This is a genomic window from Aquitalea magnusonii, assembly GCF_003202035.1.
Lineage (GTDB): Bacteria > Pseudomonadota > Gammaproteobacteria > Burkholderiales > Chromobacteriaceae > Aquitalea > Aquitalea magnusonii.
This window is the reverse complement of the sequence record NZ_QJKC01000011.1, coordinates 114,259-161,351: the sequence shown is the minus strand read 5'-3', so window position 1 is coordinate 161,351 and position 47,093 is coordinate 114,259. Positions and strand designations below refer to the sequence as shown.

Annotated in this window: 46 protein-coding genes and 1 tRNA gene (1 of these 47 running past the window's edge); 36 read left to right on the top strand and 11 right to left on the bottom strand. The window is 62.1% G+C overall.

Annotated features, from left to right (window positions below; translation table 11 throughout):
• The 3 genes from DFR38_RS21880 to DFR38_RS13310 form a co-directional block, all read right to left on the bottom strand.
• On the bottom strand, positions 1–120 hold a 120-nt coding region (locus DFR38_RS21880), incomplete at its 3' end, for a helix-turn-helix domain-containing protein (RefSeq protein ID WP_146215901.1).
• A gap of 171 nt (positions 121–291) precedes the next feature.
• Positions 292–382, bottom strand: a tRNA-Ser gene (locus tag DFR38_RS13315).
• Positions 383–445: 63 nt separating this feature from the next.
• Entirely contained in the window at positions 446–1,576 is a 1,131-nt protein-coding gene (locus DFR38_RS13310; protein ID WP_244909908.1) for a GNAT family N-acetyltransferase, read from the bottom strand.
• A gap of 72 nt (positions 1,577–1,648) precedes the next feature.
• Here DFR38_RS13310 and DFR38_RS13305 point away from each other — a divergent pair, with 72 nt between their 5' ends.
• From DFR38_RS13305 to lolA, 3 genes are all read left to right on the top strand, one after another.
• A complete protein-coding gene (locus tag DFR38_RS13305) occupies positions 1,649–3,244 on the top strand; it encodes an NAD+ synthase (protein WP_110313524.1) in 1,596 nt (531 codons plus the stop codon).
• A gap of 94 nt (positions 3,245–3,338) precedes the next feature.
• Positions 3,339–4,352, top strand: coding sequence for a hypothetical protein (locus DFR38_RS13300; protein WP_059285830.1), 1,014 nt, complete (start codon positions 3,339–3,341; stop codon positions 4,350–4,352).
• A 180-nt stretch (positions 4,353–4,532) separates the two neighbouring features.
• Positions 4,533–5,141, top strand: coding sequence for an outer membrane lipoprotein periplasmic chaperone LolA (lolA, locus tag DFR38_RS13295; protein WP_059285831.1), 609 nt, complete (start codon positions 4,533–4,535; stop codon positions 5,139–5,141).
• 33 nt (positions 5,142–5,174) lie between these two features.
• Here the strand turns inward: lolA and DFR38_RS13290 are convergent, their stop codons facing one another.
• The gene (locus DFR38_RS13290; protein WP_110313516.1) at positions 5,175–6,092 is read right to left on the bottom strand and encodes an alpha/beta hydrolase; all 918 of its coding nucleotides are present in this window, start codon (positions 6,090–6,092) and stop codon (positions 5,175–5,177) included.
• Between the two features lie 82 nt (positions 6,093–6,174).
• On the opposite strand from DFR38_RS13290, the gene DFR38_RS13285 reads away from it, so the two are divergent.
• The 6 genes from DFR38_RS13285 (at position 6,175) to DFR38_RS13260 (ending at position 12,381) form a co-directional block, all read left to right on the top strand.
• Positions 6,175–7,485, top strand: coding sequence for a replication-associated recombination protein A (locus DFR38_RS13285; RefSeq protein ID WP_059287282.1), 1,311 nt, complete (start codon positions 6,175–6,177; stop codon positions 7,483–7,485).
• Between the two features lie 314 nt (positions 7,486–7,799).
• Entirely contained in the window at positions 7,800–9,086 is a 1,287-nt protein-coding gene (serS, locus tag DFR38_RS13280; protein ID WP_110313515.1) for a serine--tRNA ligase, read from the top strand.
• Between the two features lie 366 nt (positions 9,087–9,452).
• The gene (locus DFR38_RS13275) at positions 9,453–10,061 is read left to right on the top strand and encodes a CDP-alcohol phosphatidyltransferase family protein (RefSeq protein WP_059287281.1); all 609 of its coding nucleotides are present in this window, start codon (positions 9,453–9,455) and stop codon (positions 10,059–10,061) included.
• Positions 10,054–11,001, top strand: a complete 948-nt coding sequence (locus DFR38_RS13270; RefSeq protein ID WP_059287280.1) for a phosphatidate cytidylyltransferase — start codon at positions 10,054–10,056, stop codon at positions 10,999–11,001. Before DFR38_RS13275 ends, DFR38_RS13270 begins: the two co-directional genes overlap by 8 nt.
• 37 nt (positions 11,002–11,038) lie before the next feature.
• Positions 11,039–11,650: a lysophospholipid acyltransferase family protein gene (locus DFR38_RS13265; protein WP_239688812.1), complete on the top strand. Its 612-nt coding sequence runs from the start codon at positions 11,039–11,041 to the stop codon at positions 11,648–11,650.
• 149 nt (positions 11,651–11,799) lie between these two features.
• On the top strand, positions 11,800–12,381 hold the full coding sequence (locus DFR38_RS13260) for a LysE family translocator (protein ID WP_110313514.1): 582 nt from the start codon (positions 11,800–11,802) through the stop codon (positions 12,379–12,381).
• A 1-nt stretch (position 12,382) separates the two neighbouring features.
• Here the strand turns inward: DFR38_RS13260 and DFR38_RS13255 are convergent, their stop codons facing one another.
• Complete coding sequence (locus DFR38_RS13255; RefSeq protein WP_110313523.1) at positions 12,383–13,234, bottom strand: helix-turn-helix transcriptional regulator; 852 nt, start codon at positions 13,232–13,234, stop codon at positions 12,383–12,385.
• A gap of 56 nt (positions 13,235–13,290) precedes the next feature.
• Positions 13,291–15,792, bottom strand: coding sequence for an EAL domain-containing protein (locus DFR38_RS13250; RefSeq protein ID WP_244909907.1), 2,502 nt, complete (start codon positions 15,790–15,792; stop codon positions 13,291–13,293).
• Positions 15,793–16,132: 340 nt separating this feature from the next.
• On the opposite strand from DFR38_RS13250, the gene DFR38_RS13245 reads away from it, so the two are divergent.
• The 5 genes from DFR38_RS13245 to DFR38_RS13225 all read left to right on the top strand — a co-directional run bounded on the left by DFR38_RS13245 (position 16,133) and on the right by DFR38_RS13225 (position 21,095).
• Positions 16,133–17,257 (top strand): hydrogenase small subunit, encoded by a 1,125-nt coding sequence (locus tag DFR38_RS13245; RefSeq protein ID WP_059287302.1) that lies wholly within the window; start codon positions 16,133–16,135, stop codon positions 17,255–17,257.
• A complete protein-coding gene (locus DFR38_RS13240) occupies positions 17,257–19,047 on the top strand; it encodes a nickel-dependent hydrogenase large subunit (RefSeq protein ID WP_059287301.1) in 1,791 nt (596 codons plus the stop codon). The genes DFR38_RS13245 and DFR38_RS13240 overlap by 1 nt, the downstream gene beginning before the upstream one ends.
• A 194-nt stretch (positions 19,048–19,241) precedes the next feature.
• Positions 19,242–19,949 (top strand): Ni/Fe-hydrogenase, b-type cytochrome subunit, encoded by a 708-nt coding sequence (cybH, locus tag DFR38_RS13235; protein WP_110313513.1) that lies wholly within the window; start codon positions 19,242–19,244, stop codon positions 19,947–19,949.
• 148 nt (positions 19,950–20,097) lie between these two features.
• Positions 20,098–20,385 carry a HigA family addiction module antitoxin gene (locus DFR38_RS13230; RefSeq protein WP_059287264.1) on the top strand — a complete coding sequence of 96 codons (288 nt, stop codon included), beginning with the start codon at positions 20,098–20,100 and terminating at the stop codon, positions 20,383–20,385.
• A 425-nt stretch (positions 20,386–20,810) separates the two neighbouring features.
• Complete coding sequence (locus DFR38_RS13225) at positions 20,811–21,095, top strand: hypothetical protein (RefSeq protein WP_146215979.1); 285 nt, start codon at positions 20,811–20,813, stop codon at positions 21,093–21,095.
• Positions 21,096–21,679: 584 nt separating this feature from the next.
• Here the strand turns inward: DFR38_RS13225 and DFR38_RS13220 are convergent.
• From DFR38_RS13220 to DFR38_RS13205, 4 genes are all read right to left on the bottom strand, one after another.
• Entirely contained in the window at positions 21,680–21,898 is a 219-nt protein-coding gene (locus DFR38_RS13220) for a DUF2188 domain-containing protein (protein WP_082693697.1), read from the bottom strand.
• Between the two features lie 939 nt (positions 21,899–22,837).
• Positions 22,838–24,019: a branched-chain amino acid ABC transporter substrate-binding protein gene (locus tag DFR38_RS13215; RefSeq protein WP_059287262.1), complete on the bottom strand. Its 1,182-nt coding sequence runs from the start codon at positions 24,017–24,019 to the stop codon at positions 22,838–22,840.
• A gap of 47 nt (positions 24,020–24,066) precedes the next feature.
• The gene (locus tag DFR38_RS13210) at positions 24,067–25,143 is read right to left on the bottom strand and encodes an ornithine cyclodeaminase (RefSeq protein WP_204377563.1); all 1,077 of its coding nucleotides are present in this window, start codon (positions 25,141–25,143) and stop codon (positions 24,067–24,069) included.
• Positions 25,144–26,175, bottom strand: coding sequence for a histone deacetylase family protein (locus DFR38_RS13205; protein ID WP_059287261.1), 1,032 nt, complete (start codon positions 26,173–26,175; stop codon positions 25,144–25,146).
• 42 nt (positions 26,176–26,217) lie between these two features.
• On the opposite strand from DFR38_RS13205, the gene DFR38_RS13200 reads away from it, so the two are divergent.
• From DFR38_RS13200 to DFR38_RS13110, 19 genes are all read left to right on the top strand, one after another.
• Positions 26,218–26,778: an Lrp/AsnC family transcriptional regulator gene (locus tag DFR38_RS13200; RefSeq protein WP_244909906.1), complete on the top strand. Its 561-nt coding sequence runs from the start codon at positions 26,218–26,220 to the stop codon at positions 26,776–26,778.
• 332 nt (positions 26,779–27,110) lie between these two features.
• Entirely contained in the window at positions 27,111–27,323 is a 213-nt protein-coding gene (locus DFR38_RS13195) for a hypothetical protein (RefSeq protein WP_059287483.1), read from the top strand.
• Between the two features lie 154 nt (positions 27,324–27,477).
• Complete coding sequence (gene hybD / locus DFR38_RS13190; protein WP_059287484.1) at positions 27,478–28,086, top strand: HyaD/HybD family hydrogenase maturation endopeptidase; 609 nt, start codon at positions 27,478–27,480, stop codon at positions 28,084–28,086.
• Positions 28,086–28,409 carry a HypC/HybG/HupF family hydrogenase formation chaperone gene (locus DFR38_RS13185; protein ID WP_059287485.1) on the top strand — a complete coding sequence of 108 codons (324 nt, stop codon included), beginning with the start codon at positions 28,086–28,088 and terminating at the stop codon, positions 28,407–28,409. The genes hybD and DFR38_RS13185 overlap by 1 nt, the downstream gene beginning before the upstream one ends.
• A complete protein-coding gene (locus DFR38_RS13180; RefSeq protein WP_059287486.1) occupies positions 28,409–28,849 on the top strand; it encodes a thioredoxin domain-containing protein in 441 nt (146 codons plus the stop codon). The genes DFR38_RS13185 and DFR38_RS13180 overlap by 1 nt, the downstream gene beginning before the upstream one ends.
• Positions 28,846–29,709: a hydrogenase expression/formation protein gene (locus tag DFR38_RS13175; protein WP_059287487.1), complete on the top strand. Its 864-nt coding sequence runs from the start codon at positions 28,846–28,848 to the stop codon at positions 29,707–29,709. Before DFR38_RS13180 ends, DFR38_RS13175 begins: the two co-directional genes overlap by 4 nt.
• A complete protein-coding gene (locus DFR38_RS13170) occupies positions 29,709–29,933 on the top strand; it encodes a rubredoxin (protein WP_059287488.1) in 225 nt (74 codons plus the stop codon). Before DFR38_RS13175 ends, DFR38_RS13170 begins: the two co-directional genes overlap by 1 nt.
• Positions 29,930–30,409 (top strand): [NiFe]-hydrogenase assembly chaperone HybE, encoded by a 480-nt coding sequence (hybE, locus tag DFR38_RS13165; RefSeq protein ID WP_110313512.1) that lies wholly within the window; start codon positions 29,930–29,932, stop codon positions 30,407–30,409. The genes DFR38_RS13170 and hybE overlap by 4 nt, the downstream gene beginning before the upstream one ends.
• On the top strand, positions 30,406–31,416 hold the full coding sequence (locus DFR38_RS13160; protein WP_110313511.1) for a hypothetical protein: 1,011 nt from the start codon (positions 30,406–30,408) through the stop codon (positions 31,414–31,416). The genes hybE and DFR38_RS13160 overlap by 4 nt, the downstream gene beginning before the upstream one ends.
• Complete coding sequence (hypA, locus tag DFR38_RS13155; protein WP_211310761.1) at positions 31,409–31,750, top strand: hydrogenase maturation nickel metallochaperone HypA; 342 nt, start codon at positions 31,409–31,411, stop codon at positions 31,748–31,750. Before DFR38_RS13160 ends, hypA begins: the two co-directional genes overlap by 8 nt.
• A gap of 72 nt (positions 31,751–31,822) precedes the next feature.
• Positions 31,823–32,827 (top strand): hydrogenase nickel incorporation protein HypB, encoded by a 1,005-nt coding sequence (gene hypB / locus DFR38_RS13150; protein WP_059286082.1) that lies wholly within the window; start codon positions 31,823–31,825, stop codon positions 32,825–32,827.
• Positions 32,828–32,830: 3 nt separating this feature from the next.
• Positions 32,831–35,125 (top strand): carbamoyltransferase HypF, encoded by a 2,295-nt coding sequence (hypF, locus tag DFR38_RS13145; RefSeq protein WP_211310760.1) that lies wholly within the window; start codon positions 32,831–32,833, stop codon positions 35,123–35,125.
• Positions 35,126–35,135: 10 nt separating this feature from the next.
• Complete coding sequence (locus DFR38_RS13140) at positions 35,136–35,363, top strand: HypC/HybG/HupF family hydrogenase formation chaperone (protein ID WP_059287309.1); 228 nt, start codon at positions 35,136–35,138, stop codon at positions 35,361–35,363.
• Positions 35,360–36,478: a hydrogenase formation protein HypD gene (gene hypD, locus DFR38_RS13135; RefSeq protein WP_059287308.1), complete on the top strand. Its 1,119-nt coding sequence runs from the start codon at positions 35,360–35,362 to the stop codon at positions 36,476–36,478. The genes DFR38_RS13140 and hypD overlap by 4 nt, the downstream gene beginning before the upstream one ends.
• The gene (gene hypE, locus DFR38_RS13130) at positions 36,475–37,515 is read left to right on the top strand and encodes a hydrogenase expression/formation protein HypE (protein ID WP_059287307.1); all 1,041 of its coding nucleotides are present in this window, start codon (positions 36,475–36,477) and stop codon (positions 37,513–37,515) included. The genes hypD and hypE overlap by 4 nt, the downstream gene beginning before the upstream one ends.
• A 96-nt stretch (positions 37,516–37,611) precedes the next feature.
• On the top strand, positions 37,612–39,051 hold the full coding sequence (locus DFR38_RS13125) for a sigma-54-dependent transcriptional regulator (protein WP_110313510.1): 1,440 nt from the start codon (positions 37,612–37,614) through the stop codon (positions 39,049–39,051).
• A complete protein-coding gene (locus DFR38_RS13120; RefSeq protein WP_059287306.1) occupies positions 39,035–40,036 on the top strand; it encodes an NADH-quinone oxidoreductase subunit B family protein in 1,002 nt (333 codons plus the stop codon). Before DFR38_RS13125 ends, DFR38_RS13120 begins: the two co-directional genes overlap by 17 nt.
• Positions 40,033–41,472 carry a nickel-dependent hydrogenase large subunit gene (locus tag DFR38_RS13115; RefSeq protein ID WP_110313509.1) on the top strand — a complete coding sequence of 480 codons (1,440 nt, stop codon included), beginning with the start codon at positions 40,033–40,035 and terminating at the stop codon, positions 41,470–41,472. The genes DFR38_RS13120 and DFR38_RS13115 overlap by 4 nt, the downstream gene beginning before the upstream one ends.
• A complete protein-coding gene (locus DFR38_RS13110) occupies positions 41,448–42,809 on the top strand; it encodes a sensor histidine kinase (RefSeq protein WP_110313508.1) in 1,362 nt (453 codons plus the stop codon). Before DFR38_RS13115 ends, DFR38_RS13110 begins: the two co-directional genes overlap by 25 nt.
• Positions 42,810–42,877: 68 nt before the next feature.
• On the opposite strand, the gene rimO is transcribed toward DFR38_RS13110, so the two are convergent.
• Positions 42,878–44,200, bottom strand: a complete 1,323-nt coding sequence (gene rimO, locus DFR38_RS13105) for a 30S ribosomal protein S12 methylthiotransferase RimO (protein ID WP_059287546.1) — start codon at positions 44,198–44,200, stop codon at positions 42,878–42,880.
• Between the two features lie 323 nt (positions 44,201–44,523).
• Here rimO and DFR38_RS13100 point away from each other — a divergent pair, with 323 nt between their 5' ends.
• From DFR38_RS13100 to tcuB, 3 genes are all read left to right on the top strand, one after another.
• Positions 44,524–45,450, top strand: coding sequence for a LysR family transcriptional regulator (locus tag DFR38_RS13100; RefSeq protein ID WP_110313507.1), 927 nt, complete (start codon positions 44,524–44,526; stop codon positions 45,448–45,450).
• A 79-nt stretch (positions 45,451–45,529) separates the two neighbouring features.
• Positions 45,530–46,930: an FAD-dependent tricarballylate dehydrogenase TcuA gene (tcuA, locus tag DFR38_RS13095; RefSeq protein ID WP_059286022.1), complete on the top strand. Its 1,401-nt coding sequence runs from the start codon at positions 45,530–45,532 to the stop codon at positions 46,928–46,930.
• A 1-nt stretch (position 46,931) separates the two neighbouring features.
• Positions 46,932–47,093 carry the start of a tricarballylate utilization 4Fe-4S protein TcuB gene (gene tcuB / locus DFR38_RS13090; protein ID WP_059286021.1) on the top strand. The gene runs 972 nt beyond the window's last position, so 162 of the gene's 1,134 nt are visible here — the first part of the coding sequence; it begins with the start codon at positions 46,932–46,934; the stop codon falls past the right edge of the window.

Sequence of the window (47,093 nt, the reverse complement as noted above, 5' to 3'; positions counted from 1 at the left end):
AATCGTGCTGGGAGCCCGGTGCAATGCCTTTGCAATGGCCCTGGCACTCTCTCCCTGCTGTTTCATTGCCATGATGAACCCGCGTTCTTCGGCACTGAGGTGCTCATAAGTTCTTTGCATGCAACAACTTAACCTTTAATTGGTTGGTGTTGCACTTAGCTCTTGAAACCGCCAAGCCAAGAAAAAAACTGAACTCTTATCGCCAATGTGTAGGAGTGTTGTGTAGAACTCAGGGGCAAAAAAGCCTTGTATAACCTGAATTTACTGTAAAAACAACACTTTAGGGGTGTTTGGCGGAGAGGGGGGGATTCGAACCCCCGTTAGGGTATTACCCTAAACACGCTTTCCAGGCGTGCGACTTAAACCACTCATCCACCTCTCCAGATGGCTGCCAAGGCTGTGTTTACTGCGTTTCGGCCTCAGAGGCTGCGCAGTATATAAGCCCTTATTGCTGGGCGCAAGGGGTTTTGTAGGCCGCATGCAAAAAAAGCTGTTGCTGGTAATCGCCGATGGCTTCGCGTTCGCGTTCCAGCCAGTCGGCAATGGCGCGGCGAAATTGCGGGTGGGCAATCCAGTGGGCCGAGCTGGTCTGCACCGGGGTAAAGCCGCGCGCCAGTTTGTGTTCGCCCTGTGCGCCCCCTTCGAAACACTGCAATCCATGCTGGATGGCGTATTCGATACCGCTGTAATAGCACAGCTCGAAATGCAGGCAATCCACGCTGTCCAGCGCGCCCCAGTAGCGGCCATACAGGGTGTTGCCGTCTTGTAGGCACCAGCTGGCGGCAATGGCCTGCCCAGCGCGCCGGGCGACAAACATCAGGCAATGCGGGCTGAGGCTGCGTCCTACCCGCTGGAAGAAATCCAGGTTGAGATAAGGTGGCGAGCGGTGTTCCAGATAGGTCTGCCGGTAACAGCGTTCGAAGAATGCCCAGTCGGCCGCGCTGATTTCCTCGCCAGCCAATACCTGCACGCTGATGCCGGCATCGCGTACCTTGCGCCTTTCCTGGCGGATTTTCTTGCGCTTGCTCTGCGATAACTGCGCCAGGAAAGCATCGAAATCGGCATAGCCCTGATTGAGCCAGTGAAACTGCACGCCATGGCGCAGCAGCCAGCCAGCCTCTTGCAACAGCGCCAGTTCCTCGGCAGCGGGAAACAGCACATGGGCGGAGGACAGGCGATAGTCAGCCACCACTTGCTGCAGCCCCTGGATGAGCAGCCGCTGCCCGGCAGCATCGCCCAGCAGGCGCGGCCCGCTTACCGGGGTAAAGGGTGAGGCCAGCAGCAGCTTGGGGTAGTAATCCAGGCCGGCGCGTTGCCAGGCTTCGGCCCAGGCCCAGTCGAACACGTATTCGCCACGCGAATGGCTTTTCAGCCAGGCGGGGGCCAAGGCTTGCAGGCGGCCATCCTGCTGCAGTTGCAGCGGAAGTGGCTGCCAGCCGCTGGCCACTGTGGCACAGCCGCTATCCTGCAGGGCGCTCAGCCATTGCCGCTGCATGAAGAGGCCGGCATCCGCCGCCAGTTGGTCCCAGTCAGCAGCATGCAAAGCGCCATAGCTATCGGCCAGATGCAGATTCACGTGGTTTCCTTTCGGGCAAGCCGTCATTCTTGGGGTAAAATCGCAACATCCAAACCCATGGTTATGTTCAACATGCGTATTGCGCTCGCTCAGTTCAACCCGATTGTTGGCGATATCGTCGGCAATACCCGAAAAATTCTCGATCTGGCCCAGGCCGCCATGGCGCAGGGCGCCGATATTCTGGTGACACCGGAGCTGGCCCTCACCGGCTACAGCCCGGAAGACCTGTTGCTGCGCGACAGCTTTTATCGCGCCTGCTCCGCCGCCATGGACCAGCTGATGGAGCTGGATGGCATTACGCTGGTGATCGGCCATCCGGTCAAGCTGGGCCATGAGCGCTTCAACGCCGCCACAGTACTGCGCGATGGTAACCGGCTGGGCCAGTATCACAAGATGTTGCTGCCCAATGATGAAGTATTCGATGAGTGCCGCTACTTTACCCCCGGCGCCATGCCGCTGGTGTTCCAGCAGGGCGAGCACAAGGTTGGCGTGCTGATCTGCGAGGATGTGTGGTCGGTAGACCCGGCGGCAGAAGCCGCCGATGCCGGTGCCGATGTGGTGCTGGTGCTGAATGCCTCGCCCTTCCACCGCAACAAGATTGAAACCCGCCATGAGGTGGTGCGCTACCGCACCGAGGAAACCGGCCTGCCGTTTGCCTATGTCAATCTGGTGGGTGGCCAGGACGAGCTGGTATTCGATGGTGCGTCCTTCGCCACCAACAAGGCGGGCGAGGTGGTGGCCCAGGCCCGCGCCTATGGCGACGAGCTGTTGCTGATCGATTTCAGCGCCGGCGACTTGCAAGCCGCCCCGGCCAAGGCCGCACTGCCGGGCGAGCTGGAAAGCGTCTACCAGGCACTGGTGGTGGGCGTGCGCGACTACATCAGCAAGAACGGCTTCCCTGGCGTGCTGCTGGGTCTGTCCGGCGGCATCGACTCGGCACTGACACTAGCGGTAGCGGTGGATGCACTGGGTGCGGACAAGGTGCACGCGGTGATGATGCCCTCGCGCTATACCGCCGACATCTCGGTGATCGACTCGCGCGACATGATAGGTCGGCTGGGTGTGCAGTATGACGAAATCGAAATCTGGCCGATGTACGAGAGCTTCATGAATGCGCTGGCGGCCAATTTCACCGGTCTGGCGGAAGACACCACCGAAGAAAACCTGCAGGCGCGCATTCGCGGCACCTTGCTGATGGCGCTGTCCAACAAAACCGGCAAGCTGGTGCTGACCACCGGCAACAAGTCGGAAATGACCACCGGCTACTGCACACTGTACGGTGACATGGCTGGCGGCTTTGCCGTACTGAAAGACGTGGCCAAGACCCTGGTGTTCGCCCTGTGCCGCTGGCGCAATACCCAGGGCGAAGTCATCCCCGAGCGCATCATCACCCGCCCGCCCTCTGCCGAGCTGCGCCCGGATCAGAAAGACCAGGACAGCCTGCCGCCCTACGAGGTGCTGGACGCCATCATGGCACGCTATGTGGAGGAAAACCTGTCGGCAGAAGAAATCATCGCCGACGGTTTTGCCGAGGCTGATGTGCGCAAGGTCGTGCGTTTGCTGAAGATCAACGAATACAAGCGCCGCCAGGCACCGGTTGGCCCGCGCGTCACCCAGCGTGGCTTTGGCAAGGACTGGCGCTACCCCATCACCAACAAGTTCAGCTAAGCGATTAGGCAAGCAGGCTTGCCGGGCCTGCTTGCCTGCCATCCTCAGGCATGCCAAGCTGCGCGCTATTCTATTGTCATCACCGGAAAGCCCCATGAAACTCCGCCCTGCCCTGGCCACCCTGCCCCTACTCACCGCCCTTGCCCTGCTCGGCGGCTGCGCCAGCCCGCTGGCCGGCAAACCGGCGGATCAGGCCACCCGTCTGGTACTGCGCGAAAACCTGCAACACGCCAGCTACAACTTCAGTGGCGAGATGGGCTTCAACACCCTGCACGGCAGTCGCGAGGATGATGCCAAGCCGCAGCTGCGCTACACCATTGATGAAGTCGCCCGTTCCACCAAGGTGACGGTGAGCGGTGCGGTCGATCAGGCCAGCAAGCGCATGGAGCTGATCCCGTCCTTTCGCTTTGAGCGGCGCAATCTGCAGGCCAGCGTCACCCTGCCGCTGGAGCTGAACCTGCAGGACTTCTCGCTGCTGGTCGACCCCTCCGCCCTTGACCTGTTCGTGCCGGAGCTGCACAGCGAGCAGCCACGTTTTGTCCGCTTCCAGCTGCCGCCGGACATCGCCGGCAAGATACCGCTGGATGCCATATTGCAGGCCCTGCCGGGACTGGTGGACGAAGGCTATGGCAAGGTCGCGCCGCAGGCATTTGCGCTGGAAGCGCTGGACGGCACCGCCAGAGAACTGGGCGCCAGCTATCAGCTGCGCATTGCCATGAGCCCGCAGCAGGAAAACCAGGTGCTGATGCATGTGCTGGAAGGACTGGCCAAGGTGGTGAGCCAGCAAGCCGAGCGCGACGGTCGCCCGCAAGATGGCAAGCAAGCCGAACAGCTGCTGCAACTGGTACGCGAGCTCACCCAGAGCAAGGTCGCCAAACAGCCGCTGAGCAAATCGGTATCGCACCTGTATGCCAATCGGCGCGGCCAGTTGCTGGGCGTCAACCAGACCGTGGAGCTGGATACGCCGCAATTGCGTGGCCAGGCTTACATCCAGCTGCGTTACAGCAATCATGGCAAGCCGGTGTTTGCCTACCAGCCCACTGCCGCCAGCATCATCGACTATGACAAGCTGCCCAAGCCACAATGGCTGAAAGGGCTGGAGCAATAAGCGCCGTCACCCCCGGACCGGCCGCTGCGCGCCTTGCGCCAGCGGCGCTGTATCACTGGCCTGGCCAGCGCTTGCGCCACATTCCTTAACAGCAAAGGCAGAACCCGCCGCCTCACTTGCTGTCACACTGTGCTGCATCGCACACAAGCAAGCCCTGGCGGCCTGTATCAAGGATTCCCAATGAAAAAAATCGCCCTGGCCTTACTGGCCACCCTGCTAAGCCTACCCGTCCACGCCAGCGCCATCGCTCAGCTCAAGGCTTTTGTCAGCGACACCAAGACCCTGTCGGCCAGCTTCAACCAGCTGGTCAGCTCCAAAAACAAGCACGAAGAAGCCAGCGGCACGCTGGAAATCTCGCGCCCCGGCAAATTCCGCTGGAGCTATAACAAGCCCTACGAACAGCTGATCGTCGGCGATGGCAAAACACTGTGGATTTACGACAAGGACCTGGCCCAGGTCACCCGCAAGAATCTGGACGGCGCACTGGGCAGCAGCCCGGCGGCACTGCTGGCCGGCAACAATGCCATCGAGCGTGACTATGTATTGAAAGAAGCCGGCAAACAGGGCGAGGTGGAATGGCTGAGCGCCAGCCCGAAAAAGGCCGACAACACCTTCAACGCCATCCGCATGGGCTTCAGCAACAAGATGCTGGTGGAAATGGAGCTGACCGACAGCTTTGGCAACAACACCCGCATCCGCTTCAGCGCCCAGCAGAAGAACCCGGCACTGGCGGCCAGTCATTTCAGCTTCAGCGCACCCAAGGGCGTGGATGTGGTCAGCGGAGACTGAGTCCGCGCCGACCACGGCGGCGGCTGCCCGGTCTTATGGCGCCACCGCCCAGCCCGCCTGCTGCAAGAACCGTTCTACCTGTCGGGTATAGTCGCCCGGCAAGCCCAGCTGCTGGTTGATCTGGCCATGGCTCAGCTCCTGCGGCAATACCTGTACCGTCACCCCGGCCTGCCGCCCCTTGTCCGCCAGCCCCTGTGCCTGGGTGCAGGACGTTGCGCGGCGTGAGGAACACACCGCCAGCAAGGGTGGCGCGGCGGCCGTCAGCAGCCGTGTGGGCGACAAAGCCGCCCAGCGGGCGGCATCCCCGCTAAAAGCCTTGTCGTACAAGGGCAGATGCGGTGCGCGCATGATGGCAGCCACCTCCAGCGCCGCACTATCCAGCAATACCGTGGCCAGCCAGGGCTGTACGCCATGGCGCTGGCGCAAGGCCTGATCGGTACTCAGCAAGCCCACCAGATGTGCACCGGCGGAATGGCCCATCAACACCAGCTGCCGCTTGTTTGCCCCCCACTCTGCGGCATGGTCCTGTACCCAGGCCAGCGCACTGGCCACGTCATCGGCCTGCTGTTCCACCGCAGCCTGCGGCAGCAGGCGGTAATCCAGCGACACCAGCACCACTCCGGCAGGCGACCAGTGTGCCAGCTTGTTATCCACCACACTGCCTGCCTGCTTGCTGCCCAGCCGCCAGGCCCCACCATGCACCATCACCAGCAGCGGCCGCCCCTGCCCGGCGCTGGCCGGCAGGTAGACATCCAGCCGCTGGCGCACATCAGGGCCATACGCCAGGTCAGCCAGCTTGCGCACGCCGGGCGGCAAGGCAGCCTGGCTGAGTGTCTCGTCGGCACCCAGCCCATCGTGACTGGCCGCGCCTTGCTGCAGCCAGTCGCGCAATGGCCCTCCCGCCGCCGGTAGCGCCAAGGCCAGCAATAACCAAGCCATCCGCAGTTTCATCCCCACTCCTTTTGCCAGACACTGCGGAAGCCGCAGCACAGCTGATATACTAGCAGGCCGTTTTCCAGCCGTATTAGCCGCCATGAATGATCTGTTTGCCCAGGAAGCGAAAAAGCCGCTGGCTGAAGCACTGCGTCCGGCCACACTCGACGAGGTCATCGGCCAGCAGCACCTGATCGGCCCCGGCAAGCCGCTGCGGCTGGCGGTGGAATCCGGCACCCTGCACTCGATGATTCTCTGGGGCCCGCCCGGTGTGGGCAAAACCACGCTGGCGCGCATCCTGGCAGGCAGTTTCGATGCCGAGTTCATTCCGCTCTCTGCCGTATTCTCCGGGGTCAAGGACATCCGTGACGCAGTGGAACAGGCCCATGCCGCCCTGCAGCGCTCCGGTCGCCATACCATTCTGTTTGTCGATGAAGTGCACCGCTTCAACAAAAGCCAGCAGGATGCGTTTTTGCCCTTTGTCGAATCCGGCCTGCTCACCTTTATTGGCGCCACCACCGAAAACCCGTCTTTCGAGGTGAACTCCGCCCTGCTGTCGCGGGCGCAGGTGTATGTGCTGAACAGTCTGGACGAAGCCGAGCTGCAACAGCTGTTCCGCCGCGCCTGCGACAAGGGCGCACTGGACGGGCTGGAGTTTGATGAACAGGCCATCGCCACCCTCACCGGCTATGCCGATGGCGATGCCCGGCGCTTTCTCAATCTGCTGGAGCAAACCCGCACCGCCGCGCTGGCGCGTAAAACCGGCCAGATCACGCAAGACTTTCTGGCCGAGGTACTCAGCGTCAACGCCCGCCGCTTCGACAAGGGCGGTGATGCCTTTTACGACCAGATTTCCGCCCTGCACAAATCGGTGCGCGGCTCCAACCCGGATGCCGCGCTGTACTGGCTCACCCGCATGCTGGATGGCGGTGCCGACCCGCGCTATCTGGCACGCCGCCTGGTACGCATGGCCTGGGAAGACATCGGTCTGGCCGACCCGCGCGCCATGCAGATCTGCAATGATGCTGCCACCACCTACGAACGACTGGGCAGCCCGGAAGGCGAACTGGCACTGGCACAAGCCGCCATTTACCTGGCGGTAGCGGCAAAGAGCAATGCCGGCTACATGGCCTACAACCAGGCCCGCGCCTTCATCAAGCAGGACAAGAGCCGCCCGGTGCCGGTACACCTGCGCAATGCGCCCACCAAGCTGATGAAAGAGCTGGGCTATGGCCACGCATACCGCTATGCCCATGACGAGCCCAATGCCTACGCCGCCGGCGAAAGCTATCTGCCGGACGACATGCCCGAACCGGGCTGGTATCAGCCGGTGCCGCGCGGCTTGGAAATCAAGATAGGCGAGAAGCTGGCGCAACTGAAAAAGTGGGATGAAGAAGCCGGCAAAAAATAAACCCGGCACCGCAGCCAAGGGCTGAGCCATGCCAGACCCACGTCGGCCACAGCACAGCAGGACGTCGCCTGCCAACATCTACAAGCCCGCCAGCATTGCTTATAATGCTGCTTTTCCCGGCAAGGGGCAGGACAAAGCCTGCCGCTTGCCGTTACACTTGCGTTTTACCGAACAAATTGCTGCTGCCAGCCACCGGCAGACCGTGCAGCAGCACCAGCGGTTGCTTCCCCTCCGCATGCAGGATTCAGTAAGGGGCTGCTGCTGTTAAGACAGCCCGCTACCAGCAAGACATTTCAATACCATCAGGATTTTCCATGCTAGACATTCAATCGCTCCGTAACGACCTGGACGCCGTCGCTGCCCGCCTGGCCAGCCGTGGCTACACCCTGGACACCGCCGCTTTCACCGCAATGGAAGCCGACCGCAAATCCCTGCAAACCCGTATGCAGGAACTGCAATCGCGCCGCAATGCCACCTCCAAGCAAATTGGCGAAGCCAAGCGCAAGGGCGAGGATGTGTCCGCCATCATGGCCGAAGTGGCCAACCTGGGTGATGAGCTGAAAGCCGCCGAAGCCGCCTTCGAAGCCGTGCAAGCCAAGCTGGACGCCCTGCTGATGAGCATCCCCAACCTGCCGCACGAATCGGTACCGGTAGGCAAGGATGAAAACGACAACGTGGAAGTGCGCCGCGTGGGCGTGCCGCGCCAGTTCGACTTCGAAGTGAAAGACCACGTCGACATCGGCAGCCCGCTGGGCCTGGATTTCGACACCGGTGCCAAGCTGTCCGGCGCCCGCTTTACCGTGCTGAAGGGTGACATTGCCCGCCTGCACCGCGCGCTGGCGCAGTTCATGCTGAACACCCACACCGGCGAGCACGGCTATACCGAGCACTACACCCCGTACATCGTCAACGACAGCGCCCTGCTGGGCACCGGCCAGCTGCCGAAGTTTGCCGAAGACATGTTCAAGGTGACCAAGGGTGGCGAAGAAGGCACGGTGGACCAGTACCTGATTTCCACCTCGGAAATCACCCTGACCAATACCGTGAGCAACAGCATCCTGAAAATGGAAGAGCTGCCGCTCAAGCTGACCGCCCACTCGCCCTGCTTCCGCTCCGAAGCCGGCAGCTATGGCCGTGACACCCGCGGCATGATCCGTCAGCACCAGTTCGACAAGGTGGAAATGGTGCGTATCGAGCACCCGGACCACTCCTATGCCGCGCTGGAAGAAATGGTCGGCCACGCCGAGAACATCCTCAAAGCACTGGAACTGCCCTACCGCGTGATTACCCTGTGCACTGGCGACATGGGCTTTGGCGCAGCCAAGACTTACGACCTGGAAGTATGGCTGCCGGCACAGAACACCTACCGCGAAATCTCCAGCTGCTCCAACTGCGAAGCCTTCCAGGCGCGCCGCATGCTGGCCCGCTTCAAGGACGAAAACGGCAAGAACCAGCTGCTGCACACCCTGAATGGTTCCGGTCTGGCCGTCGGCCGCACCCTAGTGGCGGTGCTGGAAAACTACCAGAACGCCGATGGCAGCGTGACCATTCCGGCCGTGCTGCGTCCGTACATGGGCGGCAAAGAAAAAATCGGCGGCTAAGCCTGCCGCCACCGGCCCGCGCCACCGCCCCTTTAACCGGGCAGGACGCGCGCGATTGCAGCGCTCAGACCACAAAAGCCGTTCACTCTTGCAGTGAACGGCTTTTTCATTGCGGCCTCCCCCCACCAATATGACTATCCATGCGGCCCGGCCACGCCGCCACACCGCACGGCATGCGCCGTCGGCCCACCGCCGCGCCTGAGCACCAGCCGGTAGCTGCCGCGACTGTTTAACTATTTTTACTTAAGTAATAACCACAAGCCACCGCGATCATTTGCTCATTGCCAGCGCACTAGGCAGAATGCCAGATAATTATTATTCCAACGTCAAACAAGCTGTGCCCACCACGGCAGCAGCCTTACCATCATGCCAAGCATCTACGCTCTCAAATCCCGCTTTCAGCGCCTGCTACGCCCGCTGCTGCATACACTGGCCGCTGCCGGCATCAGCGCCAACCAGGTCACCCTCGCCGCCATGCTGGGCTCACTGGCCTATGGCGCCTGGCTATGGCTGGCCGCAAGCCACACACTGCCCTGGCTGCTGCTGCCGCTGTTTCTGCTGCTGCGCATGGCCCTGAATGCCATCGATGGCATGCTGGCCCGCGAATTCGGCCAGCAATCGCGCCTGGGGGCCATCCTCAATGAAGTGGGCGACGTGGTATCCGATGCCGCGCTGTATCTGCCCTTCTGCAGCCTGAGCAGCCATCCGGCACTGGTGGTGCTGGCGGTACTGCTGGCGATGCTGACCGAATTTGTCGGCATACTGGGCCCCAGCCTGGGCAGTACACGACGCTACGACGGGCCCATGGGCAAGAGCGACCGCGCCTTCTGCTACGGTGGTTTTGCTTTGCTGCTGGTCATCGCACCGGCCAGCGCCGGCTATGCCGACTGGCTGTTCGGCAGCAGCGCCTTGCTGATGCTGCTGACCGTGTTCAATCGTGCCCGCGCCATACTGAAAGAAGGCCACCATGTTTAATCTGCTGTTACCGCCGCCGCTGCTCTGGGCACTGGGCGGCGTGTTCCTGCTGCTGGTGCTGGCAAGCAGCAGCATCCGTCTGCTGGAGGCGCGCAAACCGGAAAAGAACTGGCTGGAGCTGAAGCTGCGCATCAAGACCTGGTGGTGGATTGTCGGCTGTTTCTCACTCACCATCCTGGGCAATATTCCTGTCGCACTGGTGGTGTTTGCCCTGATCAGCTTTCTGGCGCTCAAGGAATACCTCACGCTGTGCGCCACGCGCACTGCCGACCATGTGGTGCTGTTCTGGGCCTATCTGAGCATCCCCCTGCAGTATTACTGGCTGGGCATCCACTGGTACGGCATGTTCATCATTTTCATCCCGGTGTACATCTTTCTGTTCCTGCCCATGCGCATGGTGCTGATCGGCGAGACACAGGGCTTTCTCAAGGCGGCCGCTTCGCTGCAATGGGGGCTGATGATCAGCGTGTTCTGCCTGAGCCACATGGCGGCCGTGCTCACCCTGCCGCAGCTCACCGGCATCGGCGTACCGGCACAGGGGGCGATGATGCTGTTTTATCTGGTGACCCTCACCCAGCTGAATGATGTGGCGCAATACCTGTGGGGCAAGTCCTGCGGCAAACGCAAGATTGCCCCCAAGGTATCGCCCAACAAGACACTGGAGGGTTTTGTCGGCGGCGCGCTCACCACCAGCGTTCTTGGCTGGCTGCTCGGCCCCTGGCTGACGCCGTTCAGCCCGCTGTATGCCGCGCTGGCCGGCTTGCTGATTGGCACCATGGGCTTCATCGGTGACATTGTGATTTCGGCGGTGAAACGCGATATCGGCGTGAAAGATTCGGGCCGGCTGTTGCCGGGCCACGGCGGCATTCTGGACCGGCTGGATTCGCTCACCTATACCGCGCCGCTGTTCTTCCACTACGTGCATTACCTGTATTTCTAGCTTGGACATGAACAATCTGCTGCGGATACTTTTTGTCATGCTGCTGGCTCGGCCGGTGGTCCGGCTATGGCTGGGCGTCACGGTGCGCCATCAGGAACGGCTGCCCGGCACCGGGCCAGCCATTGTCATTGCCAACCACAACAGCCATCTGGACATCCTGGCGCTATACAGCCTGTTTCCGCTGGGGCTGATTCCGCGCGTGCGCCCTGCGGCTGCGGCGGATTACTTTCTGAAAAACCGCTGGCTGGCCTGGTTCGCCACCCATGTGGTGGGCATCATCCCGGTGGTACGCGGTGGCATGCGCCGCGATCCACTGGCCGGCTGCCGCCAGGCCCTGCACAACGGCGACATCCTGGTGCTGTTTCCGGAAGGCACCCGCGGCGAGCCGGAGGCCCTGTCCGATATCAAATCCGGCATCTGGTATCTGCTGCGTGACTTCCCCGACATCCCGGTGGTGCCGGTCTACCTGCATGGCCTGGGCCGGGCCATGGGGCGTGGCCAGTGGCTGCCGGTGCCGTTTTTTGTCGATATCGCCATTGGCCGCAGCCTGCCGCATCTGGAGAACAAGGAAGCGTTCTGCACCCTGATACGTGACACCCTGCTGCAGCTGAAACAGAAAACCCTGCCGGCCGCCCCGGCGCAAGACTGAGCCTGCCGCCATCTGCTGCTGCCGGTGTGGTAACCGGTGCTGCCTGCGGTTCTCTTGCGCCCCTCTCCGGGCGAACAGGGTGATTTTGTTCAATACCCGTGCCGGCGGCGACTTTATCTTCAGGGTCCACTCCACCCTTGAGGATTCCCATGCAAGTCTTCCTGTCCATGGCCGCTTTTGCGCTGGCGGCTTCCATTTCGCCCGGCCCGGTCAATATCGTGGCTTTCGGCTGCGGTGCCAGCCATGGCTTCTGGCCCAGCTTGCGCCATGTCAGTGGCGCCACCATCGGCTTTACCCTGCTCTTCCTGCTCACCGGCCTGGGTCTGGCCGAACTGCTGGCCGGGCTACCGGCGGCAAGCCGGCTGATCCAGTACGCCGGGGTGGGCTTTCTGCTGTATCTGGCGTGGCAGCTCGCCCGCGCCAGTGGCGAACTGGGTGCGCAGCAGCGGCGGCCTTCGTTTCGCCATGGCGCGCTGATGCAATGGCTGAACCCCAAGGCCTGGCTGGCTGCGCTGGCCGGCATGGGCGCCTTTGTCAGCCATGGCGAAGCACTGTTGGTGTGGCAGTTTGCCGCCATCTATTTTGTCGTCTGCTATCTGTCGATTGCCTGCTGGGCCTGGGCCGGTGCACGTCTGCAAGGCTTGCTGCGCCATCCGCCGCGCATGCGGCTGTTCAACCGCCTGCTGGCGCTGCTGCTGGCGGGCAGCGCGCTCTACCTGCTGCAGGGATGATTCAGCCCACGCTGCGGCAATACTGACCGGGCGTGGCCGCCACCAGCCGCTTGAAGGTGCGCTGGAAGTGCGCCTGGTCGGCAAAGCCCAGCGCCTGCGCCACCTGGGCAATCGGCTGGCCGCTGCGCAACAGGCTTTTGCCACGCTGGATGCGCCGGTTTAGCAGGTATTCGTGCGGTGTCATGTGATAGCGCTGGCGAAAGGCGCGGATCAGGTAGGAGGCGGACAAGGCGGAGGCGCTGCAGATCGCCTGCAGGCTGATGTCGTCGGCGTAGTGGTCGTTGATATAGTCGGCCGCCAGTTGCAGCCGCGGGTGCACCGGCGCCGGCGTACGGCGCGGTGCTGGCCGTGGCTGTTGCAGGGCGGTGAAAAAGGCCGTGGCCGTTTGCTGCCGGACCAGCTGGCCGCCGGCAGCGGAATGGCAGGCGGCCACCAGTTGCAGCAGGCCGTGATACAGGCTGGCATCCTCGCTCAGCCTGAGCTGGAAACCATGAAAATCCTGATTGGCACTCAGCCCCAATTCGGTTTGCAAGGCGGCCAGCCATGGCGTGTCGACATACAGCATGTGATACGACCAGGGCTGGTTGGCTATGGGATTGCAGGCGTGGACATCACCCGGATTCATCAGCACCACGCTGCCGCGGCCCACGCGGTAACGGTCTTGCAGGCTCAGGTAAGTGCTGCTGCCGCTGGTGATGGCGCCGATGGAAAAGTGCTCGTGCGCATGGCGGGCATAACACACTTGCCGGCCATCCGGCACGCTGCGGATTTCCAGGAAGGGCAGCTGCGGATCGCGCCAGAACAGCGGCGCGGCGGGGCTGGATGCCGGACTGGGGGAGAGGGAGCTGGGCATCCGCCCAGCATAATGCAGTGCAGGCGGCAGCGACAAGTCGCACTGCCACCCATCACTCAGCCGTGCTGCTGCCGCAGCAAGGTCTCGAACTCGGCGGCTGGCACCGCCCGGCTGAACAGATAGCCCTGGCCGCAGTCGCAGCCCTGCTCCAGCAGGAAGCGGCGCTGCTCTTCCAGCTCCACCCCTTCAGCCACCAGTTCCAGCCCCAGGCTGCGGGCAATCGAGATGATGGCCTGGGTGATGGCGGCGTCGTCGCGGTCCTGGTGCAGGTCCATGATGAAGCTCTGGTCGATTTTCAGGCCGCGCACCGGCAGGCGCTTGAGATAGGACAGGCTGGAATAGCCGGTGCCGAAATCGTCGATGGACAGATAAATGCCCAGCGCCTGCAAGCGGTGCAGCACCTCCACCATGCCGCTGTCTTCGTCCATGGCCACGCTTTCGGTGATTTCCAGCTCCAGCGCGCTACTGGGCAGGCTGTGCCGCTCCAGCGCCTGCGCCACGCTGTCGACGATGCTGGAATACTTCAGCTGGCGGCCGGACACATTGACCGCAATGCGCCCTTGCAGCAGGCCGGCATCGCGCCAGCGGCGGATGGCGCCACAGGTGGTGTCCAGCACCCATTCACCGATGCTGGTGATCAGCGAGCTTTCCTCGGCAATCGGAATGAACTGCGCCGGGGAAATCAGCCCCATGTCCGGATGCTGCCAGCGCAGCAGTGCTTCGGCCCCGATGATGCGGCCGGAAGCCAGCTCCACCTTGGGCTGATACCACACTTCCAGCTCGTCCTGCGCCAGCGCGCGGTGCAGGCTGTATTCCATTTTCAGGCGCTCGATGGCGCGCGCATTCATGTCGGCGGTGTAGAACTGGAAATTGTTCTTGCCGCGCTCCTTGGCGCGGTACATGGCGGTGTCGGCATTCACCAGCAGGGCGTCAGCCATGGCGCCATCTTCCGGAAACATGCTGATGCCGATGCTGGCGGAAATGAACACGCCCTGCCCGGCTACGGTGGATTCGGCCGAAATGGCATCCAGAATGCTCTGCGCCCGGCTGGCCACTTGCTGTACCGTCACCACGTTTTCCAGCAGCACGGTGAATTCGTCGCCGGACAGACGCGACACGGTGGACAGATTGGGCACGATGCGCTGCAACTCGCTGGCAATCCGCATCAGCAGCTCGTCGCCGGCATGGTGACCCAGGGTGTCGTTCACCATCTTGAAGCGGTCCAGATCGATGAACAGCAAGGCAAAACGGCGATCAAACTGCCGTGCCTGCTCCACCGCCGACTGCAGCTTTTCGATAAACAGCGTGCGGTTGGGCAGGCCGGTCAGCGCATCATGGTTGGCCAGAAAATGCAGCCGTTCCTCGGCCTGCTTGCGCTGGGTGATGTCGGAAAACACCGCCACGTAGTGCAGGCATTCGCCGCGCTCGTCGCGGATGGCGGTGATGCTCAGGTGTTCGGTATACAGCAAGCCGTTCTTGCGCCGGTTCACCACCTCGCCCTGCCAGAACCCATCGTGCCGCAGGCAGCGCCACAGGTATTCGTAGAATTCGGGGGATTGCTTGCCGGACTTGAGCAAGGCCGGCGTCTTGCCGATGGCTTCTTCGCGTGCGTAGCCGGTGATGCGGCTGAAGGCGGGATTGACCGACTGGATGAAGCCATTGCCATCGGTAATGACAATGCCTTCCATGGTGGCTTCGAACACCTTGTCCGCCAGCAGCAGGCTCTGGCGCGATTGCAACAAGGCTTCGTCGCGCTCGCGCAGCGCACCATGCAGTTCCAGCAGGAATTCGTGTTCTATGCTCTGGATGATTTCGCGAAAACCGACGATATGCACCAGCTTGTGGTCGGCATCAAATACCGCCAGATGGCGGATCTGGTGCTGCAGGATCACCCGTCGCGCCTGTAACAGGCTGCTGCTGCTGGCCACACCGATCACCGGACGGGTGCAGATGCTGCCCAGCTCCACATCGCCCTGCCCGGCAGCCACCATGCCCACCACGTCGCGCTGGGTGAGGATGCCGTAGCTGCCATCGGCAAACTGTACCCCCAGTGCGGTCAGCTGCTGTTCGCGCATGCTGGAGAGTGCGGCGGAAAGATTATCGCTGGCCTGCAGGATGACCGCCGGCGGCGCCAGTATGCCATCCAGCCGTTTCAGCCCGAGAAAGGCTTCGGTGCCCTGACACAGCACCACGTCCGACAGCGACACCAGGCCGACTATCGTCCCCTCTTTTTCAACCAGGGCATGGCGGATGCCCTTGCTGCGGAATTGTCCCAGCACATCATGCACGCTCAGATGGTGCGCCAGCGTCACCACCGGCTGGCTCATCACCTCGCTGATGGGGCGGCAGCGCGCCGCCGCGTCTTCCAGATCCACGGCCAGCGCATCGGTTTCGGTCCAGATGCCCACGGCCTGGCCAGGTGCGGCAAACACCACGATGGAGCCGCAACCGGACTGCACCATCAGGCTGGCCGCCTCGTGGATCAGCGTCTCCGGTGTGCAACTGAGAATATCAGTCGAGGCAATCTGCTCTATGGGCTGCATCAGCGGGGACATCATCGGACACCTGTAAGCAATTTAGCGTTCACAACGGCAACATTATACATTTATTACTTAACATCTAAAGGGCGAGCCCGCGCATTTGATGCATTTTGCGTACCACGCCTGTTTTCCACTTTGCCGGCAAACTGCAAAGCAAGTTTACACCTCCCCTGCCACACCCTGCTGGCAAAGCGCTGTTTTGTCGACACTTTTTCATGCCGCCGTGCTGGCACGGATATTGAAAGCGTTGGTCAGGTTGCAACACCGCCAGCCTGTCCGGACAGACCAATAACGCAGATCCGGCACAACAAGAAAACACATCGAATGCCATAAGCATGGCAGGGAGGAGCGTAAACACATGGAGACTTTCTATCAAGCCATGCGTCGCCAGGGCGTGACTCGGCGCAGCTTTCTTAAGTTCTGCAGCCTGACCGCCACCTCGCTGGGCCTGGGCTCAGCCTTTGTCCCCCGCATTGCCTACGCACTGGAAACCAAGCCGCGCGTGCCGGTCATCTGGCTGCACGGCCTCGAGTGCACCTGCTGTACCGAGTCCTTCATCCGCTCGGCCCACCCGCTGGCCAAGGACGCCATCCTGTCGCTGATCTCGCTGGATTACGACGACACCATCATGGCTGCCGCCGGGCATCAGGCCGAAGCCATCCTCGACGACCTGATCAAGAACCACAAAGGCAATTACATCGTGGCCGTGGAAGGCAACCCGCCGCTGAACGAGGACGGCATGTACTGCTTCCCCGGTGGCGAGCCCTTCGTGGAAAAACTCAAGCGCGTATCGGCCGACGCCAAGGCACTGATCGCCTGGGGTTCCTGTGCCAGCTGGGGCTGCGTGCAGGCCGCCAAACCCAACCCCACCCGCGCCACGCCGGTACACCAGGTGATTCTGGACAAGCCGGTGATCAAGGTGCCGGGCTGTCCGCCGATTCCGGAAGTCATGGCTGCCGTGATTACCTATATGGTGACCTTCGACAAGATTCCGGAACTGGACCGCCAGGGCCGGCCCAAGATGTTCTACGGCCAGCGCATCCATGATAAATGCTATCGCCGCCCGCACTTTGATGCTGGTCAGTTTGTCGAGAACTGGGACGACGATGGCGCGCGCAAGGGCTACTGCCTGTACAAGATGGGCTGCAAAGGCCCCACCACCTATAACGCCTGCTCCACCGTGCGCTGGAACGACGGCGTGTCCTTCCCCATCCAGTCCGGTCACGGCTGCATCGGCTGTTCGGAAGAAGGCTTCTGGGACAAGGGCTCCTTCTACGACCGCGTCACCTCCATTCCGCAATTCGGCGTGGAAGCCAATGCCGACAAGATCGGCTTTACCGTGGCCGGCACCGCTGGCGCCGCCATTGCCGCCCATGCCGCGGTCAGCGCCATCAAGAGCACCATGCTGAAAAAGCAGGACCTGCAGCCGCTGGACGCCGCCGCCCCCGCGCAGAATAAAGACAAGAACGAGGAGAAAGTCTGATGTCCTACCAGACCCAAGGTTTTACCCTGGACAATAGCGGCCGCCGCGTGGTGGTGGACCCGGTCACCCGTATCGAAGGCCATCTGCGCTGCGAAGTGAACATCGACAGCAACAACATCATCACCAATGCCGTGTCCACCGGCACCATGTGGCGCGGCCTGGAAGTCATCCTCAAGGGCCGTGACCCGCGTGACGCCTGGGCCTTTGTCGAGCGCATCTGCGGCGTGTGCACCGGCACCCATGCGCTGACCTCGGTGCGTGCGGTGGAAGACGCGCTGAAGATCAAGATTCCCGAAAACGCCAACCTGATCCGCAACATCATGCAGGCGGCGCTGTATGTGCACGACCACCTGGTGCACTTCTACCATCTGCATGCGCTGGACTGGGTGGACGTGGTGTCCGCCCTCAAGGCCGACCCGAAAAAAACCAGCGAGCTGGCCCAGAGCATTTCCGACTGGCCCATGTCCAGCCCCGGTTATTTCCGTGACCTGCAATCGCGACTGAAGCGCTTTGTCGAATCCGGCCAGCTGGGCCCCTTCCGCAATGGCTACTGGGGTCACCCGGCGATGAAACTGCCGCCGGAAGCAAACCTGATGGCGGTAGCCCACTATCTGGAAGCGCTGGATTTCCAGAAGGAAATCGTCAAGATCCATACCATTTTTGGCGGCAAGAACCCCCACCCCAACTGGCTGGTGGGCGGCATGCCCTGCGCCATCAATATCGACGATGTGGGCGCAGTCGGTGCCATCAATATGGAGCGGCTGAACCTGGTGTCGCAGATCATCGACCGCACCATCACCTTCTGCGAGCAGGTATACATTCCGGACGTCATCGCCATCGGCGGTTTCTACAAGGACTGGGCCTCCATCGGTGGCGGCCTGTCCAGCCAGAGCGTGATGTCCTACGGCGACTTCCCCGACCATGCCAATGACTACAGCGAAAGCAGCCTGCTGCTGCCGCGTGGTGCCATCATCAACGGCAAGTTCAACGAAATCCACCCGATCGACCTGTACGCCCCGGATGAAATCCAGGAATTCGTCACCCACAGCTGGTACAGCTATGGCGACGACAGCAAGGGCCTGCACCCCTTCGATGGCATCACCGCGCCCAAATTCGAGCTGGGTGCCAAGCACAAGGGCACCAAGACCCGCATCGAGCAGCTGGACGAATCCGCCAAGTACTCCTGGATCAAGTCGCCGCGCTGGAAGGGCCATGCCATGGAAGTGGGCCCGCTGGCACGCTACCTGATTGGCTACCACCAGAACAAGCCGGAATTCAAGGAACCGGTGGACAAGCTGCTGCACGCGCTGGGTGCACCCAAGGAAGCCTTGTTCTCCACCCTGGGCCGTACTGCCGCGCGCGCGCTGGAGTCGTCCTGGGCTGCCAACAAGATGCGCTACTTCTTCGACCGTCTCATCAGCAATATCAAGAACGGCGACACGGCGACTGCCAATGTGGAGAAGTGGGACCCGGCCAGCTGGCCGGCCGCGGCCAAGGGTGTGGGCTTTACCGAAGCGCCGCGCGGCGCGCTGGGCCACTGGCTGAAGATTGCCGACACCCGCATCGACAGCTACCAGTGCGTGGTACCCACCACCTGGAATGCCGGCCCGCGCGACGCCAAGGGCCAGATCGGCGCTTACGAAGCCTCGCTGATGGGCACCAGGATGGCGGTGCCGGATCAGCCGCTGGAAATCCTGCGCACCCTGCACAGCTTCGACCCCTGCCTGGCCTGCTCCACCCATGTCATCGGCGAGGACGGCGGCGAGCTGGTAAGCGTGAAAGTACGTTGAGTTCGTCGCCACGCCGGCCCGCCCACTCCCCCGGAACGGCTGGCAAGGCGACGATTGACCAGTCCGCATGGCCTCGCTCCCCCCGCAGGCCATACGGGCGAACTTCCTGATCGACCACCACGCTGGCCGGGGTGCGCATCACTTCCGGGATGTCCGGCAGCGTGGTGGTTCGGCGGGAAAACAGGAGATTCGGCATGAAAAGCTACGGCTTCGACGGCAACGCCCCGCAGGGCCTGGGCCGCAAGGTCACATCCGTCTATGTGTATGAAGCGCCGGTGCGCCTGTGGCACTGGGTGACGGTGCTGTGCATCATCACCCTGTCCGTAACCGGCTACCTGATCGGCAAGCCCCTGCCCTCGGTACCGGGTGAGGCCACCTTCAACTTCGTCATGGGCTATATCCGCTTTGCCCATTTCACCGCCGGCTACATCCTGGCCATCGGCCTGATCGGCCGGCTGTACTGGGCACTGGTGGGTAATCACCATGCGCGCGAGATCATTCTGGTGCCGGTATGGGACAAAGCCTGGTGGAAGGAATTTTTCTTTGAAGTGCGCTGGTATCTGTTTATCGAGCGCTACCCGAAGAAATACATCGGCCACAACCCGGTAGGCCAGATCGCCATGGCCACCTTCCTGTGGGTGGCGGTATTCATGTGCTTCTCCGGCTTTGCCCTGTACGGCGAGGGCCTGGGCACCAAGAGCTGGGCCTACCAGGCTTTTGGCTGGGTGATTTCCGCCTTTGGCGGCAACAGCCTGACGGTACACAACTGGCACCGGCTGGGCATGTGGTCCATCATCCTGTTCGTGATGATCCACGTGTATGCCGCCATCCGCGAGGACATCATGTCCAAGCAGAGCATGGTATCCACCATGATCAGCGGTTTCCGCATGTTCAAGGATTAAGCAGAGGGAAAACGTCCGGGATGGTGTTACATCAGCTTGTCCCGGACGTTTTCATTGCCCTGACAGGATCGTGAGATTTGTCGAACTGCCGCCAGCACATACTGCCGGCAAAGCAACGCAGCCCAACACGCCATCCCAGCCCACCGCCATGACCATCCCGCTCGTCAGTGCCCGCACCCCGCTGCATCCCGGCCGATTTCTGGACAGCCGCTTTCTGACCCCGGCCGGAATGAGCCAGACCGAAGCAGCACGCCGGCTGGGCATTTCGCGGCGGCGGCTGAACGAGCTGATTGCCGGCAAGCGCGGCATCAGCCCGGATACCGCCATCCGGCTGGCCTGCTTGTTCGGGCAGGACGCGCAATTCTGGATGGCACTGCAAAGCGCCTGGGACCTGGCGCAGGCCCGCCGCCAGCTACGGCAAGCACGTCGCATTTAAACCTTGCGTCACCAACTGGCGCAGCCTTGTACTGCGTTGCCATCCACGGCCCGTGCTCCGTACACCATGACCCGCCTTGCCACCGCCCGCCTTACCCCCATGTTTCTTGCCTTCCCACCCGCAGCACTAGATAATCCCCTCCGTGCTGTTCAATAGCGGCACCGGGATTGGCGTCCTGTAATCAGACGGACTTTTGTCAAAGCCCATGCTTTGTCGCGTCCGTACACCATTGCACGTCTTCTATGGCGGGCCATGGTGGGAGCCTCTTACGAGGCGCCGTTCCTGATTACGGTACGCCAATCCTGCCATGTGCCTGCCACCCCCGATTGGCGTCGGGGGACAGGCTTACCTTAATCAGGAGCCGATATGCCATTTCTCATCTATTTGTCCGCACTTCCCGCAACGGTTTACCTCAAGGAAGTGCAATGTTGACGACTGATCCCCCACCCCTTGCTGTATTACCCCAGATGCGCCAGCACATCGTGCTGCTACAAGCCATGCTCCAGCAGGACCGCTTTGCCGCACTGCGCAGCCCGGTGCAGGAGTTTGCACGCAGTTTTGATCAGCTGGAATCCGCATTGCGGGAGCAGGCCCAAACGCTGGAGGCAGTACTGGCCTTGCTGGCCCTGCACCCGTCTGATGCCTATCGCAATCACCTGATGCAGGGCTTGCTGGGTTTGCAGCAGCAACAGCAGCAATTGCTGGCTTAACCCCGCGCAATCACCCGTGCAAAACAGCCCGGCCTATTTAATGGATAGGCGGGCTGTTGGCTTAAGGCTTTTTATTCAATAGCGGCGTGCCTTGCATCCGGTCCCGGAAAACGTCCGTATCATCATCGACTGAGTACCACCATCAAACTGGTGGAAGCCTACGGCGGCAGCAACTGCCTGGAGCTGGGCCATAACTCCACCATCAACAAGGTGCTGGTGCCTAAATACCGACTATGTGACTGGAGGGTTGAGGAGATTCTGGATAAGGAAGATGACATTGTCCCGCTGGGTGATACCGGGCAAGGCTCGTTGTTCTGAATGAGAAATGGCCCCGGCGGGCCATTTTTACTTCTAATACATCGGCGAACCACACAAAACGGAAGTCAGAGCATATCGGCCCATAGCCCCCATATCGGCCTTACCAGCCAGCAGGTATGCAATCAATGAAGGCCGGTTTGTGCAGCAATACCACCACTAAAATACCATCCTAGTTGTATCGTTCTACATCGCCATATTCAGTCAAGTAGAAGAAGCAGCCCACAAGGGCTGCCATTGATGCAATGTAAAGCAGTAACGGTATATCGTTACGGCTTACGCCACTTGTCAGGATGGTCAACGGATGTATTGCGTACTCGCTCTACATGAATCGCAGCATCTGGATTCAACTCCCGAGCACGGTTGATGGCTTCACCTTGTGTTGGAAGAACATCACTCGCACGTTCAGAACCAGGTTTTCTGACCGCATAATCGCCTTGGGAACGGCGTTCGATATACAGGTTGTTACTGCCTTTGTTACTGGACATCTTAAATACCTCCAGATACAAACTGCATGGATAAATATGCAACCCGTGTTTTGTTCTTGAGCTGACCAAAGTTCCGTTGTACTCTGAGTCACCACAACAAAGCGTTCAACAGAGACAGCCCTTGAGCTGACACGAACTACCAAGGCCGGCTTTATGCCGGCTTTTTGGTTTAGTGCATAGCTGATCGCCAACACAATATGTAGCTATCAGCGACCTCAGCAACACAAATCCTAGCACTGCAGTGCGAGCTGTTCAATAGTTAACTTGGCAGTTATCCACAGCACCATCAAGATGGTGCCACTTCTGGCCCAATTGTAGATAAATGACTCCAGAACAAGAGCTTAACTACCTGAAAACTGCGTCGAGCGTGGAGCTATGTCGATACCTTGCGTCAAAAATTAGGCAGTACCGAAAACTTCGTAAGGAGAGCCAAGTCTCTTTCGCCAAGCGCTCAGGCATTCCGCTTCGAACCTTTAAACGGCTAGAAACTCATGGGATGGGGCATCTTGAGACATTTATCAAAGCTCTCCAGGCACTTGAGTACAGTCACTACCTGCAGCTGCTATTTCCCCTACAGCCTGCGTCTCGCGTAAGAACACTTGAAGAAAAAATTGACTTGCTTCGGAGAAAACAACCTTTGCAAAGAAAAACCTCACCGAACTGACCCCGTAGGCTTCACGTCGGGAAATATCGAAATACCGCGAGCACCATACCTGAAAGTCAACACTAGGGATGGCGGTCCCTTCTCGCAACACAAGGCTGAACTGCCGACGACCAGGCTGACATAACGTCAACTGATCGGCCAAATCTGACGTTTGAGTACCCAATGGTAATTGGCCGCTTACCTATTGGAAGCGGCCACAATATGTGTACAAAAAATGGCCAGCAAGTGCTGGCCAAAGTTAGATAGGGGAAATGCAATTTAACAATACGGAACCGTCACAGTCCTCCTGTCGTAGAAACCACTTCCCATTTGCCAGCCTTTGCCTGATACACCGTAATGGCACCATCTTTGACATCACCCTTGGCATCAAAAGCGATATTGCCGGTGATCCCTGCGTAGCTGGTTTTTGCGAGCTCAGGCAGATAGCGCTTGGGATCGGTAGAACCGGCACGTTTCATGGCATCGACCAGTACCTTGACGGCATCGTACTCGTAAGGCGAAAACACCTGCACGGGCACATTGAAACTGGCTTTGAAGCGCTTTTCAAAGTCAGTGAAGCCGGCCATTTTTTCTCGGGGAACACCGCAGGCTGAGGCATAGGTACCCTCCGCAGCATCCCCGGCAAGCTTCATGAATTCCGGCGTCTGTATGCTATCGCCACCAATCAACTTTGACTTAAGCCCCAGGCGTTTCATCTGTTTAGCCATCGGCCCCGCCTGTGCATCCATCCCGCCGTAATAGATCAGGTCGGGTTGATTCGCCTTGATCGCAGTCAGAATGGCCGTAAAGTCGGTTGCAACGTTGGTGGTGAACTCCCGCTTTACCACCACAATGCCATTAGCTTTGGCTGCCTTTTCAAACTCGTCCGCCAGGCCCTGTCCGTATGCGGTACGGTCATCAATGATGGCGACCGTCTTGGCATGCAAACCGGCAGCAGCAAACTTGCCCATTGCCGATCCCTGCTGCACATCATTGGCAATCATCCGGAAGGTAGTTTTATAGCCTTGTGCGGTGAACGCCGGGTTGGTGGCCGATGGCGAAATTTGCGGGATTCCCGCGTCAGAATAAATCTTGGACGCCGGAATGGAGGTCCCTGAATTCAGGTGGCCCACTACGCCGACAACACCAGAATCGACTAGGCGCTGGGCCATCTGAGTGGCAACCTTGGGGTCTCCCTGGTCATCCACTGACTCCAGTTCAAAATGAACCTTCTGACCATTGATGACGACCCCGTCCTTGTTCAGATCATCAATCGCCAGGCGGGCGCCATTCTCCACATCCTTGCCCAGGTGTGAGATTGGCCCGCTAAGCGGTGAAGCCTGGCCAATCTTGACGGTAAGGCTGTCACTTGGCGTCGCCCCCTGCTCTTTAGCGCCCTGATTGCCTTGCTGCTGACCACAGGCAGATAGCGCAAGCGCCAACACCGTCATGCTGCCGAAAATCTTGAGTTGCTCCATCTGAATCTCCTTGTTTATGTTTTTCTACACAGGCTTGTCGCAAGCCCTTAGTCAGACTGCTGGGAAAAGCCGAACAAATTCTTGGGATTGAAATCTTGCGGAATCAGATTCATCAATTGGCCGAGCGACATCGCTTCTGCATGGGTATGCAGATAACGGAGCGCAGCAAAATCCTCCAGCGCAAAGCCGACTGAGTCGAAAATGGTGACCTGAGCTTCGCTCTCACGACCTGACTTCTGGTGCTGCAGAACCTCCCATAATTCGGTCACGGCAAAGTCCGCCGGCATTTGCTGGATATCCCCTTCAATACGGGATTGGGGCTCGTACTCCACAAACACTTTGCCCCGGCGTAGCACATCGGCATGCAACTCGGTCTTACCGGGACAGTCCCCACCGACCGCATTGATATGCATGCCGTCCTCTATCATTTCCGGGGTCAGGATGGTGGCGTAGTTCTTGTCTGCAGTCACTGTGGTGACGATATCTGCGCCGCGTACGGCATCTGCGGTGGAGTTGCAGCGGATCAAGGTCAGCCCTGCTATGCCGGCAAGATTTGCCAGTAACTTGTCGGTGGCTGCCGGATCAATATCGAATACTCGAACTTCGCTAATCCCCAGCACTGCCTTGAATGCGAGAATCTGGAATTCACTTTGTGCGCCATTGCCGATGACCGCCATGCTGCGTGCTGCCGGTCGGGCCAGTAAGCTGGCAACCCAGGCGGAAGTAGCCGCCGTGCGCAAGGCAGTGACAATGGTGAATTCACTCAGTAGCAAAGGAAAACCGGTTGCAACATCGGCAAGGGCGCCAAATGCCATCACCGTCAGCATGTTCTGGAAGGTGTTGACAGGATGGCCGTTGACATACTTGAAGCCATACAACTCGCTGTTAGAAACCGGCATCAATTCAATGACACACTGCTGCGAGTGGTTGGCTACGCGGGCGCACTTCTGAAAATCCTGCCAGCGGCGATAATCTGACTCGATATATGCAACCAGCTCCAGCAGCACGTTCTCAATGCCTTTCCGGCTCAGGAGGGTGCGAATGTCGGCGATATCGAGATAGCGCGTCTGAAATTGGCTTGCCAGACTATCGGGGGCCATGAGTACGGATGTACGTGCATTCATTCATTTATCTCCTTCGAAACCTTGCAGCACATTGACTGCATTGATACCGATTTCATCGACCATATACCCACCTTCCATCACAAACAGCGTCGGCGCTCCGATGGAAGCAATAGCCGCCCCCATCTTGAAATAGTCCTGGCTTGTCAGCCGGAAGTGACTGATCGGGTCGTTTTCAAAGGTATCTACCCCGAGGGAAATCACGACTGCATCAGGCTGGTAAGCGTGAATACGCTGACAGGCATCACTGAGAGACACCGCATAGCTTTCCCAGTCGGTACCGTGTGGCAAGGGGTAATTAAGGTTGAAGCCCTGGCCTGCACCTTTGCCGGTTTCATCACGGTGGCCGGAGAAATAGGGATAGGAGCAACGTGGGTCGCCGTGCAATGAAACAAAGAGCACGTCTGGGCGATCGTAGAAAATGCTCTGCGTACCGTTTCCGTGATGGAAGTCCACATCCAGAATGGCCACCCGCTTCCCTCCCTGATCCAGGCAGGATTGCGCGGCAATTGCAGCGTTATTGAGGTAGCAGTAGCCACCCATATACTCAGCAGCGGCGTGGTGGCCGGGGGGGCGGCAGAGTGCAAATGCACTGCCATTACCCTGAAGCAGGTAGTCCATGCCATTTAGCGCGGTATCGGCACTGCGACGTACTGCTTGCCAAGTGCCTGCAGTAATGGCGACGCCAGCATCCATGGCATAAAAGCCCAGCTTGCCGTCGATATGTTCAGGCTCTATATCACTGCGCAAATCGCGCACAGGCCAGACTAGCGGCAAGGCATCGTGCTGGTGGCCCAGCGCGGTCCACTCCTGCCAGGCCGTTTCCAGAAAGTGCACATACCTCTCACTGTGAACCCGTGCATAGCGTTCGTTGGCATAGTGAGCAGGCAAGGCAATCTCACCCAAGCCAGTCTGACGTACGCGGGCAAGTACGGTGTCTGCGCGGTGAGGGAGTTCAAAACAGGGAGACACCTTGCCATCCTTGAGTTCGGAAGCATGGTGTAGATGATGATCGGGGTTGTAGAAGGTAAGCATCTTGACATCACTTGGCTGTTGTCCTGATGCAAATTATGCAGATTGACGAAAGTAATTATTTTGCTTTTCTTGCTGTTTATTTGGCAATATAAGAAAAGAAAAACCAATTCCATCCCAAAAATGAAGAAGAACATACCAACAGTAGCATTGGATGCTGTGGACCTGTCGATCCTGAAGCATCTGCAGAGCGATGGTGCCATGTCCACGCCAAAGCTGGCTGAGCAGCTGTCACTGAGCGTAACGCCCTGCTGGCGACGATTGAAGCGATTGGAAGAAGAAGGCTATATCCTGGGTTATCAGGCGAATCTGGACCGGCGCAAGCTGGGGCTGGACGTCATGGCTTTTGTCAGTCTGAGCTTTGGCAATGTTGGTGACAAACAGCCTAACCGGTTCGAAACACTGATCCAGGACCATGCGCAGGTGCTGTCCTGCCACAAAATCACCGGCGAAGCAGACTACCTGCTGGTAGTACTGGCCCATGACCTGGACGATTACAGCAATTTTATCGAAGCGCTGCGGGTCATCCCCGGCATCAGTTCTATCCATTCGAACCTGGCACTGAAAGAAATAAAATTCAATTCACGGCTACCTTTGGATATCTGACCTGTGTCAGGGTGCTCTGAGCACGGCTGTAATCATGCCCAAAGAAGACGTCTTGACTTTGGGCTGCGACTGACCGCTTTGGCCGAATTTGAGACCTTGGCTTCGTATCAAGGCAATGGCCGCTTCTGATCGAAAGCTGACTCTTTCCGATTACTAGCAGTCTGACATGCCTTGCCATGGCGATACCCATATTGCATGGAAATGCAATGGCTTAGCGGGCTACCCATCTCAGATATCACTCATCGCCACCTGGCTGTACCGCCCCCCTTCCCAATCTGCCCACCCCCTGACTTTCCCTACGATTTGCCTCATGTCCTGCATGAGGAAATACCGTGTCCCGTACCATCAATCTGATCGTCACCCACTGCGCCGCCAGCCCCAATGGCAAGGTGCTTGGCTCTGCGTCCAGGACGGCCGCAGACTTCATTGACCAGTTGCATGCCCAGCGCGGTTTTCACCATCAGCCGACCGCCATTCCCGCATCAGCCATGCCCATTTCCGGGAATACACCCATCCATCACACCTGCCTGACCACCACTGGTTAGTTGGTTTGCACTTTTACTTTCCATTTGCCAGGAAAATGTCCTTGCATTGCATATGGAATAAGCGGCAAACCCCTGATCCGGCACATATTCCCGGCAAGTCCGGCACTGGCACGAAACTTGATCTGTAACCCACTCCGTTACAGGCCATCACAGCATGCATACCGACAACATCATCATCATGGGGCTGGGCAATCTGCTCTGGGCCGACGAAGGCTTTGGCGTCCGTGCAGCCGAGCAGCTGTATGCCCGCTATCAGTTGCCGGCCAAGGTCGAGGTCGTGGACGGCGGCACCCAGGGGCTGCTGCTGCTGCCCTATGTCGAAGCCGCCGACCGGCTGATCCTGTTCGACGCCATCGATTTCGGGCTGGAACCGGGCACGCTCAAGGTGTATCGCGACGACGCGGTGCCGGCCTACCTTACCGCCAAGAAAATGAGCCTGCACCAGACCGGTTTTTCCGAGGTGCTGGCGCTGGCCGATCTCAAGGGCAATCTGCCGGCCAGCATCGTGCTGATCGGCGTGCAGCCAGTGCAGCTGGAAGACTATGGCGGCAGCCTGACCGAGCCGGTACGTGCCCGGCTGGAGCCGGCCATTGCGCTGGCGGTGGCGCAATTGCAGGAATGGGGGGTGCCGCTGGCGCCGCGGCTGGATGGCGAGCGGCTGAACCATGCCAGCCTGGACATGCAGCGCTATGAAAACGAGCGCCCGTCAGCTGAAGCCGCCTGCCGCATTGGCGACGACCGCGTACTGCAAGGAGAAGGCTGATGTGCCTGGGCATCCCCATGCAAGTGGAGCGCTGCCATGGACTGGTAGCCGACTGTCAGCACGCCGGGCAATGGCAAACGGTGGATCTGTCGCTGGTGGGCGAGGTACAGCCCGGCGACTGGCTGCTGGTGTTTACCGGCGCCGCGCGCGAAGTGCTCAGCCCGCAACAGGCCGCCGACATTCTGGATGCGCTGGCGGCGCTGGATGCCGCCATGAATGGCCGTTTCGACCCGGCCATCCATCTGGCCGATCTCAATCAGCGCGAGCCGCAACTGCCGCCGCATCTGCAAGCGCAATTCGACGCACAAAGGAAACCCTCCTGATGAGCAACCCGCAAGACAATCTGCTGCAAAGGCTGGCGGACACCGGCTACCAGGCCGTCGATGCCGCCAGGCTGGACAGCCTGGCCAGCGCCACGCCAAACCTGATCGTGATGCTGAATGCCGACCCGGTGAAATATCCCGAGGTACTGGACAATGTGGTGATCGTGCCGGAAGTGCTGCGTGAATTCCCCGCCGACACCTTCCACGTGGCCTATGCCGACCTGCCGGCCAGCCAGGCCATCGCCAAACGCTTTGGCATCCTGAAATTCCCCGCCCTGCTGTTTCTGCGCCAGGGCGAATACGTGGGCATCATCGCCGGCCTGCAAGACTGGCCGGACATCGTGCACAGCTTTGCCGACAAGCTGACCGCCCCCACCCGTCGCCCACCGTCGGTCGGCATTGCAGTGACCAGTGCCAGCAGCGAGAAAGGTTGCGCATGAACATCAAACCCTTCCCCGTCGCCGTGGTCGGCCTGGGCCCCGGTTCGCAGCCGGAAGACCCGGACCTGGCCTATATGCCGCTGCCGCGTGAAATCGACAGCTTCGACCAGCCCACCCTGCCCACTTCGGAAGAAGTGGAACATCTGCATGCTGCCAAACAGGTGATTGCCGAGCTGATTACCCAGCTGCAGGGCTATCGGGGTGATGCCGAGGTTTACCCGGTGCAGGACATCAGCCAGCTTGACAGCGCCAACCGCCAGCTGATCAACCAGCTGCTGGGCGAAGGCGAGGTGTCCTGTCGGGTGAAGCTGCTGGACGGCCGCGAACTGGACATGCAGGAGTCGGTCTTCGCCGGCATCTGGCGCGTGCTGGAAAGCAGCGCCGAAGGCCAGCTGCTGGCCGACCGCATCGAAGCCTGCCCGATTCCCGCTGCCGTCTGGCAGGCCGCCCGTGCCTTTGGCAAGGCCGAGCTGGACATTCCCTCCCTGCCCGCGCAATTGATGAACGCCGGCCCGGTACTGACCGAAATTGCCGCCGCCATGCAAAACCCCGGCAGCGAGGCCCATATCATCAACTTTTCCTTGCTGCCGATGAGCCCGGCCGACATGGACTGCCTGGATGCCATCCTGGGGCCGGGCAATAGCGGCGTGTTCTCGCGCGGTTATGGCAAATGCCGCGTCATGGCCACCTCGCTGGCCAATGTCTGGCGCGTGCAGTACTTCAACGGCATGAATGCCATCTTGCTGGATACCCTGGAAATCACCCGCATTCCGGAAGTGGCGCTGGCCTCCACCGACGATCTGGCCGACTCGCTGGACCGCCTGCAGGAAGCCTGGCAGTGGTTGCAGGGGGAATACTGATGGACGGGCGCTTTGAAGGCTCCTATCTGGGCCGTGATGCCAGTCTGGCGGACGATGCGCGCATGGAGTGCAAGATCTGCTGGTGGGTATACGACCCGGCCCTGGGCGACGATGTGTGGCAGATTCCGCCCGGCACGCCGTTTTCCGCGCTGCCGGAACACTGGCGCTGCCCGGAGTGCGACGGCGCGCGCGATCAGTTCATGGTACTGGCCGAGCCAACATGAGCCAGTACCCGCAGCTCTTTGCCACCACGCCCGCCCCGCAGCTGGAGGCACTGTTCCGTGACATCGCCGCCAGCCGCATGCAGGGCATTCCCATCCTCAACCCGGCGCTGCAGGTGGAGGCCATCGGCTTCCAGCAATGGGGTGGCCCGCAAGGCCGGCTGTGGGCCGGCGTGCTGCTGACGCCCTGGTTCATGAACCTGCTATTGCTGCCCATCGACACTGACAGCCTGCCCGCGGTGCCGCCAACCGGCGAAACCGTGATCGCCCTGCCCGGCGATGCCCTGCCCTTCATGGCTGGCCATGAAGACGCACTGGGCGACTACCGGCTGTGCTCGCTGTTTTCGCCGGTGCTGCAGTTTGCCGATCAGGACAGCGCCCGCACCACCGCACTGGAAGTGCTGAAACTGCTGTTTCCGCCGGCACAGCCTGCCGCACCGGATCTGTCGCGGCGGCGGCTGTTTGGACTGGGCCGATGAAAGCCGACCAGATTCACATTGTCCTGAGCCAGAACAAGGACAGCGCACCTGCCGTTCGCGTAAGCTGGCCGCGCCTGGAGGCCGAGCGGCTGTTCATCGGCCAGAGCGCAGCGCAGGCGGTGCACACCACGCCCATGCTGTTTGCCCTGTGCGCCCGCGCCCAGACGCTGGCCGCCCGGCTGGTGCTGCAGCAGGCTGCCGGCGAGCCGGTCAGCGTCAGTCCGCAGCAGCGTGGCAGCATCACGCTGGAAGCGGTACGCGAAACCCTGCGCAAGCTGCTGCTGGACTGGTCGCAAGCATTTGACGGCGCAGCGGCTGCGGCGCACTGGATGGCGCAATGGCGTGCGGCACAGGACCTGCCGGCGCTGCGCAGCCTGGCCGAGGCCATGGTCTACGGTGAAGACTGCGGCCACTGGCTGCAAGGTGGTGAAGATGGCTGGCTGGCGTGGATGCAACAGGGCGCCACCGCCCCGGCACGCTGGCTGCAGCAGCTGGACCAGCCACTGCCCGGCTGCGCGCTGCTGCCGGCGCTGGATGCCGCCACCCTGGCCAGCCAGTTGGCCGACTGGCTGCGCCCTGGCGGGCCGGTATGGCAGGGACAAGCCTGCGAAGCCAGCGCACTGGCACGCGAAGCGGAGCATCTGCCCGGTTTGCTGGCCGCCGGCCTGCTGGCGCGGGCGCGGCTGCTGGCGCGGCTGCTGCAACTGGCGCGCTGGCTGAATGGTGCACTATTGCAAAGCAGCGTGGCCAGCCTGCCGGATGGCGCGCTGGCACTGGTGGAAACCGCGCGCGGGCCGCTGGTGCATCTGGCGGCGCTGGATGCCAGTGGCTGCATCAGCCGTTACCGGGTGCTGCCGCCCACACTGTGGCATGCGCACCCGGAAGGGGTACTGCGGGTAAGTCTGGGTTTTCTGGCAGACGCCCCTGCCGCAGAATGGCAGCGGCAGATCAGTCTGATCGACCCCTGTGTGCCGTACAGCGTAAGCAAGGATGTGGAATATGCATGAAATGTCACTGGCGGAAGGCATCGTCCAGTTACTGGAAGACCAGGCCAAGGCGCAGGACTTCAGCCGGGTCAGGCAAGTGTGGCTGAGCATAGGCGAGCTGGCCGGGGTGGAAGCCGAGGCGCTGGCCTTCTGCCTGGACGTGGTCAGCCGCGACACGCTGGCCGATGGCGCGCGCTTTCACTTTGTGCGCCAGCCCGGCACGGGCTGGTGCCTGGCCTGCAGCCAGAGCGTGGCCATTCACGCCCGCTTTGATGCCTGCCCCTTGTGCGGCAAGCATCAGGTACAGGTGACCGCTGGCGACGAGATGCGTGTCAGCGAACTGGAAGTGGAATAAGCCCCGCACCATGAATACCGGCCAGCGGCCACTCGCCGCGGCCATCAGCATAAAAAACAAGGAGAGGCAGCAATGTGTACCGTTTGCGGCTGCAGCAAAGGCAATGTGAAGATTGAAGGCCGGGCTCCCGGCGGCGTGAAGTTTCCCTATCGACCGCACCATGCGCATGCTCATGACCACGACCACGACCACGACCGGCATCATCATGTCCACGCCCACCCGGCACCGGCAATCCCGGCAGAGCAAGCGGCAGAACATCAGCCCACCCTCAGCCAGCAGGCGGGCGGCGCGGCGCTGCATTACGGCCAGGGTGCGGCCCATGCCCATGCACCGGGGCTGAGCCAGGCGCGCATGGTGAAGATCGAGCAGGACATCCTGTCCAAGAATGATGGCTATGCCGCGCAAAACCGCCAGTGGCTGCGCGACCGTGGCATTTTTGCGCTGAATCTGGTGTCCAGCCCCGGTTCCGGCAAAACCAGCCTGCTGGCCGAAACCATCCGCCAGCTGGGCCGCGACACCCTGGTGTATGTGGTGGAAGGCGACCAGCAAACCAGCAACGATGCCGAACGCATCCGCGCGGCCGGCGCACCGGCCATCCAGATCAACACCGGCAAGGGCTGTCATCTGGACGCCCACATGGTGGGCCAGGCGCTGGAACAACTGAACCCGGCCGACGACAGCCTGTTGCTGATCGAAAACGTCGGCAATCTGGTGTGCCCGGCGGCTTTCGATCTGGGCGAGGCGCACAAGGTGGCCATCCTGTCCGTCACCGAGGGTGAGGACAAGCCGCTCAAATACCCCGATATGTTTGCCGCTGCCGACGTGATGCTGCTGACCAAGATCGACCTGCTGCGTCATCTGGATTTCGACGTCGACGTGTGTATCGCCAATGCCCGCCGCATCAACCCGAAAATCAAGGTCTTGCAGCTGTCCAGCAAGAGCGGCGACGGCATGGACCTGTGGATAGACTGGCTGCTGCTGGAAATGAACGATGCCCAGCTGGTAAAACAGCGCGAAGTGGCCCGCCTGCGCCAGCAGATTGCCGCGCTGGAACAGCGCTTGCAGGAGCGAAGCTGAATCATGCCCACACAAAGACTGCGCCTGACCGTGCGCGGCCGGGTCCAGGGGGTGGGTTTCCGCCCCTTTGTCTGGCGTACCGCCCAGGCCCAGGGTCTGTCCGGTTTTGTGCACAATACCGGCGAAGGCGTCACCATCGAGCTGCAGGGCAGCAGCAGCCAGCTGGCCGCCTTTCGCCACCAGTTGCAGCATGATCTGCCGCCGCTGGCGCAGATAGACAGCCTGCAGCAAAGCCTGCTCGACCCGCTGCCCGAGGCCGGACCGTTTGAAATCCGCGACAGCAGCGGCGGCATCACCCATGCCCGGCTGCCGGCCGACAGCGCCACCTGTCCGGCCTGTCTGAACGAATTGTTCACTCGCGGCGACCGCCGCTATCGCTACCCCTTCATCAACTGCACCGACTGCGGCCCGCGCTACACCGTTACCCATCGCCTGCCCTACGACCGCGCCAACACCAGCATGCTGCCCTTTTTGCTGTGCCCGGAGTGCCGCAGCGAATACCAGAGCCCGCACAGCCGCCGCTTTCATGCCGAACCCACCGCCTGTCCCAACTGCGGCCCGCAGCTGCAACTGACCGACCGCTTCGGCGAGCCGCTGAAAGGCGACCCGGTGCATGGCGCCTGGCAGATCCTGCAAATGGGCCGCAGCATTGCCATGAAGGGTCTGGGCGGCTTTCATCTGGTATGCGATGCCACCAGTGCTGAAGCCGTGGCCCGGCTGCGCCAGCTCAAGCACCGCCCCGGCAAGCCGCTGGCGGTGATGGCGCTGAATATCGACTCGGTGCGTGCCTTCTGTGAAGTCAGCCCGGCCGAAGCCGCCTGGCTGCTGCGCCCGGAACGGCCCATCGTGCTGCTGCAGAAAAAAGCCGGCGCCGACCAGCTGCTGCCGGACATCGCGCCCGGCATTGGCTGCATCGGCGTCATGCTGCCCTATACCCCGCTGCAATGGCTGCTGTTCTACCAGGCGCTGGGCCGCCCGGAGGGCCACGACTGGCGGCGCCAGCCCTGCGAGCGCATCTGGGTGATGACCAGCGCCAACCTGTCCGGCGAACCCATTGTCACCAGCAACCAGGAAGCACGCGAGCGGCTGAACCAGGTGGCCGATGTCTTCCTGCTGCACAACCGCAGCATCGTCACCCGCTGCGACGACAGCGTGCTGGCGCTACAGGCCGGCCAGCCCTTGTTCTATCGCCGCGCCCGCGGCTTTGTGCCCGATCCGCTGCCGCTCGCCGCAGACGGCCCGGATGTGCTGGCGCTGGGTGCCTATCTCAAGAACACGGTCAGCGTATTGCGCGGCACACAGGCTTTTGTGTCGCAGCATGTGGGCGACCTGGACCACCCGCTCAGCTGTGAGGCGCTGGAACAGACCGCCCAGCATCTGCTCGACCTCACCGGCGTCGTTCCGCAAGCCATCGCCTGCGACCTGCAGCCGGACAGCTTCTCCAGCCAGCTGGCGCAGCAATGGTCGCAGCGACTGGGCATTCCCCTGCTGCCGGTCCAACACCATCATGCCCACCTGGCGGCAGTGATGGCCGAACACGGTCTATGCGGCCCGCTGCTGGGGCTGGCACTGGATGGCTACGGTCTGGGCAAGAACGGCGGCGCCTGGGGCGGCGAACTGATGATGCTGGAAGGCGCCAGCTGCGAACGCATGGGCCATGTCAGCCCGCTGCCGCTGCCCGGTGGCGACAAGGCGGCGCGCGAGCCATGGCGCATGGCGGTGGGGCTATGGCAACGCTATTGCCCGGACTTGCCACTGCCGCCGCATCTGGCGGCACAGCCCGGCCTGCCCTTGCTGCTGCGCCAGCTGGAAACCGGGCTCAACTGCCCGGACACCACCAGTATGGGCCGCTGGTTCGATGCCATTGCCGGCCTCACTGCGCTGTGCCCGCGGCAAAGCTTCGAGAGCGAGGCGGCGCAAAAACTGGAAGCGCTGGCGGCACCCTGCGCGCCGCTGGCCGGCGGCTGGCAGGTATCGCCGGCCAATCTGCTGGATCTCGCCCCGCTGGCACGCCAGCTGCTGCAACTATCCGACCCGCAGGCCATCGCCAGCCTGTGGCACGCCACACTGGCAGCGGCGCTGGCCGACTGGGCCGGGCGCGCCGCCAGCACCACCGGCATCCGCCAGCTGGTACTGGCCGGCGGCTGTTTTGCCAATCGCCGCTTGCTGGACAGCCTGCTGCCACTGCTGCGCGATGCCGGGCTGCAAGTCCACACCGCCCGCCAGCTGCCCCCCAATGATGGCGGCCTCAGCCTGGGTCAGGCCTGGGTAGCCAGACAGCGCCTGCTGCAACAATAAGGAAAACACCATGTGCCTGGCCATGCCGGTAAGAATCCGCCAACTGCTGCCCGACGACATGGCAGTGGTCGATGTAGACGGCGTCAGCCGTGAAGTGTCGGTCGCGCTGATCGACAGCCCGCAGGAGGGCGACTATGTCATCCTGCATGTCGGTTACGCCATCGGCAAACTGGATGCCGCAGAAGCCGCCCGCACCCTGGCCTTGATGGACCAGCTGGCGGCAGGAGAGCAGGCATGAAATATGTAGACGAATTCCGCCGCGGCGACATCGCCCGTGGCCTGGCCGCCCACATCCGCACGCTGGTGCAGCCGGACCGGCAATACCGGCTGATGGAATTCTGCGGTGGCCACACCCACGCCATTGCCCGCTACGGCCTCACCGGCTTGCTGCCGGACAATATCCGGCTGATTCACGGCCCCGGCTGTCCGGTGTGCGTGCTGCCCATCGGCCGGGTGGATTCCGCCATCGCGCTGGCACTGCGCCCGGATGTCATCCTGTGCAGCTATGGCGACACCCTGCGCGTGCCGGCGTCCAACAAGATGAGCCTGTACCAGGCCCGTGCCCAGGGCGCGGACGTGCGCATGGTGTACTCCACCAACGACGCCTTGCAGATTGCCCGCGACAACCCGCACAAACAGGTGGTGTTTTTCGCCATCGGTTTTGAAACCACCACCCCGCCCACCGCGCTGGCGCTATTGCAGGCGCGGCAGGAGCAGCTGGCCAATTTCAGCGTGTTCTGCAACCACGTACTCACGCCGCCGGCCATGCGTCATCTGCTGGCGGCGGGTGACGCCGTGCAGCTGGACGGCTTTATCGGCCCCTCGCATGTCAGCACCGTCATCGGCAGCGCGCCCTATGCCGCGGTGGCCGAGGAGTTTGCCAAGCCGGTGGTGATTGCCGGTTTTGAACCGCTGGATGTGCTGCAAGCGGTGGCCATGCTGGTGGAGCAGATCAATGCAGGGCGCACCGAGGTGGAAACCCAGTTCAGCCGCGCGGTTACCCATGACGGCAATCAGAAGGCGCGTGCGCGGGTGGCGCAGACCATGACCCTGCGCGACAGCTTCGAATGGCGCGGCCTGGGCCAGGTGCCGCATTCCGCGCTGGCCATCCACCCGGACTTTGCCGAGTTTGATGCCGAACTGCGCTTTGCCCTGCCCTATCGCCATGTGCCGGACCACAAGGCCTGCGAATGCGCAGCCATCCTGCGCGGGCAAAAACGGCCGCAGGACTGCAAGGTATTCGGCATTGTCTGCAATCCGGACAACCCGCTGGGCTCCTGCATGGTGTCCAGTGAAGGTGCCTGCGCCGCCCACTATCACTATGGCCGTTTCGTACAGGGAGCCACGGCATGAGCAAGCCCTACACCCGTCCGCTCGATCTCAAGCACGGTCTGGTCAACCTGACCCACGGCAGCGGCGGCCGCGCCATGGCCCAGCTGGTGAGCGAGCTGTTTGCTGCCGAATTTGCCAACGACTGGCTGGCCCAGGGCAATGACCAGGCCATCCTGCCGCCACCGGGTACACGCATTGCCATGGCCACCGACAGCCATGTCATTTCGCCGCTGTTCTTCCCCGGTGGCGACATCGGCAGCCTGGCGGTGCATGGCACGGTGAACGACCTGGCCATGGGCGGGGCCACGCCGCTGTATCTGAGTGCTGGTTTCATTCTGGAAGAGGGCCTGCCGCTGGCCGATCTGGCGCGCATCGTGCGCTCCATGGCTGCCGCCGCACGCGATGCCGGGGTGGCCATTGTCACTGGCGATACCAAGGTGGTGGAACGCGGCAAGGGCGATGGCGTGTTCATTACCACCACCGGCGTGGGCGTGGTGGCGGACGGGGTGAAGCTGTCCGGCGATCAGGCCCGCCCCGGCGATGTGATCCTGCTGTCCGGCACCCTGGGCGATCACGGCATGGCGGTGATGTCCCAGCGTGAAGGGCTGGGCTTTGCCAGCCCCATCCTGTCCGACAGCGCGGCGCTGCACACCCTGGCCGCTAGCCTGATGGCCGCCTGCCCCGGCCTGCGCCTGATGCGCGACCCCACCCGCGGTGGGCTGGCCACCACGCTGAATGAAATCGCCCAGCAGTCCGGTGTGGGCATGCGTCTGCAGGAAAACGCCATTCCGGTACAGGCCAGCGTGCGCGCTGCCTGTGAATTTCTCGGACTGGACCCGCTTTACATCGCCAACGAGGGTAAACTGGTGGCCATCTGTCCGCCAGAACAGGCCGCCGCCGCTCTGGCGGCGCTGCAAGCCCACCCGCTGGGGCAGCGGGCGGCCATCATCGGCGAGGTGGTGAATGATGCCCACCAGTTTGTCCGCGTGGCCACCGATTTTGGCGGCGAACGCCTGCTGGACTGGCTCAGCGGCGAAATGCTGCCACGCATTTGCTAGGCTGAAACAGCGGCTGCGGCCATGGCCGCAGCCACCGACCCGGGCGACACAGTCCGGGCGCACAGACAATAACAACGCTTGACTGGGATAAGAACAATGCGCGCAAAACCCGCCATTTTGCTGGTGGATGACGAAATCCGCTCGCTGGAAGCACTGGAACGGACGCTGGAAGACGACTTCACCCTGTTTACCGCGCAGGGAGGCGCGGAAGCACTGGCCATTCTGGAATCGGAATTCATCCAGGTGGTGGTCAGCGACCAGCGCATGCCGGACATGAGCGGGGTGGAATTCCTCAAGCAGGTACGCGAGCGCTGCCCGCAGGTCATCCGCATCATCCTGTCCGGCTACACCGACAACGCCGACATCATCGCCGCCGTCAACGACGCCGGCATCTACCAGTACCTGCTCAAGCCGTGGCGGCCGGAATCGCTGCTGCTGACCGTGCAGGGCGCGGTGGAGCTGTTTCGCCTGCAGCAGGAAAACGAGCTGCTCAATATCGAGCTGAAAGCCTCCGAACCCTGGCTCAAGGTCAAGGTGGACAGCAAGCGCGAACAGATGCGCGAACGCTCGGCCATGGACAATATCGTGCGGGCGCCGGACAGCAGCATGAGCAAGATCTGCGCGCTGCTGGCACGGGTGTCGCCGTTTGACATCTCGGTGCTGATCGAGGGCGAATCCGGCGTGGGCAAGGAATTGCTGGCACGCGCCCTGCACTACGCCAGCCACCGCCGCGACCGCCCCTTCGTGGTGGAAAACTGCGCCGCCATGCCGGAACAGCTGCTGGAAAGCGAGCTGTTCGGTCACAAGCGCGGCGCCTTCACCGGTGCCTATCAGGACCGCATCGGCCTGTTTCAGCAAGCCGATGGCGGCACCATTTTCCTGGATGAAATCGGCGAAACCTCGCCCGCCTTCCAGGCCAAGCTGCTACGGGTGCTGCAGGAGGGCGAAATCCGCCCGGTGGGCAGCCCGCGCCCGCTGAAAGTGAATGTGCGCGTGGTATCGGCCACCAACAAGCTGCTGCCGGAACTGGTGCGCGCCGGCCAGTTTCGCGAAGACCTCTACTACCGGCTGTCGGCGTTTACCGTCAGCGTGCCGCCGCTGCGCGAACGGCCGCAGGACATTCCGCTGATCGCCCAGGCCCTGCTGGAAGAAGCCCGCCATCACTATCAGCGCCCGGCTGCCCGCTTTGGCGAGGACACGCTGCAGGCACTGCGCGATTACCGCTGGCCGGGCAATGTGCGCCAGCTGCGCAACGAGATCAACCGCATGCTGGTGCTGAGCGACGACGACCTGCTGGGCGCCGAACTGCTGTCGGCCGAAGTGCTGCAAGCCGCCGCCGAAGAACAGGTGGCCGAGCTGGCCTTTCTCACGGGCCTGCCCGGCGATCTGAAAACCCGCATGGACGAGCTGGAAAAACAGATCCTGCGCGAAACCCTCACCCGCCAGCGCTGGAACAAGACCCGCGCCGCCGCCGAGCTGGGGCTGTCCCGCGTCGGCCTGCGTAACAAGCTGACCCGCTATGGCCTCGAAAAATAAACGCCTGCTGTGGCTGCAATCCGGTGGCTGTGGTGGCTGCACCCTGTCGCTGCTCAATACCGATGCCCCCAGCCTGTTCACCACGCTGGCCGACATCGGCATCGAGCTGGTCTGGCACCCCAGCTTTGCCGAACAAAGCCTGGATGAAGCCATGCAACTGTTGCAGCGGCTGGCGGATGGCCGCGAAGCGCTGGACATGCTCTGCCTGGAAGGTTCGGTGATGACCGGTGCCGCCGGCCGTTTCCACCTGCTGCCGGACGGGCAAAGCATGAGCACGCTGATCGAACAGCTGGCCCGCCGCGCCGGCCAGGTCATCGCCGTGGGCACTTGCGCCGCTTATGGCGGCATCAGTGCCGCCGGCGACAACCTCACCGGTGCAGTGGGGCTGGACTATACCGGCAATCATCCCGGCGGCCTGCTGGGTGGGAATTTCCATGCCGCCGGCGGCCTGCCGGTGGTGAATATCTCCGGCTGCCCCACCCATCCGGGCTGGGTGCTGGAAACCCTGGCCTTGCTGGCGGCCGACAGCTTGCATGCCAGCGACCTCGACCCCTTGGGTCGTCCGCGTTTTTACGCCGACAAGCTGGTTCACCACGGCTGCGACAAGAACGAGTTTTACGAATTCAAGGCCAGCGCCACCGCGCCCGGCCAGATGGGCTGCCTGATGGAATACGTGGGCTGCAAGGGCACCCAGGCCCATGCCGACTGCAATAGCCGTGGCTGGAATGGCGAGGGCTCCTGCCTGACCGGCGGCTATCCCTGCATCAACTGCACGGCACCGGATTTTGCCGACCCCGGCCATGGCTTCTTCAGCACACCACAGGTAGCCGGTTTCCCGGTGGGCCTGCCCACCGACATGCCCAAGGCCTGGTTTGTCGCGCTGTCCACCCTGTCCAAATCCGCCACGCCGGCACGGGTACGGCAGAATGCCACCCGCGACCGCCTGACCGTCCCCCCCTCGCTACCGAAAAAGGGCAAGGCATGAGCCGCCGCATTCTTGGCCCCTTTAACCGTGTGGAAGGGGATTTGAACATCACGCTGGATTTTGCCGATGGCAAGGTCAGTGCCGCCCGCGTCACCGCACCGCTGTTCCGTGGCTTCGAGCGGATCTTGCTGGGGCGCGAGCCACTGGACGCGCTGGCCATCGTGCCGCGCATCTGCGGCATCTGCTCGGTATCGCAATCGGTGGCGGCGGCGCATGCGCTGTCCCAGCTGTACGGCATCACGCCACCGGCCAATGGCCAGCGGGTGCTGAACCTGATCCACGCGGTGGAAAACATCGCCGATCACCTCAGTCATTTCTATTTGTTTTTCATGCCGGACTTTGCCCGCGCCGACTACCAGTCACATGCCTGGCACGGCGAAACCCTGGCCCGCTTCCAGGCCCAGCGCGGCAGCGCCGTCGCCCCCATGCTGGAAGCACGCGCCATCCTGATGCGCTTCATGGGCAGCCTGGCCGGCCACTGGCCACATACCCTGTGCCTGCAACCGGGCGGGGTAACCAAGGTGGTCAGCGCCGCCGAGCGGGTGCGGCTGCAACAATGGCTGCGCAGCTTCCGCCGCTTTCTGGAGCAGCGCACTTTTGGCCAGCCGCTGGAAGCCATCGCCGCACTGGATAGCCAGGCAGCGCTGGAACACTACCGCTTAGAGACACCAGCCGCCGACTTCGCCCATTTCCTGCACCTTGCCGCGCAGCTGCAATTACACCAGCTGGGCCGCAGCTACGACCACTTCATCGCGGCGGCAGCCTATGCCGGCCCGGACGGCCCCTGGAGCCCGGCCGGGCTGTGGCAACAGGGCGTGAGCCAGCCGCTGCCGCTGGAGCAGATCAGCGAAGACAACCACCGCAGCTGGCTGGCCGGCGATGGCCCGAGCGCCCCGCTGCACACCGACACCGTGCCACTGCCGGACAAGGCCGAAGGCTATAGCTGGAGCAAGGCTCCGCGCGTGGCTGGCCTCGCCGCCGAAACCGGTGCCCTGGCGCGCGGCCTGCTGCGCGGCGAGCCGCTGCTAAGCGAGATGGTGGCCAGTGCCGGCGGCAATGTACTGAGCAGGGTGGTGGCACGCCTCACCGAAGTGGCGCGCATCGTGCCGCTGATGGAACACTGGCTGGCGGCACTGCAGCTGGAACAGCCCTTCCAGCAGCCCTGCCCGGCCAGCCCGCAACACAGCAGCGCCGTCGGCCTGACCGAAGCCGCCCGCGGCATGCTGGGGCACTGGGTGACGCTGGATGCCGGCCGCATCAGCCGCTACCAGATCATCGCCCCCACCACCTGGAATTTTTCCCCACGCGACAGCAAGGAGCTGCCCGGCCCACTGGAAAAAGCGCTGGAAGGCGTGGACGCCAGCGACCCGCAAGCCTTGCAGGTCCAGCACATTGTCAGGAGTTTCGATCCATGCCAGGTCTGCACCACGCACTGAACGCGCCGGTCAGCTTGCCGGATGACCAGACAGCGGCGGCCGGTCAGGAGCTGGCCGAAGCGGCCTGGATCGATGTCATCCAGCGCATGGACGAGGTGTACAGCGAGCTGGTGGCCTCGCAGGAAACGCTGGAAACCAAGCACCGCGAGCTGGCCGAAGCCCATCACTTCACCGAGGGCGTGCTGGCCGCCATGACCGATGTGCTGGTGGTATGCGATACGGTGGGCAAGGTGCGCCAGGTCAACCGTGCCATGCTGCAGCTGACCGGCCATGCGGAAGACCAGCTGGTGGGGCGCGAACTGGCCGAGCTGGTGGAAGACCAGCAGGCACGCAGCCAGATCGCCACCCTGCTGGCGGCAGGCCGCAGCGATGTGCAGGATGTGGAAATCGCCCTGCCCCGCCAGCAGGGTGAGCCGGTGCCGGTCACCTGGAATGTCAGCCCGCTCTACGATGGCGAAGGCCGTTACAGCGGCTTTGTCGCCGTGGGCCGCCCCATCGGCGAACTCAAGCGTGCCTATGCCCAGCTGCAAGCGGCGCATCAGGCACTGAAATCAGCCCAGGCCCAGCTGGTGCAGGCAGAAAAGATGGCCTCGCTCGGCCGGCTGGTGGCCGGGGTGGCGCATGAGCTGAACAATCCCATCAGCTTTATCCTGGGCAATGCCCACGCCATGCAGCGCTATGCCGGCAAGCTCACCCGCTATCTCAATGCCATCCACGCCCATGACCTGGGCAGCGAGACCCAGGCGCTGCGCATCGAGCTGAAAATCGACCGCCTGCTGGCCGACCTGCCCTCGCTCAGCGCCGGGCTGATGGAAGGTGCCGAGCGCAGCGGCCATATCGTGGATGCGCTGAAGCGCTTTTCCGCCGTGGAAGAAAACACCCGCCAGCGGGTGGATCTGGCCGACCTCACCCAGCGCGCCGTGCACTGGGTCAGCCGGGCCGCGCCCTTCCGGGTCGAGGTCAGCAGCAGCGGGCTGGATCAGCCGGCCTGGGTGTGCGGCTCGGCCAACCAGTTGCAACAGGTATTGGTCAACCTGATCCAGAATGCCTTCGATGCCATCGAGAAAACCCCGCAACCCACGCTGCAGCTACGGCTGGAACAGCTCGGCGACAGGGTGGAACTGGTCTTGCTGGACAATGGCCCCGGCATCAGCGAAGAGGCGTTGCCGCTGATTTTCGACCCCTTCTTCACCACCAAGCCCATCGGCAAGGGCACCGGGCTGGGCCTGTCCATCAGCTATGGCATCGTCGAGCGCCATGGCGGCACGCTGAGCGCCGACAGCCCGCTGGGCGGCGGTGCCTGTTTTACCTTGCGCCTGCCGGCCTACCGCCACTGAATCAGCCCGCGCCATGAAAAACGGCCTGCCCGCAGGCAGACCGTTTTACTTGAGCGGCGTGTGGCACATCAGGCAGACACGCGTTCGCCCCACAAATCGTGTTCGCTGCAATCGACGATGTCCACCTCGACAAACTGGCCGGCTTCCAGGCCGACCGCATCATCGACAAACACCAGGCCGTCGATTTCCGGCGCATCGGCATAGCTGCGGCAAATCGCCGTGCCTTCGTCGTCGATTTCGTCCACCAGCACGGTCAGGCGCTGGCCGATGCGGGCTTCCAGCTTGCGTGCGCTGATTTCGGCCTGCACTTCCATAAAGCGTTCCTTGCGCGCTTCCTTGACCTCTTCCGGCACCTGGTCGGGCAAGTCGTTGGCGGTGGCACCCTCGACAGCGGAGTAAGTGAAGCAGCCCACGCGATCCAGCTGGGCTTCGCGCAGGAATTGCAGCAGTTCTTCGAAGTCTTCTTCGGTTTCGCCGGGGAAGCCGACGATGAAGGTGGAGCGGATCACCAGCTGCGGGCAGATTTCGCGCCACTTCTTGATACGGGCCAGCACATTGTCGCTATTGGCCGGACGCTTCATCAGCTTCAGCACTTTCTGGCTGGCATGCTGGAAGGGAATGTCCAGATAAGGCAGGATCTTGCCGTCGCGCATCAGCGGGATCACTTCGTCCACATGCGGATACGGGTAAACATAGTGCAGGCGCACCCAGATGCCATGCTTGCCCAGTTCCTCGCACAGCTCGGTCATGCGGGTCTTCACCGGGCGGCCATCATGGAAGCCCAGCTTGTACTTCACATCCACGCCATAGGCCGAGGTGTCCTGCGAAATCACCAGCAGTTCCTTGACGCCGGCACGCGCCAGGCTGGCGGCTTCGCGCAGTACATCGTGTACCGGGCGGCTTTCCAGATCACCACGCATGGACGGGATGATGCAGAAGGTGCAGCGGTGGTTGCAGCCTTCGGAAATCTTCAGGTAAGCGTAGTGCTTGGGGGTGAGGCGCACGCCGACATCCGGCACCAGATCGACAAAGGGGTCGTGCGGCTTGGGCAGGTAGTTGTGCACCGCCGTCATTACCTCGTCGGTGGCATGCGGGCCGGTTACCGCCAGCACCGAGGGGTGTGCGCTCTGCACCACGCCATCCTTGGCACCCAGACAGCCGGTGACAATCACCTTGCCGTTTTCGCTCAGGGCTTCACCAATGGCATCCAGCGATTCGGTCACCGCCGAATCGATAAAACCACAGGTATTCACCACCACCAGGTCGGCACCATCGTAGGAGGAGGAAATTTCATAACCTTCCGCGCGCAGGCGGGTGAGAATCTGTTCGGAATCGCTCTGGGCCTTGGGGCAGCCAAGCGAAACCATGCCGATACGAGGAGCTTTGGACATGTGGCGTAGTGCAAAAAATGAAAAACGCCAGATTATACAGCCATTTGCCACTTGATACCCAAGCATGCTTATGCGGGAAATGGCAACAGGGCACAGCCTGGCGTCATCACCCGCTTCCGCCGCCATTGCGCCGGGATTTCCCGGCAAGCTGCACCACCGCCGCACCTTGCGCTGCCACCATTTCGCCCCCGCCGGCACCCTGCCCTCCCCACCGCTGGCACAACAAAACCACGGTTTCTGCCTGATGCACCCGGCAGCCCGCAGCGTATCCAGTAAACTGACGCGATACAGATAGCCGTGTCAGCACGGCAAGAGGACGCAGCATGGAACTGAGACAATTACGCTATTTCGTCAGCGTGGTGGCACAAGGCAGCATGGGACGCGCTGCGCTGGAACTGGGGGTGGGGACTTCGGCACTGAGCCAGCAGATCAGCCGGCTGGAGGGCGAATTGTCCACCCGGCTATTGCAGCGCACCTCCAGCGGCGTGGTTCCTACCGATGCTGGCTTGGCCTTCTGGCGGCAGGCGCAGCTGGCCATCCGCCATGCCGACGACGCCATGCGTGCCGCCCAGCTGGCCCGGCTGTCCGGCCATGTCAGCGTGGGCATGGCCCCCAGCACCACCGGCGTGCTGGGCCTGCCCTTCATGGCGGCCATGCGCCAGCGTTACCCGGACATCCGCCTGCATCTGGTGGAAAACCTGTCCGGCAATCTGGCCACCATGCTGGGCGCACGCCAGCTTGATCTGGCGGTGTTGTTTCAGGAAGAACGCACCCGGCGCTGGAGCGTGCTGCCGCTGCTGGAGGAAAAGCTGTTCCTGATCTGCCGCCGCGACCTGCCCGCAGCACCCACGCAGGACCACATCAGCCTGGCCGAGCTGGGCGACATTCCGCTGATCATGCCCAGTGGCCCGCATGGATTGCGCGCACTTCTCAACAACGCCAGCACCCAGGGCGCACACGCGCTGAACATCAGCGCGGAAATCGACGGCCTGTCACTGCTGATGGATGCGGTGCGGGCTGGTTACGGTGCCACCATCCAGCCCGGTGCCGCCATTGCCCGCCTGCCGCCGGAGGAATTCCGTCTGATTGACATCACCGACGCCAGCGTCAGCCGTCCCAATCTGCTGGTGAGCCTGTCCGATGACGAGCTGTCCCCGGCCGGGCTGGCCACCCGTGTGGTGCTGCAACAAGTGGCCAGCGAACTGGCCAGCAGCGGCCAGTGGCCGGGAGCCACTGTTTACAAACGCTAAACACCTGTTGCCCGATCCGCTCTGGCGGCCGGGCTGAGGGCTTTTTACAGTCTCCGCTTGTCTCAGGGAGGCTGTACCCATGTTTGATGTTCTGATCATCGGCGGCGGCAACGCCGCACTCTGCGCCGCACTGATGGCCCGCGAAGCCGGGGCCTCGGTGCTGCTGCTGGAGTCCGCCCCGCGCGCCTGGCGCGGCGGCAATTCGCAGCACACCCGTAACCTGCGCTGCATGCACGATGCCCCGCAAGACGTGCTGGTGGAGGCGTATCCGGAAGAAGAATACTGGCAGGACCTGCTGCGCGTGACCGGCGGCCAGACCGACGAAGCGCTGGCCCGGCTGGTGATTCGCGCCAGCGGCAGCTGTCGCGACTGGATGCGCCGTCACGGCGTGCACTTTCAGCCCTCGCTGTCCGGCGCGCTGCATACCGCCCGTACCAATGCCTTCTTCATGGGCGGCGGCAAGGCACTGGTGAATGCCTACTACCGCAGCGCGGAAAAACTGGGCGTGGCGATTCGCTACGACAGCGCGGTGGAGCGGCTGGAATTGCAGGATGGCCGCTTTGTTGCTGCCCAGCTGGCTGGCGGCGAGCGCATCAGCGCTCGCAGCTGTGTGCTGGCGGCTGGCGGTTTCGAATCCAACCGCGAATGGCTGCGCAGCGCCTGGGGCCAGAACGACCAGGGCGACTGGCCAGCAGATAACTTTCTGATCCGTGGCACCCGTTTCAATCAGGGCGTGCTGCTCAAGTTCATGCAGCAGGCCGGGGCCGACATGGTGGGCGATCCGTCACAATCGCACTGTGTGGCGATTGACGCCCGCGCGCCGCTATACGATGGCGGCATCTGCACCCGGGTGGACTGCGTGTCGCTGGGCATCATGCTCAACCGCAACGCCGAGCGCTTTTACGATGAGGGCGAGGACTTCTGGCCCAAGCGCTATGCCATCTGGGGGCGGCTGGTCGCGCAACAGCCGCAGCAGATCGGCTACTCCATCATCGACTCCAAGGCCATAGGCCGTTTCATGCCGCCGGTATTCCCCGGCAACAAGGCCAATACCCTGCCGGAACTGGCACGCCAGCTGGGACTGGACGAGGTGCGCTTTGTCGACACCGTCCAGCGCTATAACGCGGCCTGTCAGGCCGGGCAGTTCGACCACACCGTGCTGGACAACTGCCACACCAAAGATCTCACCCCGCCCAAAAGCCACTGGGCCTTGCCGCTGGATACCCCGCCTTACTACGGCTACGCGCTGCGCCCCGGCATCACCTTTACCTATCTGGGCCTGAAAACCAATGCCGATGCCGCCGTGCACTTTGCCGGCCAGCCCAGCCCCAACCTGTTTGTGGCCGGTGAAATGATGGCCGGCAATGTGCTGGGCAAGGGTTATGTGGCCGGTATCGGCATGGCCATCGGCACGGCTTTTGGTCGTATTGCCGGCAGCCGTGCCGCCCAGGCAGCTCAGGCTGTTTCACAAGGAATCTGACATGCAACAACTCACCCGCCTGATCGACGAGGCGCAACAACTGGCTGCCGGCCAGCCGGGCTCCCTGCTGGACAAAGCCGAAGCCGAAGTGGCGCGCGACCTGCAAATCTGTAATGCCTGCCGCTATTGCGAGGGCTTTTGCGCAGTGTTTCCCGCCATGACC

Bases quoted from the DNA above. Each gene is read 5' to 3' on its own strand.
- DFR38_RS13245 (WP_059287302.1), top strand. From the start codon at position 16,133: ATGGAGACTTTCTATCAAGCCATGCGTCGCCAGGGCGTGACTCGGCGC.
- DFR38_RS13275 (WP_059287281.1), top strand. From the start codon at position 9,453: ATGCCAAGCATCTACGCTCTCAAATCCCGCTTTCAGCGCCTGCTACGC.
- DFR38_RS13285 (WP_059287282.1), top strand. From the start codon at position 6,175: ATGAATGATCTGTTTGCCCAGGAAGCGAAAAAGCCGCTGGCTGAAGCA.
- serS (WP_110313515.1), top strand. From the start codon at position 7,800: ATGCTAGACATTCAATCGCTCCGTAACGACCTGGACGCCGTCGCTGCC.
- DFR38_RS13270 (WP_059287280.1), top strand. From the start codon at position 10,054: ATGTTTAATCTGCTGTTACCGCCGCCGCTGCTCTGGGCACTGGGCGGC.
- DFR38_RS13115 (WP_110313509.1), top strand. From the start codon at position 40,033: ATGAGCCGCCGCATTCTTGGCCCCTTTAACCGTGTGGAAGGGGATTTG.
- DFR38_RS13215 (WP_059287262.1), bottom strand. From the start codon at position 24,019: ATGGAGCAACTCAAGATTTTCGGCAGCATGACGGTGTTGGCGCTTGCG.
- DFR38_RS13205 (WP_059287261.1), bottom strand. From the start codon at position 26,175: ATGCTTACCTTCTACAACCCCGATCATCATCTACACCATGCTTCCGAA.
- DFR38_RS13120 (WP_059287306.1), top strand. From the start codon at position 39,035: ATGGCCTCGAAAAATAAACGCCTGCTGTGGCTGCAATCCGGTGGCTGT.
- DFR38_RS13240 (WP_059287301.1), top strand. From the start codon at position 17,257: ATGTCCTACCAGACCCAAGGTTTTACCCTGGACAATAGCGGCCGCCGC.
- DFR38_RS13170 (WP_059287488.1), top strand. From the start codon at position 29,709: ATGGACGGGCGCTTTGAAGGCTCCTATCTGGGCCGTGATGCCAGTCTG.
- hypD (WP_059287308.1), top strand. From the start codon at position 35,360: ATGAAATATGTAGACGAATTCCGCCGCGGCGACATCGCCCGTGGCCTG.
- DFR38_RS13220 (WP_082693697.1), bottom strand. From the start codon at position 21,898: ATGTCCAGTAACAAAGGCAGTAACAACCTGTATATCGAACGCCGTTCC.
- DFR38_RS13250 (WP_244909907.1), bottom strand. From the start codon at position 15,792: ATGATGTCCCCGCTGATGCAGCCCATAGAGCAGATTGCCTCGACTGAT.
- DFR38_RS13185 (WP_059287485.1), top strand. From the start codon at position 28,086: ATGTGCCTGGGCATCCCCATGCAAGTGGAGCGCTGCCATGGACTGGTA.
- hypB (WP_059286082.1), top strand. From the start codon at position 31,823: ATGTGTACCGTTTGCGGCTGCAGCAAAGGCAATGTGAAGATTGAAGGC.
- DFR38_RS13175 (WP_059287487.1), top strand. From the start codon at position 28,846: ATGAACATCAAACCCTTCCCCGTCGCCGTGGTCGGCCTGGGCCCCGGT.
- DFR38_RS13230 (WP_059287264.1), top strand. From the start codon at position 20,098: ATGACCATCCCGCTCGTCAGTGCCCGCACCCCGCTGCATCCCGGCCGA.
- hypF (WP_211310760.1), top strand. From the start codon at position 32,831: ATGCCCACACAAAGACTGCGCCTGACCGTGCGCGGCCGGGTCCAGGGG.
- hybE (WP_110313512.1), top strand. From the start codon at position 29,930: ATGAGCCAGTACCCGCAGCTCTTTGCCACCACGCCCGCCCCGCAGCTG.
- DFR38_RS13225 (WP_146215979.1), top strand. From the start codon at position 20,811: ATGTTGACGACTGATCCCCCACCCCTTGCTGTATTACCCCAGATGCGC.
- cybH (WP_110313513.1), top strand. From the start codon at position 19,242: ATGAAAAGCTACGGCTTCGACGGCAACGCCCCGCAGGGCCTGGGCCGC.
- DFR38_RS13110 (WP_110313508.1), top strand. From the start codon at position 41,448: ATGCCAGGTCTGCACCACGCACTGAACGCGCCGGTCAGCTTGCCGGAT.
- DFR38_RS13255 (WP_110313523.1), bottom strand. From the start codon at position 13,234: ATGCCCAGCTCCCTCTCCCCCAGTCCGGCATCCAGCCCCGCCGCGCCG.
- rimO (WP_059287546.1), bottom strand. From the start codon at position 44,200: ATGTCCAAAGCTCCTCGTATCGGCATGGTTTCGCTTGGCTGCCCCAAG.
- hypA (WP_211310761.1), top strand. From the start codon at position 31,409: ATGCATGAAATGTCACTGGCGGAAGGCATCGTCCAGTTACTGGAAGAC.
- DFR38_RS13125 (WP_110313510.1), top strand. From the start codon at position 37,612: ATGCGCGCAAAACCCGCCATTTTGCTGGTGGATGACGAAATCCGCTCG.
- lolA (WP_059285831.1), top strand. From the start codon at position 4,533: ATGAAAAAAATCGCCCTGGCCTTACTGGCCACCCTGCTAAGCCTACCC.
- DFR38_RS13260 (WP_110313514.1), top strand. From the start codon at position 11,800: ATGCAAGTCTTCCTGTCCATGGCCGCTTTTGCGCTGGCGGCTTCCATT.
- DFR38_RS13265 (WP_239688812.1), top strand. From the start codon at position 11,039: ATGCTGCTGGCTCGGCCGGTGGTCCGGCTATGGCTGGGCGTCACGGTG.
- DFR38_RS13160 (WP_110313511.1), top strand. From the start codon at position 30,406: ATGAAAGCCGACCAGATTCACATTGTCCTGAGCCAGAACAAGGACAGC.
- hypE (WP_059287307.1), top strand. From the start codon at position 36,475: ATGAGCAAGCCCTACACCCGTCCGCTCGATCTCAAGCACGGTCTGGTC.
- tcuA (WP_059286022.1), top strand. From the start codon at position 45,530: ATGTTTGATGTTCTGATCATCGGCGGCGGCAACGCCGCACTCTGCGCC.
- DFR38_RS13290 (WP_110313516.1), bottom strand. From the start codon at position 6,092: ATGAAACTGCGGATGGCTTGGTTATTGCTGGCCTTGGCGCTACCGGCG.
- DFR38_RS13100 (WP_110313507.1), top strand. From the start codon at position 44,524: ATGGAACTGAGACAATTACGCTATTTCGTCAGCGTGGTGGCACAAGGC.
- hybD (WP_059287484.1), top strand. From the start codon at position 27,478: ATGCATACCGACAACATCATCATCATGGGGCTGGGCAATCTGCTCTGG.
- DFR38_RS13305 (WP_110313524.1), top strand. From the start codon at position 1,649: ATGCGTATTGCGCTCGCTCAGTTCAACCCGATTGTTGGCGATATCGTC.
- DFR38_RS13210 (WP_204377563.1), bottom strand. From the start codon at position 25,143: ATGAATGCACGTACATCCGTACTCATGGCCCCCGATAGTCTGGCAAGC.
- DFR38_RS13140 (WP_059287309.1), top strand. From the start codon at position 35,136: ATGTGCCTGGCCATGCCGGTAAGAATCCGCCAACTGCTGCCCGACGAC.
- DFR38_RS13180 (WP_059287486.1), top strand. From the start codon at position 28,409: ATGAGCAACCCGCAAGACAATCTGCTGCAAAGGCTGGCGGACACCGGC.
- DFR38_RS13300 (WP_059285830.1), top strand. From the start codon at position 3,339: ATGAAACTCCGCCCTGCCCTGGCCACCCTGCCCCTACTCACCGCCCTT.